This is a genomic window from Synergistales bacterium, from assembly GCA_021736445.1.
Lineage (GTDB): Bacteria > Synergistota > Synergistia > Synergistales > Aminiphilaceae > JAIPGA01.
The window spans coordinates 1-47,809 of record JAIPGA010000010.1; the positions used below are offsets into that span (position 1 = coordinate 1).

General features: G+C 63.1%; 42 protein-coding genes. 31 read left to right on the forward strand and 11 right to left on the reverse strand.

Annotated features, from left to right (window positions below; genetic code table 11):
- The first annotated feature begins 257 nt into the window (after window positions 1–257).
- From K9L28_02980 to icd, 11 genes are all read left to right on the forward strand, one after another.
- Window positions 258–989 (forward strand): GntR family transcriptional regulator, encoded by a 732-nt coding sequence (locus K9L28_02980; GenBank protein MCF7935293.1) that lies wholly within the window; start codon window positions 258–260, stop codon window positions 987–989.
- 99 nt (window positions 990–1,088) lie between these two features.
- Window positions 1,089–2,072, forward strand: coding sequence for a tripartite tricarboxylate transporter substrate binding protein (locus tag K9L28_02985; GenBank protein MCF7935294.1), 984 nt, complete (start codon window positions 1,089–1,091; stop codon window positions 2,070–2,072).
- A gap of 70 nt (window positions 2,073–2,142) precedes the next feature.
- Window positions 2,143–2,616, forward strand: a complete 474-nt coding sequence (locus K9L28_02990) for a tripartite tricarboxylate transporter TctB family protein (protein ID MCF7935295.1) — start codon at window positions 2,143–2,145, stop codon at window positions 2,614–2,616.
- Between the two features lie 62 nt (window positions 2,617–2,678).
- A complete protein-coding gene (locus tag K9L28_02995) occupies window positions 2,679–4,175 on the forward strand; it encodes a tripartite tricarboxylate transporter permease (protein MCF7935296.1) in 1,497 nt (498 codons plus the stop codon).
- A gap of 102 nt (window positions 4,176–4,277) precedes the next feature.
- Complete coding sequence (locus tag K9L28_03000) at window positions 4,278–4,772, forward strand: AbrB family transcriptional regulator (protein MCF7935297.1); 495 nt, start codon at window positions 4,278–4,280, stop codon at window positions 4,770–4,772.
- A gap of 46 nt (window positions 4,773–4,818) precedes the next feature.
- A complete protein-coding gene (locus tag K9L28_03005; GenBank protein ID MCF7935298.1) occupies window positions 4,819–5,679 on the forward strand; it encodes an isocitrate lyase/PEP mutase family protein in 861 nt (286 codons plus the stop codon).
- 218 nt (window positions 5,680–5,897) lie between these two features.
- Window positions 5,898–6,155: a citrate lyase acyl carrier protein gene (citD, locus tag K9L28_03010; GenBank protein MCF7935299.1), complete on the forward strand. Its 258-nt coding sequence runs from the start codon at window positions 5,898–5,900 to the stop codon at window positions 6,153–6,155.
- A gap of 12 nt (window positions 6,156–6,167) precedes the next feature.
- Window positions 6,168–7,058, forward strand: a complete 891-nt coding sequence (locus K9L28_03015; protein MCF7935300.1) for a CoA ester lyase — start codon at window positions 6,168–6,170, stop codon at window positions 7,056–7,058.
- Window positions 7,055–8,623, forward strand: coding sequence for a citrate lyase subunit alpha (citF, locus tag K9L28_03020; GenBank protein MCF7935301.1), 1,569 nt, complete (start codon window positions 7,055–7,057; stop codon window positions 8,621–8,623). The genes K9L28_03015 and citF overlap by 4 nt, the downstream gene beginning before the upstream one ends.
- 396 nt (window positions 8,624–9,019) lie before the next feature.
- Window positions 9,020–10,969, forward strand: coding sequence for an aconitate hydratase (locus K9L28_03025; protein MCF7935302.1), 1,950 nt, complete (start codon window positions 9,020–9,022; stop codon window positions 10,967–10,969).
- A gap of 19 nt (window positions 10,970–10,988) precedes the next feature.
- A complete protein-coding gene (gene icd / locus K9L28_03030; GenBank protein MCF7935303.1) occupies window positions 10,989–12,215 on the forward strand; it encodes an isocitrate dehydrogenase (NADP(+)) in 1,227 nt (408 codons plus the stop codon).
- Between the two features lie 81 nt (window positions 12,216–12,296).
- Here icd and K9L28_03035 read toward each other — a convergent pair whose 3' ends face one another.
- The 5 genes from K9L28_03035 to K9L28_03055 form a co-directional block, all read right to left on the reverse strand.
- Window positions 12,297–14,282 (reverse strand): hypothetical protein, encoded by a 1,986-nt coding sequence (locus K9L28_03035; GenBank protein ID MCF7935304.1) that lies wholly within the window; start codon window positions 14,280–14,282, stop codon window positions 12,297–12,299.
- A complete protein-coding gene (locus K9L28_03040) occupies window positions 14,272–15,399 on the reverse strand; it encodes a hypothetical protein (protein ID MCF7935305.1) in 1,128 nt (375 codons plus the stop codon). Before K9L28_03040 ends, K9L28_03035 begins: the two co-directional genes overlap by 11 nt.
- Window positions 15,400–15,564: 165 nt before the next feature.
- Complete coding sequence (gene dapF / locus K9L28_03045) at window positions 15,565–16,389, reverse strand: diaminopimelate epimerase (protein ID MCF7935306.1); 825 nt, start codon at window positions 16,387–16,389, stop codon at window positions 15,565–15,567.
- An 85-nt stretch (window positions 16,390–16,474) separates the two neighbouring features.
- Window positions 16,475–18,157, reverse strand: a complete 1,683-nt coding sequence (locus K9L28_03050) for a Na+/H+ antiporter NhaC family protein (GenBank protein MCF7935307.1) — start codon at window positions 18,155–18,157, stop codon at window positions 16,475–16,477.
- Between the two features lie 14 nt (window positions 18,158–18,171).
- Window positions 18,172–18,756, reverse strand: coding sequence for a hypothetical protein (locus tag K9L28_03055; protein MCF7935308.1), 585 nt, complete (start codon window positions 18,754–18,756; stop codon window positions 18,172–18,174).
- Here K9L28_03055 and K9L28_03060 point away from each other — a divergent pair.
- The 10 genes from K9L28_03060 to K9L28_03105 all read left to right on the forward strand — a co-directional run bounded on the left by K9L28_03060 (window position 18,746) and on the right by K9L28_03105 (window position 29,928).
- Window positions 18,746–19,780 carry a dipeptidase gene (locus K9L28_03060; protein MCF7935309.1) on the forward strand — a complete coding sequence of 345 codons (1,035 nt, stop codon included), beginning with the start codon at window positions 18,746–18,748 and terminating at the stop codon, window positions 19,778–19,780. The two genes, K9L28_03055 and K9L28_03060, sit on opposite strands and share 11 nt — an antisense overlap.
- A 60-nt stretch (window positions 19,781–19,840) precedes the next feature.
- A complete protein-coding gene (locus K9L28_03065; GenBank protein ID MCF7935310.1) occupies window positions 19,841–21,448 on the forward strand; it encodes a hypothetical protein in 1,608 nt (535 codons plus the stop codon).
- Between the two features lie 80 nt (window positions 21,449–21,528).
- A complete protein-coding gene (locus K9L28_03070; GenBank protein ID MCF7935311.1) occupies window positions 21,529–22,452 on the forward strand; it encodes an ABC transporter permease in 924 nt (307 codons plus the stop codon).
- Between the two features lie 9 nt (window positions 22,453–22,461).
- A complete protein-coding gene (locus tag K9L28_03075; GenBank protein ID MCF7935312.1) occupies window positions 22,462–23,385 on the forward strand; it encodes an ABC transporter permease in 924 nt (307 codons plus the stop codon).
- Between the two features lie 15 nt (window positions 23,386–23,400).
- The gene (locus tag K9L28_03080) at window positions 23,401–24,399 is read left to right on the forward strand and encodes an ABC transporter ATP-binding protein (protein MCF7935313.1); all 999 of its coding nucleotides are present in this window, start codon (window positions 23,401–23,403) and stop codon (window positions 24,397–24,399) included.
- A complete protein-coding gene (locus K9L28_03085) occupies window positions 24,396–25,370 on the forward strand; it encodes an ATP-binding cassette domain-containing protein (GenBank protein MCF7935314.1) in 975 nt (324 codons plus the stop codon). Before K9L28_03080 ends, K9L28_03085 begins: the two co-directional genes overlap by 4 nt.
- Window positions 25,371–25,407: 37 nt before the next feature.
- Window positions 25,408–26,364 carry an LD-carboxypeptidase gene (locus tag K9L28_03090; protein ID MCF7935315.1) on the forward strand — a complete coding sequence of 319 codons (957 nt, stop codon included), beginning with the start codon at window positions 25,408–25,410 and terminating at the stop codon, window positions 26,362–26,364.
- 77 nt (window positions 26,365–26,441) lie between these two features.
- Entirely contained in the window at window positions 26,442–27,347 is a 906-nt protein-coding gene (locus tag K9L28_03095; protein ID MCF7935316.1) for a diaminopimelate dehydrogenase, read from the forward strand.
- A 32-nt stretch (window positions 27,348–27,379) separates the two neighbouring features.
- Entirely contained in the window at window positions 27,380–29,089 is a 1,710-nt protein-coding gene (locus K9L28_03100; GenBank protein MCF7935317.1) for a thiamine pyrophosphate-binding protein, read from the forward strand.
- A gap of 86 nt (window positions 29,090–29,175) precedes the next feature.
- On the forward strand, window positions 29,176–29,928 hold the full coding sequence (locus tag K9L28_03105; GenBank protein ID MCF7935318.1) for an FCD domain-containing protein: 753 nt from the start codon (window positions 29,176–29,178) through the stop codon (window positions 29,926–29,928).
- Window positions 29,929–30,036: 108 nt separating this feature from the next.
- Here K9L28_03105 and K9L28_03110 read toward each other — a convergent pair whose 3' ends face one another.
- Window positions 30,037–30,216, reverse strand: coding sequence for a hypothetical protein (locus K9L28_03110; protein MCF7935319.1), 180 nt, complete (start codon window positions 30,214–30,216; stop codon window positions 30,037–30,039).
- 206 nt (window positions 30,217–30,422) lie between these two features.
- Between K9L28_03110 and K9L28_03115 the strand changes: the two genes are divergently transcribed.
- Window positions 30,423–32,099 (forward strand): hypothetical protein, encoded by a 1,677-nt coding sequence (locus tag K9L28_03115; GenBank protein ID MCF7935320.1) that lies wholly within the window; start codon window positions 30,423–30,425, stop codon window positions 32,097–32,099.
- 25 nt (window positions 32,100–32,124) lie between these two features.
- Entirely contained in the window at window positions 32,125–32,850 is a 726-nt protein-coding gene (locus K9L28_03120) for an NAD-dependent deacylase (GenBank protein ID MCF7935321.1), read from the forward strand.
- Window positions 32,851–32,920: 70 nt separating this feature from the next.
- Here the strand turns inward: K9L28_03120 and K9L28_03125 are convergent, their stop codons facing one another.
- From K9L28_03125 to K9L28_03145, 5 genes are all read right to left on the reverse strand, one after another.
- A complete protein-coding gene (locus K9L28_03125; protein MCF7935322.1) occupies window positions 32,921–33,796 on the reverse strand; it encodes a UbiA prenyltransferase family protein in 876 nt (291 codons plus the stop codon).
- A gap of 92 nt (window positions 33,797–33,888) precedes the next feature.
- Complete coding sequence (locus tag K9L28_03130; GenBank protein ID MCF7935323.1) at window positions 33,889–34,878, reverse strand: glycosyltransferase family 2 protein; 990 nt, start codon at window positions 34,876–34,878, stop codon at window positions 33,889–33,891.
- A gap of 37 nt (window positions 34,879–34,915) precedes the next feature.
- On the reverse strand, window positions 34,916–37,138 hold the full coding sequence (locus tag K9L28_03135) for a DUF2298 domain-containing protein (protein MCF7935324.1): 2,223 nt from the start codon (window positions 37,136–37,138) through the stop codon (window positions 34,916–34,918).
- Window positions 37,138–38,457 (reverse strand): NAD(P)/FAD-dependent oxidoreductase, encoded by a 1,320-nt coding sequence (locus tag K9L28_03140; protein MCF7935325.1) that lies wholly within the window; start codon window positions 38,455–38,457, stop codon window positions 37,138–37,140. The genes K9L28_03135 and K9L28_03140 overlap by 1 nt, the downstream gene beginning before the upstream one ends.
- Window positions 38,448–40,181 (reverse strand): glycosyltransferase family 39 protein, encoded by a 1,734-nt coding sequence (locus tag K9L28_03145; protein ID MCF7935326.1) that lies wholly within the window; start codon window positions 40,179–40,181, stop codon window positions 38,448–38,450. Before K9L28_03145 ends, K9L28_03140 begins: the two co-directional genes overlap by 10 nt.
- A gap of 80 nt (window positions 40,182–40,261) precedes the next feature.
- Between K9L28_03145 and K9L28_03150 the strand changes: the two genes are divergently transcribed.
- The 8 genes from K9L28_03150 to K9L28_03185 form a co-directional block, all read left to right on the forward strand.
- On the forward strand, window positions 40,262–40,633 hold the full coding sequence (locus tag K9L28_03150) for a hypothetical protein (GenBank protein ID MCF7935327.1): 372 nt from the start codon (window positions 40,262–40,264) through the stop codon (window positions 40,631–40,633).
- A gap of 16 nt (window positions 40,634–40,649) precedes the next feature.
- Window positions 40,650–41,387 carry a DUF364 domain-containing protein gene (locus K9L28_03155; GenBank protein MCF7935328.1) on the forward strand — a complete coding sequence of 246 codons (738 nt, stop codon included), beginning with the start codon at window positions 40,650–40,652 and terminating at the stop codon, window positions 41,385–41,387.
- 108 nt (window positions 41,388–41,495) lie between these two features.
- Window positions 41,496–42,632: an ABC transporter substrate-binding protein gene (locus K9L28_03160; GenBank protein ID MCF7935329.1), complete on the forward strand. Its 1,137-nt coding sequence runs from the start codon at window positions 41,496–41,498 to the stop codon at window positions 42,630–42,632.
- Window positions 42,629–44,830 (forward strand): HD-GYP domain-containing protein, encoded by a 2,202-nt coding sequence (locus tag K9L28_03165; protein ID MCF7935330.1) that lies wholly within the window; start codon window positions 42,629–42,631, stop codon window positions 44,828–44,830. The genes K9L28_03160 and K9L28_03165 overlap by 4 nt, the downstream gene beginning before the upstream one ends.
- A 126-nt stretch (window positions 44,831–44,956) precedes the next feature.
- The gene (locus K9L28_03170) at window positions 44,957–45,817 is read left to right on the forward strand and encodes a hypothetical protein (GenBank protein MCF7935331.1); all 861 of its coding nucleotides are present in this window, start codon (window positions 44,957–44,959) and stop codon (window positions 45,815–45,817) included.
- 2 nt (window positions 45,818–45,819) lie between these two features.
- Window positions 45,820–46,989 (forward strand): hypothetical protein, encoded by a 1,170-nt coding sequence (locus tag K9L28_03175; GenBank protein ID MCF7935332.1) that lies wholly within the window; start codon window positions 45,820–45,822, stop codon window positions 46,987–46,989.
- Between the two features lie 24 nt (window positions 46,990–47,013).
- Complete coding sequence (locus tag K9L28_03180) at window positions 47,014–47,460, forward strand: hypothetical protein (protein ID MCF7935333.1); 447 nt, start codon at window positions 47,014–47,016, stop codon at window positions 47,458–47,460.
- 63 nt (window positions 47,461–47,523) lie between these two features.
- The coding region (locus K9L28_03185) for a CsgG/HfaB family protein (GenBank protein ID MCF7935334.1) at window positions 47,524–47,809 on the forward strand (286 nt) is incomplete at its 3' end.

Here is a 47,809-nt window from a genome sequence, read left to right on the forward strand (position 1 = left end):
CCCGCCATTGTAGATAGCATCTACAATGGCGGGGCTTCCTTTGCCGTAGGCTCGCTGGGCTTGACGGATAGAAGTCATCAGTAGAGCACCAACCTTTGCTTGGTTTTACAACGCGATTTCAGATATGAGGCACTATTTCTGAATTGCACTAAATATTGACTCTTTTCAAACGATCTTGCGCGGCTCTCAAGAAGTTGCTATAATATTCGCAATCTTATTCGGGATATTGGATACAGTATCCTAATGGAGGAAAATTAATGCCCCAATCCCTTGAATCGATACGGTCGCGCAGACTTCCCCCGCTTCGCGAGGATGTGTACAAAGCCCTTCTTCAGGCGATTTTCTCCGGTCAGCTCAGTACCGGTCAGCATCTTGTGGAGGGAGAGATCGCCCGACAGCTCGGCGTTAGCCGAACCCCCGTGCGCGAAGCCGTGCGAAGGCTGGAGAGCGAGGGGCTTGTCAATGTCGACCAGGGGAGGGGTCTCAAGGTTATCGATATCAGTGATGACCGGATTCGGGAGATCTTTGCCGTTCGGGAGTCTCTGGAATGTGTTGCCGTGATTTTCACGGTCGAGCGCGTTACGAAGGAGGAAATACGTCGTCTTGAACGTATTGTCGCCGAGGGGCTGGAGTTTGCATACCGGGATGACACAGCGTTCTTCTTGAAGTCGGTTAAACAGTTTAACAAAGAATTTGTAGAAACAAGCAAGGCGCAAAATCTCATTAAAATTATTTATAATTACCATGAGTATGTGCACTGTCTTCGTCTGCGCAGTCTCGCTGGCAGGGAGAGGCGCATAGAGGCGGCTCGGGAACATGCCGCCATGCTGGAGGCAGTAAAGCAGGGCGAGAGCGAATTGGCAAAGGAGATCATCCACCAGCACATCCAAGGGGCACATGAATATTACAAGAGTGCCAGAGGCGTCGCCCGCGACATGGAGGACGCAGAGGCGTCCTTGATGTCGCGGGTGCAGAACCGTACTGAATAACCTGGAGAAGAGAGGGGGTATGGATGCGGGAACCCGAAATGCCGTGAGTGCTCCACAGGGTATCGGATCACTGAACAGAGGCAGAGGAGGAATGTGAAGATGAAAAAGTTTGTAATGCTGCTTGTTGCGGTTTCCATGGCGACCCTTTTGTTTGCAGGCGCGGGCTTTGCGGCGGATTATCCTTCAGAGCCCATCGAAATGATTGCCCCGGCCACTCCTGGTGGAGGCTGGGATACAACGGCAAGGTCCATCCAGCACGTCATCAAGAAAAACGACATGTCTCCCGAGTCGATTATCGTTACCAACAAGCCGGGGGGCGGCGGTGCCGTAGGCTGGACATACCTGAACAGCAAGGCGGGAAGCGGCTACTATCTCGCCGTCAATTCAAGCCTTGTCTTTCTCAATGAACTTCTTGGCAGGAGCGAACTCTCCTATACGGATTTTACCCCCATCGCGATCATGGCCACTGAATGGTGCGCCGTCTTTGTCGGCAAGGATTCCAAGTTTGACAGCGGTATAGAGGTTATGGAGGCCCTGAAAGAGGATCCCACGTCACTTTCCATCGCCGTTGCCCCGAGCCTCGGAAATGACGACCACCTTTCCTTTGTCATGGCGGCAAAAGCCTATGGTGTCGACACCAGCAAGCTTCGTTTTGTCGTGATGGGAAGCGGCGGCGACATCCTTCCCGCACTCCTGGGTGGACACGTCGATGTTGTCACCGGTTCCGTCTCTGAAGGTGCGGAGCACGCCCGTGCCGGTAAGGTAAAAGTTCTGGCTGTTACCTCGGATGAGCGTCTGGGCGGCGAGCTCTCCGATGTTCCCACCTGGAAAGAGCAGGGTATCGACGTGGTTTTCCCTCACTGGCGTGGTGTGATGGGCCCCAAGGATATGCCTCAGGAAGCCATCGACTGGTGGAACAAAACGCTTTCCGCAGTTGTTGAGACCGAGGACTGGGCCAAGATCCTCAAGAATAACAAGTGGGACGACTTCTACAAGAACAGCGAAGAGACCAAGGCCTTCATGGACGAGAACTTCCAGATGTACAAGAACCTCGTTGAAGAGCTTGGCCTGGCCCAGAACTAGGAGTATTTTCTTACCCTAGAATACAGGGGCCCCGGTATATCCGGGGCCCCATTCTTCGGAGGTCTTCGCAATGAATACGAATAGAATATGCGGAACAATCGGGATTGCGCTGGGAGTCCTCTGTTTGATAGGTGCGCTCAACATTCCCGAGCCGGTTATGGGGGACGCACTTGGTCCCAAATTTTTTCCGCTACTGGTGAGTGGCGGTATGATCATTATCGGCATCGTTACCTGGCTGACGGATGTGCGGAATGCCGGAAAGGGACACTACGAACGGACCCAGGTGATCACACCGAAGTGGAAGGAAGTCTACCTAATGATCGGTGTGACCATTGTGATCGGCCTGGTATACTCGATGCTCTTCGTTGATCTTGGATATATCATATCCACCTTTATATTTGTGGGCGCCATACTGAGCCTTGTCAATCCAAGAAGGCATGTCATGAATCTCATTATTGCGCTTGTTTTCAGCGTGGGGGCCTATTATGTCTTTGCAAAACTGCTTGGTTTGAGCCTCCCCCGCGGCGTCCTGGGGTTCTTCTAAACAGCAGGGAGGATTGCGATGCGGAGCTGCCGTTGGCGTCTCTCTAAGGGAGGAATGGAATCATGGAGGAAACACTAGGATATATCATTCAGGGCTTCGGAAACGTACTCTCCGTTTCGAACTTACTCTGGCTTTTTATGGGGGGGCTCTTGGGGACCATCATAGGCATGCTGCCCGGTATCGGGCCGGCTACCGGGGTGGCGGTACTGATCCCCATGACTTTCACCATGGACCCGATGACCGCACTCATGACCATGTGCGCCATCTACTACGGAGCGATGTTCGGCGGGTCGAGGAGTTCAATCCTGATCAATACACCAGGTGATGGGTCGGCTATCGCGGCCACCTTTGATGGATACCCGATGGCCCAAAAAGGAAGGGCGGGCCCCGCGCTGGCTATTTCTGCACTCGCATCATTTATCGGGGGGATCATAGCCGTTTTCCTGATGACACTTCTTGCGGGTCCTATGTCGTCCTTTGCGATCAAGTTCGGGCCTCCGCAGTACTTTTCCCTCTTTGTCTTCGCCCTTTCTGCGACGGTTTCAATTTCCAAAGGTTCCCTGCTCAAGGGTGCTCTTGCAATGTTTATCGGCCTCATGTTGAGTACTGTCGGGATTGACCAGCAGAGCGGTATGGGGCGGTTTACGCTGGGCGTGGCGGAGCTGCAGGACGGCATCGACTTTCTCGTCGCCATCATTGGGATCTACGCCATCGGTGAGGTCTTCCTGAACTACGAAAGCCTGGACACGGCCATTGAAGCGCTGAAGAAGAAGTTCGGCAAGGTCTGGATAACTATGGACGATTGGAAGCGCTGTTTCTGGCCGATTATGCGGAGTACGCCCGTCGGTTTTATTGTAGGCGTACTGCCCGGTTCGGGAGGCTCCATCGCCTCAATGGTTGCCTATACCAATGAGAAACAGCTTTCCAAACATCCAGACGAGTTCGGCAATGGAGCCATCGAAGGGCTGGCCGCGCCGGAAGCTGCAAATAACGCCGCCTCGGTAGGGGCGCTTATCCCCATGCTGACGCTGGGAGTGCCGGGTTCGGGAACGACCGCCGTCATGCTTGGGGCGCTGATGATGATGGGACTTCAGCCGGGACCGCTGCTGTTTACGGAGCACCCGCTGCTGGCCTGGAGTGTTATCGATAGTATGTACCTCGGCAATATACTTCTTGCCATCATCAACATCCCACTGGCCGTGTTGATCGTTAAAGTCCTGTATGTCCCCAAGAGGGTTCTATTGCCCATCATCCTGGTTCTTGCGTTTTTGGGAACCTATACCATGAATTACAGCGTTGTCGACTTTTATATGCTGCTTGTGTTCGGCGTCATGGGCTATGCAATGAAAAAGCTCAAGATACCGGCTGCCCCGATGGTGCTGGCGCTGATTCTGGGTAATATGATGGAACAGGCCTTCCGGCAGTCGCTTACCCTTTCCATGGGCAGCCTGATGATATTTGTGGAGAAACCTATTTCCCTGACATTGCTTATTATGGCTCTTCTGTCTACTTTGTATCCGTTCTTTGCTGAGTGGCGACAGAAGAGAAAACAGCAATAGATCCAGATCAGATGAAATGAATAAAGAGGGGGCGTTGGTAACTGTACTCTGACGCCCCCTTCTTTTTGTAGCGAAAGGGGTGGTCCCCTGGAACGTCTGCTTGTGGCGGGAGCTGTCTTGCTGGGGGGGTACGCCGGATGGAAATCCCCCATTCCCTCGGGTGCCCTGATAGGGGGAGTTGTCCTCGGTTTTGCGGTGAAGGGGTGGCTGGGGCACAGCTCTGTGGATGTGCACACCCTTTCGGTGCTTGCCCAGCTACTTATATCATACGTTATCGTAAGCCGCACTTCTCTGGAAAACCTTGCTCTATTGCGGCGACTTTTCGTTCTGGCCTTCATGTACAACCTGATACTGTACATTGTCAGCTTCGGCGCCTCGTTTCTCCTGGCTTCGTTCACAGGCATGGATGTGATGACGGCACTCTTTGCAACACCACCGGGGGGGTTGTCAAGCCTGGGCATTATCGCCGCAGAGATGGACGTGGAAGTCCCTGTGACGCTTCTCTTCCACGTTATCAGGGTCACGCTTATCGTCTGCCTCGTGCCGATGCTGGCTGTGTGGCTCAAATCGCGCTATTCAATGACTGAAGTGGAGTAGAACGCTGAAATAGTTGGGGAGGGAATCTGCAATGCACACAGGAAAGATGCTGCGGGAACGCCTCGAGAAATCGGAAATAGTAGTTGCTCCCGGAGCTCAGAACGCGCTTTTTGCACGACTCATTGAAGAATTCGGTTTCGAGGCGATCTATGCCACCGGTGCGGGAATCGCCAATTTGCACCTTGGCTGGGCGGACCTCGGCCTGACGACGATGACGGAGGTTGTGGAGACCGTACGCCGGATGACGGATGTGGTTTCAGTTCCGGTAATCGCCGATATCGATACCGGCTTTGGCAACCAACTGAATGTCTGGCGGACCATTCGTGAGTTTGAAAATGCTGGGGTTGCAGCTGTCCAGATCGAGGACCAGGTTTTCCCGAAGCGTTGCGGTCATTTTGCCGGTAAGGATGTTATTCCCCGGGAGGAGATGCTCGACAAGATCTGTGCGGCCAAGGACGCCCGGAAGAGTGACGATTTCCTTATTATCGCCCGCACCGATGCAGGAGCCGTCCACGGTTTTGAGCAGGCAATCGAGCGGGCCAACGCCTACGCTGCAGCTGGTGCCGACCTTCTCTTTGTAGAGGCACCGCCTACGGAGGAAGAGCTCCGCAGGGTTCCCAAAGAGGTGGATGGCAAGGTTGTCGCCAATATGGTGGAGGGCGGGAAAACACCGCTCTTTTCGGCACAGGCGCTTGAAGAAATGGGATATAGCCTTGTTCTCTTTGCCAATGCCACCCAGAAAGCGGCGATCCGCGGACTTGAACGGCTGCTGGGGCACCTCTCGGAAACAGGCGAGACCTGGAGCGAGCCTGATCTGATGATCTCCATGGAACGCCGTAACGAGATAACGGGATTGCATGAATTGCGGCGGAAAATGGAAGGGTACGGTCCTGAAGCCTCGCGGTAGAGTGGCGCCGCACAAAAGCGGCGAGAGCATATATTCATCAATGGTGCCTGCGCCCCACAGGAAAGAACACGCCCATCCCCCGGCATAAAGGCCAGTGGTACCTGCCGTGCTCAGAAAAGGTTTCTGGTACAGGGGGTGTTACTGCGTCATGACAGACATCATGCAGGAAATTGCAGGCTTTTATTTGTGCTGTACAGCACAGGCGAGGTGATACGACGATGATAGAGAAAACGGCCCAGGCCGGCACGCTGGAGTCCTCGGACTGCCTGGTGACGGTGGCCGGAAGCGGGACAGTGGACATAGACTACCGAGGCGCCAACGCCGCCCTCTTCGGGGAGCGGACCCGCGCCATCGTGGAAGAGATAGTGAAGCGGCGCGGTCTGGACGGTGCCAGCATCCAGATACAGGACCAGGGCGCCCTGGAGCCCACGCTCCGGGCCCGTCTTGAGACGGCGCTTGCCCGCGCCGGCGCCTGAGGAGGTGGAACGATGCCCAGAGTCTGCCGCTCCATGCTCTACGTACCGGGGAACAACCCCTCCATGCTCCAGCACTGCCCGGTTTTCGGCGCCGACAGCGTCCTGCTGGACCTGGAGGACGCCGTGGCCATAACGGAAAAGGACGCTGCCCGTCATCTTGTGGCCCACTTTCTGCGGAGCCTTGATTTTGGTGAGATGGTGGTGACGGTGCGCCTGAACGGTGCCGACACGGAGTGCTTCGAGGAAGACATCCGCGCCATCGTCCCCTGCCGCCCCGACGCCGTGCGGCTGCCCAAGTGCCATACCGCCGAGGACGTGCGCCGGCTGGACGGACTGATCGGTGCAGTCGAACGGGAGCAGCGCCTCCCGGAAGGAGGCGTGAAGATCCACGCCATGATCGAGACCGCCCGGGGCGTGGAGCACTCCTACGAGATCGCCTGCGTCTCGCCGCGAGTGGACGCCCTCACGCTGGGCGGGCAGGACCTCACCGCCGACATGGGTGTACGGAAGACCCCCGGCGGGAGCGAGATCTTCTACGCCCGGAGCCGAGTGGTTATGGCGGCCCGTGCCGCAGGGATCGACGTCTTCGACACCGTCTGGGTAGACGTGAACGACAACGAGGGACTGCTGGAAGAGACGAGGATGGTCATCGGCCTTGGGTTCACCGGGAAGGCCGCCATCCATCCCGGACAGATCGAATGGATCCACAGAGCCTTTGTGCCGAAGGCACGGGAAGTGGCCCACAGCCGCCGGGTGGTGGAAGCTGCCGACGAGGCCGAGCGCCGTGGCAAGGGAGCCGTTGCCGTGGACGGGCGGATGATCGACGCGCCGGTGGTCGCCAAGGCCCGGCACATCCTCGAACTGGCCCGTCTCTACGGAATGGAAGGGGGAGAAGAGAAATGACCGAATGGGTACGCAACGCCCTGGGGCGACAGGTCCCCTGCACAACGCCGGGACTCGGCGAGCTGATCCCCTTTTCGGGAGCGATGACGAGAATAATCGGAAATACTGAGGTGCTCCGGAACTGCCCGCCGCTGAAGCCTGAACCGCCCACGCGGAGCAAGGTGACGCAGAGCCTCAGGAAGGCCGTGGAGGCCTCCGGACTTGAAAACGGGATGACCGTCTCCTTCCACCACCACGTGCGCAACGGCGACGCCGTGGTTTCCATGGTATTACAGCTCCTCCACGAGATGGGGTACCGCGACCTCACTCTGGCGCCGAGCTCCCTCACCGGGGTGCACGACTGCGTGGCCGACTACGTCCGCAACGGCACGATCCGGTGCCTCTTCACCTCCGGCCTCCGCGGCGAGGTGGGGCGCATGGTCTCCAGAGGCGAAATGGACGTGCCCGTGGTAGTCCGCAGTCACGGCGGCCGTGCCCGGGCAGTGGAAGAGGGGAGCATCTCCATCGATGTGGCCTTTGTAGCGGCTCCCACCTGTGACCCTCTGGGTAACGCCACCGGCAGCGAAGGCCGCTCCGCCTGCGGCGCCCTGGGCTATCCCATGCTGGACGCACGGTATGCCCGGCACGTCATCGCCATCACCGACAACCTGGTGGACTACCCACTGGCGCCGCGGATCTCCATCCCACAGTACGACGTGAACCAGGTCGTAGAGGTCGACAGTCTCGGTGATCCATCAAAAATCGCCACTGGTGCAACCCGAATCACAAACAATCCGCTGGATCTCCGCATCGCCAAGAGCAGTTTCGACCTGATCCAGGCCTCGGGGATGCTGGCACCGGGTTTTTCGTTCCAGGTAGGAGGCGGTGCGGCAAGCCTTGCCACTGCTTCCTATGTTCGAACCGCCATGCGTGAACAGGGTATCGTGGGGAGCTTTGGGATGGGTGGCATTACCGGCTATATGGCCAGCATGCTCGAGGAGGGGCTTTTTAAGGCCCTTTTTGATATCCAGAGCTTCGATGCCGCAGTGAGTGATTCCATAGCCAACAATCCCAACCACATGGAGATCGATGTCTCCTGGTATGCCAATCCGTTCAACAGGGGATGCATGGTCCATAACCTGGATATCGTGGTGCTTGCGGCGCTCGATATCGACACCTCCTTTAACGTGAATGTCCTCACCGGAAACGATGGTTTCCTCCGGGGCGCCTCGGGCGGGCACTCCGACACCGCTGCCGGCTCGTCGCTCTGTATCGTAGTGGCTCCCTCCTTCCGGGGCGGTGTGCCAACCATCAAGGAGCACATCCCTACGGTGGTAACGCCCGGAGAGACGGTAGACGCCGTGGTAACGGAGCGGGGTATCTGCATCAACCCGCGGCGTGAGGATCTGCTGCAGGAGGCCACAAGAGCGGGCCTTCCCGTTGTGGATATCGAAAAACTCCACCATGATGTGACGCAACTCACCGGAAAACCACGACCCGTGGAGTATGACTACGACAAGGTGGTGGCGCTGGTGGAATACCGGGATGGTACCATAATCGACTGTGCCTATAAGGTGCAGGAATAACCGGGAGACCTCGCTTGTGAGACAACCCTGAACTTGTGCCAGCTCATTGTAGCTTCCGGCGCTGGATAGGAGGCTGCTGCCCTTGGAGGAACCCGCCTTCAAGGATAATTGTAAGAGGGAGTGCTATCCCTCTGCCTGTTTGTTTGGGTGGCAACAGTATGTATCTTCCCTCATTGTGCACCGAGGTTTCGCAACGAAGAGGGAAATGCTTTATTTCGCGAAGGTTCGGAGAACGGGTGTTCTTTGTCAGCTGGCTGGAGTGCTGCAGCGAAAAAATCGATGCAATAATTGCAATTGCACGTTAATTTCCGAAAGCTTTGACCGATTTGCGGTTTTCTGCTAAGATGCCACACCAAATTCCCCCTATTATGGATGAGGGTAAGGGAGGAACGAGCGATGGGACAGACACTCTGCGAAAAGATCATGGGCGGGCACATCGTCGAGGGCGCGTGGGGGCCCGGGAAGCCGCTGGCCATCAGGATCGACCAGACGCTTTCCCAGGACGCCACGGGGACCATGGCGAACCTGGAGTTCGAGGCCATGGGTGTGGACAGGGTGCAGACCGAGCTGTCTGTAAGCTATGTGGACCACAACATGGTCCAGCAGGATTTCAAGAATCCCGACGACCACCGCTTTATGCAGGACATAGCGGCGAAATACGGCATGGTCTACTCCCCGCCGGGGAACGGGATCTGCCACCAGGTGCATCTCGAACGCTTCGCCCGGCCCGGCCGGACGTTGCTGGGCTGTGATTCCCACACCCCCACCGCCGGCGGGGCCGGGATGATCGCCATCGGGTCCGGCGGTCTCGATGTGGCCATGGCCATGGCGGGCGAGCCCTTCTGGGTGACCACCCCCAAGGTGGTGGGCATCAAGCTTTCCGGGAGCCTTCCGCCCTGCGTCTCCGCCAAGGACGTTATCCTGGAGGTGCTCCGCCGGATCGGCGTCAAAGGCGGCGTGGGCAAGGTGCTGGAGTACTTCGGTCCCGGTGTGGAGAGCCTCTCCGTACCCGAGCGGGCTACCATCACCAACATGGGCGCCGAGACAGGGGCCACCACCTCCCTTTTCCCCAGCGACAGCCGCACCAGACAGTGGCTGGCCGTCCAGCAGCGGGAAGAGCAGTGGACCCCCATGCAGGGGGACGGAGAGGAAGACTACGACGAGATCATCGAGATCGATCTCTCCTCGCTGGAGCCGCTGGTGGCCCAGCCCTTCCAGCCCGACAATGTGGTGCCTGTTGCCGAGATCGAGGGGATGGCCGTCGACCAGGTGATGTTCGGTTCCTGCACCAACTCCTCGCTGCGGGATATCATGGCTGTGGCCCATCTGCTGGAGGGCAACCGGGTGAGTCACGCCGTAGACGCCGGGATCTCCCCGGGCAGCCGGCAGGTTCTTAGAGCCGCCGAGGATGCCGGTGCGCTCAAGACCCTGATCGCCTCGGGTGTCCGTCTGCTGGAGGTCAGCTGCGGTGCCTGCATCGGCATGGGTTTCGCTCCGCCCACCGAAGGGGTCTCGCTGCGGACGATCAATCGGAACTTCCTCGGCCGCTGCGGCCACAAGAGCGGCAGGGTCTACCTGGTGAGTCCCGAGGTGGCGGCGGCCTCGGCTGTCAGCGGCACGCTCACCGATCCCCGGCGCTACAGTGAGGAGAACGGTTTCGACCGCTTTGTCTTTGCCCTTCCCGGGCGGCTTCCTGTGGACGACAGCGGCTTTATCTTTCCGCCGGAGGAGGCCCGGGGCGCGGAGGTCGAGGTTCGGCGGGGCCCCAACATCGCCCCGCTCCCCGAGATGAACCCCCTGGAGGAGGAGGTCAACAGCGAGGTGCTGCTGAAACTGGGCGACGACATCACCACCGACCACATCATGCCCGCCGGAACCAGGGTGCTGCCCTTTCGGTCAAACATCCCGGTGATCTCGAAGTTTGTCTTCGAGGTGGTGGACGAAACCTTCCCCGACCGGGCCCTGAAGGCCGGCAACGGCTGCCTTGTCGGCGGCCACAACTACGGCCAGGGATCCAGCCGCGAGCACGCCGCTCTGGCTCCCCGCTACCTGGGTGTCCGCATGGTGATCGCCAAGAGCTTTGCCCGGATCCATCTGGCCAATCTGGTCAATTTCGGCATCCTCCCCCTGGTGTTCGAGGACGAGAGCGACTACGACAGGGTGGACCAGGGGCACGGTCTCTCTATCAGGCGGGAGGAGCTTGTCATATCGGCTCCCCTTACAGTGCGGGACACCACCACGGGGGCGTCCTTCCGCTGCACGATCCCCTTGAGCGAGCGGGATCTGGAGATGATCCGTCTGGGCGGCAAGCTCAACTGGATCAAGGAGAAACACAGCCAGGCATAGCGAGAAAGGAGAGAGCGAGATGGAACAGGGAGAGAAGATCCGCATTGAAAACGGGCAGGTGGTTGTTCCGGATACCCCGGTTATCCCATTCATAGAGGGAGACGGCATCGGTGTGGACATCACACCGGCTGCCATCAAAGTAGTCGATGCCGTTGTCGCCAAGACCTACGGCGGGACGAAACAGATCGTCTGGAAGGAGATCCTGGCCGGCGAGAAGGCCCTGCGGGAGTGCGGCGAGGTGCTGCCCCGGGAGACCCTGGACGCCATCCGGGAGTACCGCGTCGCCATCAAGGGGCCGCTCACCACGCCGGTGGGAGGCGGCTTCCGGAGCCTCAATGTGACCATCCGGCAGACCATGGAGCTCTTCGCCTGCGTCCGTCCCGTCAAGTGGCTCAAGGGGGTTCCCTCGCCGGTCAAACGGCCCGAGGATGTGGACATCGTGATCTTCCGGGAGAACATGGAGGATCTCTACGCCGGGATCGAATGGCCCGCCGACAGCCCCGAGGCGGCCGACCTCCGGAACTTTCTGAAAGAACGGTACGACATCGACATCCCCGAGGATTCCGGGCTGGGGATCAAACCCATCAGCCGCAGGCGGACCCGGGATATCGTGGGGCTGGCCATGGAGTATCTGCTGCAGAACGGCCGCAAACGCCTCACCATCGTCCAGAAGGGCAACGTCATGAAATACACCGAAGGCGCCTTCAAAGCCTGGGCCTACGAGTACCTGCAGGAACAGTACGGTGACCGCATCATCACCGAGGAGGAGCTCTACGACCGGCACGACGGCGAGATTCCCGAGGGGAAGGTCCTGGTCAACGACCGGATCGCCGACAACATGTTCCAGCAGATGCTGCTGCGGAGCAGCGAGTACGATATCGTGGTCACCCCCAACCTCAACGGCGACTACCTCTCCGACATGACCGCCGCGCAGGTGGGCGGACTGGGGATGGCCCCGGGCGCCAATATGGGGCGCACCATGGCCGTCTTCGAGGCCACCCACGGCTCCGCGCCGAAGCACGCCGGCATGAACCGGGCCAACCCCTCGTCGCTGCTCTTCTCGGCCCGGATGATGCTGGATTTCCTCGGCTGGAACGAGGCGGCCGACGCCCTGGAACGCGCCGTGGAGACCACCATCGGCCGGAAGACCGTTACCTACGACCTGGCGCGGCAGCTGGAAGGGGCCACCAGGCTCTCCACCTCGGCGTTTGCCGACGCCATCGTGGCCAATATCGACAATACCTAGCGTATTGGAGAGAGGCAGACAGACCCAACGCCCCGGCCGGGAGGATTCCGGCCGGGGCGTTGCGCATCCGGGGGCGGGATGCTATCTGTCGGCGCCGATCTGGTTGATGGCGGTGAGGGAGTCGATCTCACTGCGGATGATCCCGGCCAGTTCGTCCAGATAGCGGTCCTCCTGCTCCCGCCAGAGATCCAGCACCAGCTCTTCAACGGTTTCCCTGAAACGCCGTTCCCCCTTGTCCAGCACCTGTTCCACCCGCCACTCCGGGAGGATGCCCCGGGTGATCCAGGGGTGGAGGGGGAGCGCGTGGAGATTCCTCCGTCCCAGGGCGTAGACGATGATCCCTCCGATGCCGCCGATCACCAGTCCCACAGGGCCGCTCATGATCAGGGCCATCCCCGATCCACCGCAGATGGAGGCCGTCACGCCGCCCACAAGCAGCGCGCCGATCCCTTCGAAGAGCCCCACCAGTTCGTTGGTGAGGTCCCGCCCCGAGAAGGCAAACCTCCCGCTCTGGACCGGATGTCGGCTTCCTTCGGAGACCGATGTCAGATGCGGCGGCAGGGACCCCACCCCGTTTTCGGCGAACCATCTGGCCGTGGCGCTCCGGATCTCCCCGGAGAGCACCACCGCCAGCTCCTCGGTCCGCTGGGAGAAGGCGGACTCGATCTCCGCAGCGGCCTCCTGCAGCCTCTTTTCCACCCTGGTGCGCAGACCCTGGATGGTTCCACCCTCCTGGCGGAAGGCGCGGACCGCCGGGGCGATGCGACGGCGGTAGATGCTGCCTGTCAGGTCGTCGGCGATCTCCCGGGCCATGTCCCCGGCCCGGACGGCGATGACCTCCTCTTTGAGAGAAGCGAGAAAGCGGGGAAGGCTGTTGTTGAGTCTGGCGCTGACCTGCCTGTGCCGGCGTTTCAGTGCCGGCAGAAGGGAAAGCCCCTCGGCGACCACGGCGTAGGGCTGGTCGCTCCGCAGCAGCTGCGAGGGCGCAAGGTGGAGCGCTTCGCGGATCACCTCGGGCACGAAAGGCCAGAGGCTGCTTCCCCCGGAGAGGAGCACCTTCTCGATATCGGCGCTGCGGATCTGGTGCCGTTCCAGTCCTTCCAGGAGGCAGTCCCTGAACCAGCAGATCAGGTCCACCGGTGTTCCGGGGAGCACCTTCCCGCCGGGGGTGTGGGCAAGGAGCTCCCGCAGTGTGTCCGAGGGCCGGTAGTCCGATGCGGCCTCCAGGAATGCTTCCCAGGAGAGATTCTCCAGCGTGGCGTATCGCCCGGCGCGGCCGCTCCAGGCTTCGGCGCGGTCTCTGCTCATGGAGGAGGAGAAGGCCTCCTTCATCCGGCGGCAGAGATACCACTGGACGAAGCTCGAGGCTCCTTCCCCGGCGAGCCGGGCCTCCAGCCCGGGGTTCCGCCGCAAGAGGAGCTGATAGAAGAGATCGTCGAAGAGCCGTCCGCCCAGCCGGAGATCGCCCCAGGCGTGTCGGATGTCCAGCCGTTGCATATAGGCGAAATCGCAGGTGCCGCCGCCGAAATCCACCACCAGCACGCCCCGCAGGGCTTCGGAGGGAGCGATGTCCCGCCGGGAGAGATGGGAGAGCAGCGCCCCCACGGGCTCCTCCACGGTGCGCACCTCACCGAAGCCTGCCTCCCCGGCGATGGAGGCCAGGGCGGTGCGGAAGGCGGCGTCCGCCTCGCCGGGCACGCCGAAGTAGATCTCCTTGGAGCCCCCATCGAGATCGGCACCTGTCTGGAGTGCTGCGTTGCGGAGCCCTCTGAGGAAGTCCAGCGCCCACTGCGACGCCTCGGCGTCGGCAGTGATCTCCGGTTTGAACAGGATCCGCAGCCTGTAGCCGCGGCGTTCCTCGGCGGAGGCATCGGCCCAGGTCTCCAGCGCCCGGCTCCCCACCAGCGGCGTCTGTCCCTGTCTGTAGAGCAGGGCCGTCTCGGTGCCTACCTGTCCCGGAGCGAAGGAGACAGGCGAGGGGAGCAGTTCATCGGCGGGGCAGCGGCTGATGTAGGTGTTGCTGGTGCCGAAATCCACGGCGATGGTGTGGCGGGGTTCACCGTTCATGGCCGTTCTCCCGTCTGCGCCGCACCAGCCCCCGCTGGAGCAGGACACCGTCCTTCTCAATGGGTTCCTCCTCGATCACGATGGGCTGGCCCTCCTCGACGACACCGAAGGTATCGTACCGTTCCCGGAGGGCCTCGCTCCAGCGCACCGTTGCGCCGGAAGGGGAGTCTTCGCCTACGGAGAAGCCGTGAGCGCCGTCGAGCCCCTGGTAGCCCAGCGCCCGTGCCTCCTCGATCACCTCGTGGGAGGCCGTCTCCAGCTGGTTCCGGTGGGCGTGGTGGAGTCCGTAGACCGCCCGGATCAGCGGTCTTGGGCACTCCTCCACCGTCCGTTGCGGTTCCGCCGCACCTTCCAGGGCGATGACGGCGCATCCCAGCAAACGCAGCCTGTTCAGAAAGTAGCGGTGCAACAGCGAGCCCAGGTCCTTGCGGTTCAGTTGCTGTTCCTCCCGCGAGAGCAGCACGAAGCCGATGGCCAGAAGATAGAGGGCGATGCGCTTCAACCTGCTTCCCGCGGACTCCGGCCTGAGTCCCACCATCCCCCAGAGGGCCCGCAGGAGGCCGCGCCCCGGGAGGGGCAGCATCTGCCAGAGCTCCGCCACCGTGGCTGTGCCGGCGATGGCGCAGAGGGTACGCCGGATGGCCCTGGAGTGGGCGACGACGCCCGAGAGAGCGGCGCCGCAGACGGCGCCTGCGCCGACCGACCAGGGAGAGAGCACGGCTCGTTCCAGACCGGCGAGGCCTGTCAGGGAGGAACCGCCGGCACCCCCGGCCAGAGCGCCGAGACCCGTGGCGGCGGCCAGAGCGGAGATGCGCAGCCGGCTCTGCAGCGGCAGGGCAATCTGTTCCGGCGGGGGAACCAGCACGGAGAGGCTCTGTCTGATCCGGAGGGCCGTTGCTTCGTCGGGATGCAGGATCTCCTGCTCCTGGAGTATTGAGAGCACCCCGTTCCGCAGAACCCGTTCCGCCTCCTGCGTCGCCTGTCGGCGTTCCTCCGCGCTGGGGATACCCCTCTGGGGGATGGAGGCGAGAAAGCGCTCCCGAGCCTCCTCCACCAGGCCGCTCTGTTGGGCAAGGAGGTTCAGTGCGGTTCGGAGCTGTTGTTCCTGTGGTGTCATGGATTTCCTCCTGTCGGCCGGACCTGCGGCTGGAGTGTCGGTGCTATCGCCCGGTACGGCGGTGTGCCCCTCTGGAGCGTCCGGCCAGGTCCGGTGCTGGCTGTCGTGGCGTTGCCCCTATTGTACCGCCTCTGCCGGAGGGAAACACCAGGAACGATGCCCGGATTACAGGGGAGGGTCGCTGGTGACGGCGCACTCCGCTACAAACCGGGCCGGTCCGGTGAGAGAGAGCAGGAGTTCGTCATCTCTGTGCTCGATGGTAACCCTGTTCACCCCTCCAGGGTTCGTCACATCCGTCGGAGAACCGGTCATCCCCTTCAGATAGGCCGCAACAGCCGCCGCCGTCGACCCTGTTCCGCAGGAGCGGGTGAAGTCATTGACGCCCCGTTCGAAGGTGGCCACAGAGAGCCCCGCGTCGGTGACGGCTGCGAAATTCACGTTGGTGCCCTCCGGGAAGTGTTGTTTGTCGTTCTGGATCGCCTGGGCCAGTGCCTCCCTTCCGTTGCCCCCCGGGGGGCCCTCCATTGCCTCGAAAAAGAGCACCGTGTGGGGAACGCCCACCGTGAGGTGGCAGTAGACGATCTCCCTTCCCATAACGGAAAGCGTGCCGTCCAGGACCACCGCATCGGGCCGGAGCCTCCCCATGTCGAGGGTGACCTCCCCGCCGCCCACCCAGGCTCTGACAGGGCCCGCCAGGGTGACGAAGCTCATCGCCGCCGGGGCGATGCCCCGCTCCCAGGCGTACCGGGCGAGGCAGCGGGCGCCGTTGCCGCACATCTCCCCTTCGCTGCCGTCGGCGTTGAACAGGCGCATCCCGAAGTGGCGGCCCTGGGCTTCTTCCAGCACCAGCAATCCGTCCGCGCCGAGGGAGCTCCGGCGACGGCAGAGGGTCGCCGCGATCCCGGAGAGTGCCTCCCTGTCGTATCTCTCCCGACGGTTGTCCAGCACCAGGAAGTCGTTGCCGTTTCCCTCCATTTTTGTCAGTTCCATGGTCTTCCTCCTTCGGCAAAGCAGTGCGGCGTCCGCACATGTGCGGGGGCCGCGTCGGATGGTTCGGTGCCGGCGGGACGCCCCGTCAGGCGGCCTGTTCCGCCGTGGTGGTCCCGTCGTCCACCTTGCTGGAGATGATCCAGAAGATCCCCAGGGCCACCGCGATGCCGATCAGCAGATCCACCAGCACCGGCAGTCCCAGGGCCACACCGGCGTAGCCCGCCAGGGCGCCGGCGGCCGAAACCAGTGCGTAGGGGGCCTGGCTGTTCACGTGGTCCATGTGGTCCGAGCCCGTGAACATGGAGGACATGACCGTGGTGTCCGAGATGGGGCTGCAGTGGTCCCCCCAGACGGCGCCTCCGAAGACCGCTCCGATGGTGGGAATGATGGCCTGCATGGGATCGACCCCGGCGTTCTGGGAGACCGTGTAGGCCAGCGGAACGACAATGGGCATCAGGACGGCCATGGTCCCGTAGGAGGTCCCGGCGGAGAAGGAGATGGCCGCTCCCATGATGAAGGTGATGAAGGGGATCCACATGGGCGCCAGCGTGTCGCCGGCGATCCCCACGATGAACTGCGGCGCCCCCACAGCCTTGATGGACGAGCCGATCCCCCAGGCGAAGATCAGGATCAGCGTTCCGAAGAAGATGGAGCGCATGCCCTCCATGTAGCCGCGGAAGAGGTACTTCCAGGTGGTCACCCCCTGGGCGCGGTAGAAGACCAGCGTGATGAAGACCGACCCGAAGGCACCCCAGACCAGCGCCTTGGAGCTGCTCCCGGCGCCGATGGCCTCGCGGACACCCACGCCCGGCCAGCCGCCGGTGACGATGAGCATGGTGAAGATCAGTCCGATCAGCGAGATGATGGGGATCACGAAGTTGACCAGCCGGCGTGGCGTTTTCTCGGCGGGGATCAGGTCGTCGCTTTCCACGTTGATGAGCGGTTCGGCGTCGTCGCGGATGATCTTGCCGGTCCGTCTCGCCCGGCGCTCCGCCTTAAGCATGGGTCCGAAGTCCCGCAGCGTGAGGATGCAGAAGGTCATCAGAATAAGTGCGAGGATGTTGTAGAAGATATAGGGAATGGAGCTCAGATAGGCCACGTAGGGCGAGCTGTCGATCTCCAGAGCGGAGAACTGGTTGCCGATCTGGCCCACCATGTAGGCGATCCAGGAGGAGATCCCGGCGATGCAGGCGATCGGGGCGGCCGTGGAGTCGACGATGTAGGAGAGCTTCTCCTTGGAGATGTTGTACCTGGCGGTGATGGGGGTCATCGTCGTTCCGACAACCAGCGTGTTCACATAGTCCTCGAAGAAGATGATGAATCCGGCGAGTTCCGTCATCAGCAGCGCGCCCTTGACGCTGTTGATCTTGTTGGTGATCCACTGGACCACGGCGTCGATCCCGCCGCCGACCCGCATGATCCCCACCAGGCCCCCCATGGTCAGACTGGTGAGGACGATCCGGGCCGACCAGGCGCCGCCCAGGTTGTCCCAGAGGGAGGCCACGGCATTGCCGAAGCCGGCGATGGGGTTCCCGCCGGCGATCATCGTGCCGGCCACCCATATGCCCAGGAAGAGCGAGGGGATGACCTCCTTGGAGATGATACAGAGTCCGATGGCGATGATCGGCGGGAGCAGGGAGAGGATACCGAAATTCGATGTCTCGCCGTTGGCGGCGAAGGCGGGAAGAGACAGAAGCAGAAGCGCAGACAGCACGGAACCGAAGAACAGAAGACGGCGGTCCCGTCGTGACGGAGTACTACTGGACATGCATTTCACCTCTTTCACTGAACTCGATCTGTTGCGTCACATCCTTGGTCTCCTTTGGTGCCCAGACCCTTTTCGGGCAGAGCGGGAGTCGGAACCGGGGATCCCGACGGCAGCATCACCGCCCTTTCTGTCGGAACTCGATGCTCATTTCTGATGAGTGGTAGCGTGATGAGTGATTGCGGGTTCAGTATAAGCGAAGATTCTCTCTTGTCAATGTCGACTTTCTGTGCTGGACGAAGCAGCCTGGGCGGATAAATCGGGATGGTTGCGATGCCCCGGCGGGAAGGTATCGCCGGAGGATGGTCTGGGTTGTTCGAAATCGTTGTTGCCATGGAATGCAGACCTGTGCAGAGGTCGATCATTCCGATGCGAAGGGCTGTTTGAGTTACAATGAGAAGCGTTGACAAATTATTGTTTTTTGTGGTAGGCTCAAAATGGCTCATCAAGAGCAAATCATCAGTGATGAGCAAAATGCGCGAGCTATCCGGAGAGGAGGCATGCCGCGGCTGCGCCGACAGGGCATGCCTCCTCTCCGGAGTGACCACCTGCGGTAGGGATACCGCAAGGAACAACAGCATACCAGAGAGGATGTTGCGCATGCCCGGGAATGAAGCGGAAAGGCTGCTGCGTGGGAGTACTGTGGTGGATGCCCATTTCGACCTGGCTATGGATATCCAGGACAAGTGGGACCGGGGCAGACGGAATGTCCTCCGGGAGGAGTACCTCCCCTCCTTCCGGAGGGGAGGGCTTGATCTTGTGGTCTCCTCCATCTTTCTCCACAGCTACTTTCTGCCGGAAATGGCCCTCCGGAAGGCTCTGACCCAGATCGGCATACTCAAAAACGAGCTTGACGGACTGGGGGATCAGGTGCGCCTCGTGACCTCCCCCGAGGATATGGATGCCGTCCGGAAGGAGGGGCTTCTGGGGATCCTGCTCTCCTTTGAAGGTCTGGATCCGATCGGCAACGACCTCGATCTCCTGCGGGTCTTCTACGACCTCGGTGTCCGGGGAGCCGGTCTGGTCTGGAGCCGCAGGAACTACGTCGGCGACGGCTGCTTCCTCTCCCAGCGCCGGGAGGGGCGTAAGGGGGGGCTGACGGATTTCGGTGTTCGGGTGGTGCAGAAGGCGGCGGAGCTCGGGATGTACATCGATGTCAGTCATCTGAATGACGAAGGCTTCTGGGATGTCATGGAACATGCCGAAGGCCCGGTCATCGCCTCGCACTCCAACTGCCGGGCCCTGGTGGATTCCCCCAGGAACCTCACGGACGAACAGATCCAGGCGATTGCCCAGAAGGGCGGTGTGATCGGCATGAATGCCTACGCGGCCTACGTGGCCGGGGATTTCAGGGAGCGCAGGGCGGGTGCCGGGGATCTTGTGGACCATCTGGATCATGTGGTGGGGCTTGTCGGCGTGGAGCATGTGGGGATCGGTTTTGATTTCTGCTCCAATTTCGAGGACTTCATGTCCTTTGATGACGGCGAGCTTGAATACGATCTGTTCGAAGGGCACCAGGAGATGCACCTGTGGGTGCGGGCCCTGCTGGAGAGGGGGTATGGAACGGCGGAGGTGCAGAGGATTCTTGGCGGGAATTTCTGGAATTTCCTGAAACGGTCCCTGTGAGGCTGCAATGGAAGAGTGATTGAACGAATGTCCTGGTACAGAGAAAAGGAGGAGAGAGCATTGAGAAGCTACGTGCACGGTGTTCCGCGTTTCCTGCCGGCAGTTGTGGTGGTGGTGGCCGTACTGATGCTGTCTGCGGGCGCCTTCGCCGCCGAGAAGGTGTTGACCGTCCCCTACCCGGAGGATCCCCAGACGGCGGACTGTCAGAAGACCACAAGCTGCTACACCCTGCCGCTGAACTGTTTCGACCGGCTTCTGGAGTGTGTGACCGTGAAACCCGGCGAGTCCAGGCTTGAGCCGGGGCTGGCGGAGAGCTGGGAGATCTCCGATGACGGGAAGACCTACACCTTCCATCTCCGGGAGGGGGTCTTGTTCCACAACGGAGAAGAGTTGACGGCGGACGATGTGGTCTATACCTTCGACCGCATGCTGAACCCCAGGACAAAAGCCCTGAATACGGGCATCCTCGATTTTGTCGAGGGCGCCAAGGCCCGGCTTGACGGCGAGGCCGAATCCACGAAGGGGTTGAAGGCCCTGGACAGGTACACCGTCCAGATCGAGCTGAGCAAGCCCTACGCGCCCTTCCTCGCCGTGATGGCGAGTCCCCAGTCCAGCATTTTCAACCGCGAATTCACCGAAGCGGCGGGGCAACGGTTCGGGTTGACCCCGGAGACGACCTGCGGCACCGGACCCTTCATTTTGAAGGAGTACGCCCTGAACGACCGCCAGGTCCTGACAGCCAACGAGGAGTACTACAAGGGTCCCCCCGAGATCGACCGCCTGGTGATCAAGGTGGTCAGCGACGCCGAGACCATGCGGATGCTCTTCGAGGCGGGGCAGATCGATGTCTTCGACTGCGACTACGCCATCTCGCAGATCCCCTACTTCACGCAGAGCAAGAAGTGGAAGGACAACATTGTCAGCGGCCCCCGGGTCGGGATCTACTATATCAGTCTGAACCAGCGCAAGAAGCCCTTCGACGATGTGCGCGTCAGAAAGGCCTTCCAGATGGCCATCGACAGGGAGCTCATCCTGGAGAAGATGTTCTACGGCCGCGGTGTGCTGGCCAATGGCGTGATGCCCAGGGGGCTCGTGGGGTACAATCCCGATCTTGCGGCTCTGGAGTACAACCCGGAGAAGGCGAGGACGCTCCTCGCCGAAGCCGGCTACCCCGACGGCGCCGACATGACCATCGTCCAGGTCAGCGGCTGGAGCCAGAAGTGGGTCAAGATCAACGAGATCATCCAGGCCATGGTCAAGGACGCAGGGTTCCGGCTCGATATCAGACAGGTCGATGAGTCGACCTACTACGCCACACGCAAAACAGGCGATGTCGGGCCCTACACACAGGTGTGGTCTGCGGATTTCAACGATCCCGACAACTTCTTCTATACCTTCTTCGGCAGGAGAGGGACGGTGGTCCGTTCCTTCAACAACCACAGCCCCGAGGTGTTCGATGCCATCGACCGGGCGCGGGCCATGACCGACCAGCAGGAGCGCATCGCGCTCTACCGCTCCCTGGAGAAGAAGATCGTCCACGAGCAGGCCGCCTGGGTGCCGCTTTTTACCCTGGATCACGTCTACGTGGTGCGCGACAAGGTGAAACGCTTCGAGGTGCCCTGGAACGGCTGGAGCGACATGTCCTACTACCCCATGGATGTGCAGTAGGCTGCGGTGGAAACCGGTGGAATGCCCCGCGGGGCATTCCACCTCCTGCATGCGCGAGCGGGGGAAGGTGGGGATAAGCAATGTTGCAGTATGCCCTCAAGCGGCTTCTGATAGCCATACCGGTATTGCTGGGCATCACGTTTCTGATATTTTTTCTGCTTAATGTCGTTCCCGGCGATCCTGTGGCTCTGATGATGAAAGAGAAGGCCAGCGCCGAGGTCATCACCCGGGTCAGAGCCCAGATGCATCTGGATGATCCGTGGCCGGTCCGGTACCTCCGATTCCTCTGGGGCGTGCTCCACGGTGATTTCGGCGTTTCCTACAAGCTGCACCGGCCCGTGACGGGGCTGATCATGAATGCCTTCCCAAAGACACTGATTCTGGCTTTTTCCGCGGCGCTCTTTTCGTGGATCATCGGGATCCCGGCGGGTGTGCTCTCTGCGGTGAAACAGTACTCCATTCCGGATTACCTGTTTATGGGATTTTCGTTGACCGGGGTTTCCATGCCCATCTTCTGGTCGGCGCTGCTCTTCCAGTATGTCTTCGCCCTCAAGCTGCAGTGGTTGCCTGTGGCCGGTTTCTACGGCTGGCAGTACGTCATACTGCCGGCCATCATCCTCGGCTGGAGTTCGGCGGGACTGATCGCCAGGCTGACCCGGTCGAGTCTGCTTGACGTCATGGGCAACGACTACATCAGAACGGCCCGTGCCAAGGGGGTCAGGGAGGTGCCTGTGATCGTAGGGCACGCCCTCAAGAATTCCATGCTGCCTGTGGTGACGGTCATGGCCGTGCAGGTCTCGACACTCCTCTCCGGTGCGGTGATCACAGAGAGTGTGTTTGGTATCTCCGGTCTCGGGCGGGTGGCTGTGGACGCGATCAAAAGCCGGGATATGCCCCTGCTGCAGGGGGCTGTGCTCTTTGCGACCCTGCTGGTGATCCTCGGGAACCTGACTGCGGATATCCTCTACTCCTATCTGGATCCCCGCATACGCTACGAAAAGTAGGGTGACGCCATGGAATCGGAAAAGGAACACAGCATGAACACGGAACAGGATGGACGTGAACGGTCCGGCGGCACCCGGGAGGGTGGGGGCAGGGATTCCCTTCTGTGGGATGTGCTCCGTGCGTACCGGAAGAACAGGACAGCGCTGCTGGGTGTGGTGTTCGTCATTGTTCTTGTCGTGCTGGCGGTGTTCGCCCCCTGCCTCTCGCCCGGTGACCCCTACGCGGTGGATCTGAACAGACAGTCGCTGGCCCCTTCATGGCAGCACTGGTTCGGTACCGACAGCCTGGGACGGGATCTGTTGAGCCGGGTGATCTACGGCGCCCGGATCTCCCTGCTTGTCGGCCTGGTTCCCAGCTTTATCGCTATCGCCATCGGCGGCGTCCTCGGCGTGGTCAGCGGGTACATCGGGGGCCGGACCGATTTCTGGCTCATGCGGCTCGCCGATGTGGTGCTTGCCTTTCCTTCGCTGCTGCTTGCCATGGTGGTCATGTACACCCTGGGCGCCTCGCTGTTCAATATCTTTATCGCTCTGAGTCTGGTGGGGTGGGCCGGCGCCGCCCGGGTTGTCCGTTCCCAGGCCCTCTCTCTGCGCGAGAAGGAGTTTATCGAGGCGGCCAGGGCGATCGGTGTGCGTGATGTGGTGATCATCCTGCGGCATATCTTTCCGAACTGCCTGCCGGCGCTGATTGTGCTCTTTACGCTCCGCATCCCCCAGGCCATCATGGCGGAGGCGGGGCTGAGCTTCCTGGGTGTGGGGGCCCAGCCGCCCACACCCAGCTGGGGATTGCTTGTGTCGCGGGGAAAGGAGTTTCTTTTCTCCGCGCCATGGATCGCCATTCTTCCGGGGGTGGCGATATTTCTGACGGTGCTGGCCTTCAACTTCATGGGCGATGGCTTTCGGGACGCCATCGACCCGTACATGGAAGACTGAGCAGGGGACGTGCCGATGACACAGGAGAGCCTACTCACCATCCGGGGTTTGAAAACGCAGTTTTTCACGCGAAAGGGTGTGGTCCCTGCGGTCGACGGGCTGGACCTTGATGTGGAACGGGGGAGGATCACCGGCATTGTCGGCGAATCGGGGTGCGGCAAGAGCGTCACGGCGCTCTCGATCCTCGGCCTCATTCCCGGACCCGCCGGCCGGATTGTGGAGGGGCGGATGCTCTTCGAGGGCGAAGATCTGGTGCGGAAAAGCTATGCTCAGATGTCGGCGATACGGGGCAGGGATATCTCCATGATCTTCCAGGAACCCATGACGGCATTGAACCCTGTCTACCGGGTGGGGCGCCAGGTGGGGGAACCCTTGCGGGTCCACTCGAACCTTTCAGGGGAAGAGATCAGGGAGCGTGTGATCGAGATGCTCGATCTGGTGGGGATCCCCGATCCGGGGTCGCGGTACCATGCCTTTCCGCACCAGCTCTCCGGGGGGTTGCGGCAGCGGGTGATGATCGCCATGGCGTTGATCTGCGACCCCAAACTGCTTATCGCCGACGAGCCCACCACGGCACTGGATGTGACGATACAGGCCCAGATCCTGGAGCTGATGAAACGTCTCATGAGGCGTCTGGATACCTCCATCATCCTGATTACCCATGATCTGGGTGTCGTCGCCGAGGTCTGCGACGAGGTCCATGTGATGTACGCCGGCAAGGTGGTGGAATGCGGGGATGTCTACGATATCTTCGATGCCCCCGCCCATCCCTATACCCGGGGGCTGATCCAGTCCATACCCGGGGTGCGCGAAACCAGGGCGGGAGGCCGTCTCTACAACATCGAGGGAATGGTGCCGCCGCTCCTGAACCTTCCGTCGGGCTGCCGTTTCGCCCCGCGCTGCGACCGGGCCGGGCCGCAGTGCCGTCGGTCGGTGCCGGAGCTCCTTCCGGTGGGGGACGGCCATCTCGTTCGCTGCTGGAAGGCCGGAGAGGGGAGGAGGTGTGCGGGATGAGTCCCGCTCTGCTGGAGACCAGAGGATTGAAGAAGTACTTCCCCCTCTCCTCGGGACTGCTGGGGAAGAAGAAACGTGCGGTCCGTGCGGTGGACGACGTGGACCTCGCCATTATGGAGCGTGAGACCTTTGCCCTGGTCGGCGAGTCGGGATGCGGGAAGACGACCCTGGGCCGGCTCCTCCTCCGGCTGATCGAGCCGACAGAGGGTGAGGTGCGCTTCGGGGGAACCGACATCTTCTCCCTCCCGCCCGGGGAGATGCGGGCTCTGCGGCGGGAGATGCAGATTATCTTCCAGGATCCCTATGCCTCCCTCGATCCCAGGATGCGGGTGCGGGATATCCTTGCGGAACCGCTGCGGACCCACCGGGATGTGGTTCCCTCCGGGAAGCGGGACGCCAGGGTCCGGGAACTCCTCGATGTGGTCGGTCTGCGGGAGGATGCCCTCGCCAAGCATCCCCACCAGTTCAGCGGCGGCCAGCGTCAGCGGATCGGCATCGCCAGGGCATTGATGCTGCAGCCCCGCTTTGTGGTCTGTGACGAGGCGGTGTCGGCGCTGGATGTCTCGATCCAGGCGCAGATCCTCAATCTGTTGCAGGATCTGCAGGAGCGGTTTTCCCTGACGCTGCTCTTTATCACCCACGATCTCAGTGTTGTGCGCTATCTGGCGGACCGTGTGGGCGTAATGTTTTTGGGGCGCTGTGTGGAGATGGGCAGAACCTCGGAGATCTTCGCTTCGCCGCTGCACCCCTACACGCGCTTTCTGCTCTCCGCCGTTCCCCTGCCCGATCCGCACCAGCGGGACCGGGAGAGGATGCTCCTGAAAGGTGATATCCCCAGCCCCATCGATCTCCCCCCGGGCTGCCGTTTCCACACGCGATGTCCCTTTGCGCGGAAGATCTGCAAGGAAGAGGATCCACCGACACAGTGGCGGGAAGGGCGGAGCTACGCCTGCCATTTTCCCCTGCGGTAGCCGGTGGTGCGAATACAAAGAAAGGATGAGGCAAAGCATGCGACGGGTACCTGCTCTGCGCCCGGGCGATACGGTGGGGCTGGTCTCCCCCTCCAGTCCATCCTCCAGACGGTCTGTCGACACGGCTGTGCAGGCGGTGCGGGAGCTGGGGTTTCAGGTCAAGGTGGGACCCAGCTGTTACGCCGCACTGGGGTATATGGCAGGTGAGGATTCCCTCCGGGCCCGGGATGTGAACGAGATGTTCGCCGATCCCGGGGTCCGCGGTATCCTCTGCCTCCGCGGCGGCGACGGGGCGACGCGCCTCCCTCCTCTGATCGATCTCGAGGCGATCGCACGCACCCCCAAGGTGTTTCTCGGGTACAGCGACATCACCATTCTCCACCAGATGTTCAACTGCTACGGCGGGTTCTGCACCTTCCACGGCCCCATGCCTGCCACAGAGTTCTCGAAACCCACCTTCCCCGGCTATGTGCGGGACCATCTTCTGCAGGCGCTCTGCCGGGAGGAACCCCTGGGACGGATCGAACCCTATGAAGGGGCCGCCCCCATGGAGACCCTGGTGCCGGGCGCCGCCGAGGGGGAACTGGTGGGCGGGAACCTGGCTCTGGTCTGTGCACTTCTGGGAACCCCCTGGGAGATCGACACCAGGGGACGTATCCTGGTTCTGGAGGATGTGGACGAACCGCCCTACCGTATCGACCGGATGCTGACGCAGCTGCGTCTTGCCGGGAAACTGCAGGACGCCGCCGGTATCGTGCTGGGACAGTTCAACCATATCAAGCCCAAGAATCCGTCGCGGACCCTGAGCCTTGCCGAGATCTTCGAGGCGGTCGTCGCCCCGGTCGGCACGCCCTGTCTGACCGGCGGCTGTTTCGGCCACGGCGAGAAGAAGGTCACCCTGCCGCTCGGGGCGAGGGCCGCCCTTGATGGTGCCGCGGCGGAGCTGACGCTTCTGGAGTCCGGGGTCCTGGGAGATGTTGATGGCTCTTCTTGACGGAGCGGGGGCAAACCCCTATAGTCTCCTTGCTCATTATTGATGAGTGGTGAGCACGCGAAAAGGAGCTGTCACGATTGGAAACGATTCGGATTGCAGTGGTCGGATACGGCAATGTGGCGAAGGAAGCGGTCAATGCGGTGGAGACGGCTCGGGACATGGAGCTTGCGGGGATTGTGATCCGCAACCCCGATAAGGTGGCCCCGGTTGAGCGCGAAAGCGGCGCGCAGGTGGTGCTCGATGTGTCGGAACTGGGAAGGGTGGATGCGGCGGTGCTGGCCGTGGCGAGCCGGGCCGTTCCCGTCGTGGCGCCGGTCTACCTCGAACAGGGGATCGCCACGGTGGACAGCTACGATATCCACGGAGATCCCATGCTGGAGCTGCGCCGGCAGCTCGGCGCGAGCGCCCGGAACGGGAAGACCGCCGCCGTGATCGGGGCGGGGTGGGATCCCGGGAGCGACTCGCTGGTCCGCGGGCTCTTCGAACTCCTCGCCCCCCGGGGGATCACCTGCACGGATTTCGGACCCGGCGTGAGCATGGGGCATACCGTGGCCGTCAAGCAGATTCCCGGCGTAGCCGATGCCGTTTCGCTGACGTTGCCCGCCGGACAGGGGAGGCACCGCCGGAGGGTCTACGTGGAGGTGGCCGCAGGATACGACATCGAAGGGATCCGGAGCACCATCGGCGAGGATCCCTACTTCTGCGGCGACGACACCTGCGTGGAAGAGGTTGAGGATGTGAACCAGCTCATCGATCTCGGCCACGGTGTCCATATGGAGCGCAAGGGCGTGGCCGGCTGCTCCCACAACCAGCGGATGACGCTGGAGATGACCGTGATGAATCCCGGTGCGACGGCCCAGATGATGGTCTCCGCCGCCCGCGGGGCCGTCCGGCAGAGCCCCGGGGGCTACACGATGCTGGAGATCCCTGTGGCCGATTGTCTCCCCGGTGACAGAGAGGGCACGCTGAAACGGCTCGTCTAACCGGTGGCGCAGGTCAGGAAAGGATGACGTCTATGACTGCAGCACAGGCACTACTGGAGATGCTCCGTGCCTATCATGTCGAGTATGTCTTTGGGCTACCGGGGGAGACGACGCTGGGCCTCTACGATGCCTGGAAGCGCTTTGACGGGATCACCCACGTGATGGCCCGGGACGAACGGAACGCCGTCTTCATGGCCGACGGCTACGCCAGGGTTTCCGGGCGGCCCGGCGTCTGCGAGGGGCCGAGCGTGGGGGCCACCCACATGATCCCGGGGGTGGTGGAGGCGGCGAAATCCTTTATCCCCCTTGTGGTGATGACCTCCGACATCCCCCTGCACATGGAAAAACACAATATGCTCACCGGCTTCGACCAGACCGGCCTCTTTGCCGGGGTGGCCAAGGAGAGCCTCACCGCCACCCGGGGGGAGGAGATCCCCTATCTGGTGCAGCGGGCCTTCCGTGTCGCCACAGGCGGATCGCCGGGACCGGTGCATCTCCGACTGCCCATGGATGTGCTGGCGGAGGAGATCCACCGTCTGCTTCCACCGGCGCAGGAACGATTCGCCTTCTGTCCGGGAACGCGTCCGGTGGCGGACCCCGACTCCGTGCAGCAGGCGGCCCGTGCGCTGGCGGACTGTGACAGCGGGGTCATGGTCTGCGGGCAGGGGGTGCTGACCTCGCGGGCCTGGGAGGAGGTGGCGGAAACCGCCGAGCGCTTTGGCCTGGCTGTGGCGACCACCATCAACGGCAAGGGGAGCATCGCCGAGACCCACCCGCTCTCCGTCGGGGTGATCGGTTCCCGGGGGAGCACGGCCTATTCCAACCGCTTTCTTGAAGAGGCGGATCTCGTGGTCTTTGTGGGCAGCAGCACCGATTCCGTGGGTACCGATGGAGGCAGGCTCCCGCCGGAAGGAGCCGGAACGCGCTTCGTTCATCTCAATCCGGACGAAGGGGAGCTGGGCAACAGCTGTTCCGACGCCCTGCTTCTGCAGGGCGATGCGCAGAGCACCCTGCGGGCACTCCTGGTATCGGCGGAAGACCAGCGACTGACCCCGCGTTGCGATATGCGCTCGGGCGTCGCGCGACGGCCGAGCCCGGAGAGCTGTGCCGGAGCGGAACAGTCGGCCCGGGGATATATGGATCCCCGCCCGGCGGTGGGGCTGCTGACGGAAGCCATGCCGGAGGACGCCGTGATTGTCGCCGATCCCGGGATGAGCGCTGTCTATCCTGCGGCCTTCTACCGGATTCCCCGCCCCGGTCGGTACTTTGTCTGCAACTACGCCATGGGTGCCCTCGGCTATGGTTTCCCCGCGGCACTGGGGGTTTCCTACGCCATTCCGGAGGATCGCATGGTGCTCAACTTCACCGGCGACGGCAGCTTCGGCTTTACCGCCGGAGAGCTCGAGACACTGGCCCGTCTGGGGCGGAACGTCAAGGTAGTGCTGTTCAACAACGAGAGCTACGGCTGGATCCGGGCTACCAACCGCTTCAGCTTCGGGGGACCCCACTTCGCCACCGATTTCCAGGGCGTGGACTATGTGGGGCTGGCCGAGAGCTGCCGGATACCGGCGTTCCGTGCGGCCTCTATCCCGGAGCTGCGGAGGGTGGTCTCCGCCTTCTATGATGTACAGGGTCCCGCTTTGCTCGAGCTGGTGGTTCCGCCGGAGGACCGCTGCGTGCCGCCGGTTCCGGACTGGGCCGCCAAGGCTGCAGAGCTGGGGATGGAGTGTCCCTACTGGTGAAGCGAGTGCCTCCGCAGCAGCCGAAGCCGACGGGATTTCTGGTAGGATATGGAGCGGATCCCGGAGATCATGGAGGCGGCGCAGCTATGAACGAACAGTCTACGCAGAACGAAACCCTCATTCTGGCGCTTCAGGCGCTGGGGCACGCCACCGAGCCCCTCGGTGCCGGTTCGCTGGCCCGTGCGCTGCGGGACATGGGTTCGCCCGTCAGCATGGCCACCGCCGGCCGGATTCTCTGGGAGCTCGACGAGAAGGGATACGTGGAGAAGGTGAGCAACAAGGGGCGTGTGCTTTCCACCGAGGGACAGGCCTACCTTGAGGAGGTAGAGGCCCGGGGGAAGAACAACATGCTGGCCCAGGCGCTTCTCGACGAGCTCCATCTGCGAACGCCCGGGGATCTGCTGGATATCCTTGTCGCCAGAAGGGCCATCGAACGGGAGACCGCCCGCCTTGCGGCCGTCAATGCCTCCGAGGAGGATCTGGCGGAGATCAGGGCCTTCGCCGAGATCCTCGACGGCGGGGAGGAGCAGGGACGCAGTATCTCCGTGATGGACCGCATGTTCCACGAGGCCATCGCCCAGGCGGGGAAGAACAGCGTTCTGATCGCCACGCTCAAGCTCGTGCGGCAGGACGTGCATGTCCAGCATGCCTTCGCCTTTATCCGCCGCCAGGAAGGACGCCATCTCGGCGGCGACCACATGCCTGTCTACGAGGCCGTCGCCGGAAGGGATCCCGATGCGGCCGAACGCGCCATGTTGCGGCATATCGACAATATCGTCCGCGACGTGGAGCACTACTGTCGGGAGGAGGATCTCGCCGGGGATTCTTCTGAGCGGTAGCGCGCCATGAGGCGTTGCGGCATGCCGATGCAGGAAGCCGGGGCCTCGGGCCCCGGCTTCCTCAATTATCGCCACTTCCGCTGTGTTCGACCAGCAGTTTTGCTTCCGTCAGTGTCGTTGGGAGATCATCTGTACGATGAGTGTGTTGGCCCAGGAGAAATCCCCTCTGGAAAGGCTGATGACGATATAGGAAAGCAGGATGGCTCCCGCGCAGACAGCCAGAGCGATCAATGCCTGACGGACCTTCGACGGGTGATGCCAGACATACCGTTTCCCGATCCTTGCCATGTCCCTTCCCCCTTTCCGAACGGCGTTGCGATATCTCACAGCGTTGTCGAGAAAGCGTTCCGCCGTCAAATCAATCATACAGCATACTTGTGCCCGCATCAAAGCTGGGCTACTCTTGTGGGGAAGTCGCGCGTACACCTATCTCGTGCGAGAAAGAGGGGGCTGCCGGTATGAAATGGAAGGCGTTGCGAGACGCTGCATGCGTCATGGCTGTCATCGGAGGGATATTCCTGTGTGGGGGTGCGGCGCCGGCGTCACAGCCGCCCTATCCACTGGAGGTGGAAAGCGACATCTTTGTCGAGAGCACCGCTCTCTCGGGCGGATTCGGTCAGTCCGACAGGCTGGAGATTACCTTTTCGCAGAATGGGGCGACCCTCGCCGTCGGCGGTGTTTCCCTGGATGTCCAGGCTCTGGACCGGCTCCTGCTCAGGACGACGAAGGCCGACGGCTCGCTGACGGCGCACTGCACCAATGCGGAACCGGCCCGCTCCGTCGATGTCTATACCGAAGGCGATGCGCTCGATGCTTCCGAGACGCGCTTTGTCTCCGGTGACCGCACCAGGGAGCTTGCCGTCAGATGGAAGGCCGGCGACAGAGCCCCCGGCCTGGGAAGCGGCCGGATTGTCATCTCCGGCGATCAGGCGGTGACGACGGTGCCCCTGCAGCTGGCCTTTCTGGAGGATCCCGACGTCTTTCAGCTGGAATACGCTTCCGGTACGGTATCGGCCGATCCGCAGGCCTACCGGTCGCTCTTTGTGGATCCCCGGAGCACCACCATTGACCTCAGTGTGATGGCCCGCGCCGACGATGTGCTCTGGTTCCGGCTCTTCAACTGGGGGACCAATGTGGTGGAAGCCGGGGGGAGCGGGCTGACCGACAGTGGCGTGGTGGTCCGGTCCGGCGATACGGCCGCATCGGTGACCTATCCGGCCTACGGACAGCGCTTGCGCACCGGTCCGCTGGGCCTCTCGCCCCGGGTCACCCTGGAGGTGGAGGGGCAGGCCGGATACGATCTGGATGCGGCATACCGATGCTATGTCGATATCCTCTCCTATAGCTCCTTCTCCAGAGACATGGCGATCGCCGGAGCGAGGCTCTCCCCCCTGGAAGACCTGTCCCTGCCCGCCTCCGCGCTGGAGATGACCATCCCCGGCGAACTGGGAACGCTGACCTGCGACGAGGTGCACCCCAAGTATCTGCACGACGTTGACCATCCCTTCCGGGCGCTGGAATTCGGCATCGGGGCCGGGAATGTGGACCCCGACCGTGTTCTGACCCTGCCGGTGCTGGTCTCCTGGACCTTTTCCAGACGTGATGTGCTGGGGGTCTACAGCGACGACGCGGTACCCGCTTTCTTCGAGCAGGTCGCCCAGGCTTCGGATCAGCTGAAGACGCTCTTCGCCCGCGTGCGGCCGGTCAAGCAGCTCAGGATCTCCGGCGCGGCGCATGACCTGGTGGACCTTGCCGGTGATGACTGGCCCTCCTATTTCAGCGGCGCAATGGATCCCGGAAGCGGCGCCTTCACCCTGCATTTCCGTCTCATCGTCGTCGATAGCGACAGCGAATCGGTGGAAACCCTGCTCCACAACGGGATCGGTTTTTTCGTCGTCTACGATGGAGATCGGAACGGCGTCTTCGCCGACCCCTTAGCCCTGGACTTCGCGGCTCGGGAGCAGGACGTGCCGGACCGCCCGCGGCCGACACCCTGTCTTTCCCCCACCGCGACGCCGGGGGCCACGAACACCCCCACACCCACCGGGGGAGGCGGCGATGACGATGATGACGGCAAGGACTTCGGCTGCAGCACAGGGGGAGCACCCTTTGGGGCGTTGCTTCTGCTGCCGGTGCTCGGCGTACTTGCAGCCCTGAGACGGACCAGATAGCGTGGGCGAGAGGAGGGGCACTCCCATGCAGAATCTCCAGATGCTTGCAGAACGGATCAGCGAAGGGAATGTGGTGGTCTTCTCCGGAGCCGGTATGAGCACCGAGTCGGGGCTCCCCGATTTCCGCTCCGGCGACGGGCTGTGGCAGCAGCATGACCCGCGGATGCTGGCGTCCCTGGACGCCATGAACTCGAACCCTCAGGCCTTCAGGGAGTTCTACGGGCAACGGATCCGGGCCCTTGGGGACGTGACGCCCAACAGCGGCCACCGGATCCTGGCCCGCTGGGAGCGGCAGGGGCTCATCCGCGCCGTGATCACGCAGAATGTGGACCGTCTGCATCAGGAGGCCGGTTCCTCCCGGGTGGTGGAGCTCCACGGGACCCTGCGGCAGGTACGCTGTTCCGCCTGTGGGCACAGCTTCGACAGCGCTCTCTTCCTGGAGCGGATGGACTGTCCCGACTGCGGTGCCCCGCTGCGGCCTTCGGTGGTGCTCTTCGGCGAGATGCTGCCCGGCGCTGCTTTGGAGGAGGCCGAGCGGGTGAGCACGGAGGCCACCGTCTTTCTGGTTCTGGGATCGTCACTGACCGTCTCCCCGGCGAACTGGTATCCCCGGATGGCCAAACGGGCCGGAGCCTTCCTGGCCATCATCAACAGGGACGCAACCACCATGGACGGTGTGGCCGATTTCGTGGTCCACGGCGGGATCGGTTCCGTGCTGGAGGAGGTCGATGCACGGCTCGGGGGGGAGTAGACGCTATCAGCCGATTTTGCCGCGATGCTCCCGGGCGCTGCTGTCTGTTTCCATATAGAGGCGCAGGCCTCTACTGGTGGAGGATGACAAAGGTGAGCAGCCAGGCCATCACGGTAATCTGCAAAAAGCGATCCTCCAGAAAGAGATGGGTCGGCGCCCCGCTCAGCTCCCGGACCAGGGTGAGCTGGAGGAAACGGAGGATCCCCATCAGAACAAAGGCCCCGGTGATGTACAGGTGCTCGCTGCCCGCCTTGGCGATCACCTCCGGCGAGAAGCAGTACATCAGGTAGGCCACCAGGGTGACCGCCGCCACAATGGCCATGGAGGTGTCCACAAGGGTGAGATTGTACCCCTGCACGGACTCCCGGACCTCTACGGTGTCTTCCACCAGCAGGATATCGTCCCGCCGCTTCGCCAGGACCAGAAAGAGCGCCAGCAGGAAGGTCATGACGATGATCCAGCGGGAGAGGGGGATGTCCGTGGCGAAGCCGCCCAGGAAGACCCGCATCGGAAACCCTGCGGCCACGATGAAGATGTCGATCAGTGCGAACTCCTTCAGCCCCAGCGAATAGAGGAGATTCAGCACGGCGTACCCCAGGAGCAGAAGCAACGCCTCGGGACCGAGCGGGATGGCGAGCCCGAATCCGGCCAGCGCAGACAGGGCCGCTGCGATCCGTGCCGAGTGTGGCGCGATGCGCCCGGCGGCCAGCGGGCGAAAGCGTTTGGCCGGGTGTCGCCGGTCGATTTCCAGATCTTTGAGATCGTTCACCACATAGATGAAGCTGGCGATGCAGCAGAATGCGGCGAACGCCAGGGCCGAGCGGAAGAACAGATCCAGCTCGGTAAACCGGAAGGCGAAAAAGAGCGGAGCGAAGACAAAGAGATTCTTGACCCACTGGTAGGCTCGGAGCAGCTCCAGATAGGTGCGTAGCGGCACGCCGGTCATGGTTTCATCAATCCTTTCACAAGCGCCGCCGATTGTCGGGGGGATCGGTTCCCAGGCAGGCGGCGTTCCCATGCACTGTCATACGGCTGCGATCATACACCAGAACGCGGCCGGGGTGACGGGTTTTCCTTGGTTCTTTCGGGGATCTCCTCGTCGAATCCCAGATGTTCCGTGATGATATACCGTGGCCGATCCTTGGTCTCCTCGTAGATTCTGCCCACGTACTCCCCCAGGATCCCCAGCATGATGAGGGTGATGCCGTTGAAAAAGAGTGTGATGGCCATCAGCGAGCTCCAGCCTGGAACCGTGAGGTCGGTAAAGAGCTTCTCGATCACCACCACCAGGATGTAGACAAAGCTGACCGCCGAGAGGAGAAAGCCCAGATAGCCGGCCAGCCGCAGCGGCTTGTAGGAGAAGGAGGTGACCGCGTCGAGGGAGAGCCGCAGCATCTTCGCGAAGGGGTACTTGGTCTCCCCCGCGTAGCGCCCCTCCCGGATGAAGGTCACCTCGCCCTGTCTGAAGCCGATCCAGCTGATAAGCCCCCGGAGAAAGAGGCTGTGCTCCCGGAGCCCGCAGAGGACGTCCCGCACCTTGCTGTCCATCAGTCGGAAATCGCCGGTGTCCACGGGGATCGGGAAGTCCACCAGGTGGTTGAGCATCCGGTAGAAGCAGTGGGAGGTCATCTTCTTGAAGAAGCGCTCCTTCTTGCGCTTCAGGCGCCTTCCGTAGACAACCTCGAAGCCCTCCCGCCACTTCTCGATCATCTGAGGGATCACCTCCGGGGGATCCTGCAGATCCGCGTCGATGATGACGATGGCCTCCCCGGAGGCGTACTCCAGGCCCGCCATCACGGCGGATTGCTGCCCGAAGTTCCTCGAAAAGGAGAGAAGCCGGAAACGCCGGTCCCTCTGAGATCTGGCCCGGATGATCGACGCCGAGCTGTCGGTGCTGCCGTCGTCGACAAAGATGATCTCCCAGGGCATGCCGGTGCCCTTCAGCACTGTCTGCAACCGCCTGCAGGTGGTGTCGAGCACATCCTCTTCGTTCAGAAACGGTACAACAACAGAGAGCGTTGGACGCATTGCAGGTTGTCTCCTTTCCGTATTGTGGCTGACGCCGTCACTGGTGCGGGGATCTGTCGGGCCGGCTCCGCAGGGAGATCTCGATCAGCGTTGTGTCCCCCGACTGGAAGGCCACATCGCCCAATGCGTGCAGGGCCTGCTCGTCGAGATCCTCGTAGCGTTCGCGTTCCAGTTCGCCGATGACAATATAGCGGATTCCGTAGTCTTCGAGCACCTGTCGGGCCCTCTCGCCTGAAGGATTGGTGTAGACCGCACGGACCTCCTGCCTCCTCCGGGCCGGCAGGTCGGGGTCGTTGTGCCAGAGCCATTCGTGGGCATACCAGCCCAGTACCGTCGGCAGTCCGGTGGCCATGGAGATCCGGCCGTAGCGGCTGTAGCTGTCTCCCTCGGCCTCCAGGATCACCGGCTGTCCCGGGAGACGGCTGCGGAGCCACTGGACAGCGGCGGCGTCGCCGGGCAGATCCTCATGGAGGAAGGTCAGTCCGTCGAGACTTTTGCTCTCCTTCCGCAGCGGATAGAACCCCGCCATCGCCTGGGGCGTGTAGAGCAGCGGCGCCGTGACGGCGGCGCCCAGAAGCAGTATCAGCAGAGCGGAGAGCGCTCTGCCCCGCACCACCGAGACGATCCGGACGGTGACATATCCGCCGAGCAGTCCCAGCAGGATGAAGGCCTGGTAGACCAGCTTGAACATGGTGTTGCAGCGGTGGAAGTCGTTGCCGTAGATATCTTTGACATAGACGATCTCCGGTGCGGCGATCAGGGCCAGCCCGGAAACGGCCAGCCCCAGAGCGAAGAGATCCGGCCGCTGCAGCCCGCGCCAGAAACGCAGGAAGCGCCCCTCCCCCCCGGCTGTCTTCGTCCAGAGCACAAGCAGCAGGAGAGCGAGCAGGCCGGCGAAGAGGAGCTTGTCCCCCCAGAGCACCAGAAGCTGCCACAGCGGCGTATGGGCGTGGACAAGGCCAACCCCCTCCGAGAAATGCTCGAAATGGAGCAAAAAAGGCGACGACACAGCCATGGCCAGGGCGAAGAGCAGCACGCCCCCCTTCGCCGTGTCAAGCAGGGCCTGCTGGAAGGACTCCCGTTTCAGCCAGGCGAAGGCCAGTGCGCCGAGCCAGATACAGAGGTAGATCGGCAGATCCCAGGCGTTGGTGATGTACATGACCCCCAGCAGCACGCCTCCGACGACCGTTTTGATCCGGGAGGGGCCGTGCTGCACCGTCGCGAGCAGCAGCGCCGCAGTGGTGAGCACCGCCGGGATGTCGGAGACATGGCCGTGCAGGTCGGCCACCACGAAGGAATAGATGGGGAACTCGTGGATCGTCTTGTCGTCGGTCTCCGGGTGGTAGCCGATGTACCGGGTGGCGTCGGGGTACCAGTAGGGCTCCGCCTTCTGTTCGGTGAGCCCCAGATCATGCGCCGCAGGCAGCACATAGCCGTGGACCAGGGCGTGGAGGTTCCCCCCGCCGGCCACCAGAGCGGCGGCGATGAGCCCCCCCAGCACCGCCCGGTATCCCCTGATCCGCCGCAATCGTTGCAGAGAAGGTGCTCTGTGGGGCTCCCTGTGGTGCAGAAATCCGATCGCCGCGGCCACTACGGAGAAACTCCCCACCACGGTGAAGGCGAAGAGCGAGGCGATCATCAGGTTGTAGGCCACCTCCGTGGGGATCCCTGTCACGATCGCCAGGGTGGCGCAGACCACATGGCCGAAGTAGTAGTAGTTCACCGGCGAGCCGGCGAGCCACATATCCTCCGGCGGCATCGAGGTGGCCTGTACGGCGGTGTTCACGAAGCCGAAATCCATGAATTTCTCCAGCCCCTCCACGGAGGGATGGAAACTCCGGATGAAGGCCCAGCCCAGAAGGCAGCACAGAAAGAGCGCCTCTTCCAGGGCGATGACCTTGAGAGGGAAGTGCGGCGGTACAGGCGGAAGGGCGGTGCGGGGTTCCCCGCCGTCCATCCGCCACCCTGCGAAGGAGACGGCCAGCATGGCGCCCACGGCGACAAAGCGACCCCCGCCGGCGAGGGAGGAGAGATGGAGCGATCCCGCCAGCCAGGCCGCATAGACCGGCAGCAGGATCCCCAGGATCTTGGCGAAGGGGTAGGCGGCGTCCAGGGGAAAGCGGAAGAGCCGTCTGGCAAGCGGCAGCATCACAATCCCCGCCGCAAGGAGCCAGGCCCACCACCAGAGCAGGGTGGGCAGCGCCGGCGAGAGAAGGAAGCGCAGGAATTGGTCCGGAAGATTGGTGAGGATCGACAGCATTACAGGGTTTCCCCCTCATCCAGACCCATGAAGGACGGCGCCCGGCGGCCCATGGCGATGGCGTAGTTCTGTCCCCGGTCCTGCGGATAGATCTGGGCCATGGACGCCAGGAAGAGCCCGGGCAGCGGCGTCTCGTGGGGGAGCAGCGAAGCGCCGTAGCCCCGGTCCACCACAGGCTGCGCGTAGCGCGCCCGGAAGAGATGGGTCCCGGTGATCGACATCAGCGTCTCCCCGGAGGTGATGCGGCCCAGTCCGTCGAGGAAGGCGTCCCGCACCGCCTCGTCGTCGGCGTCCCAGAGGGGGTTGCCCTCGTCGAGATAGCGCGAGAGATAGGTGATGTGCCGGCCGTAGCGTTCCGCCGGCAGCGCGGCGGTATGGCCGATGATCGCCACGAAGGGGAGGCCGTTGTCGGCGATGGAGGTCCAGTACCAGGGAACCAGGGGCTCTCTGCTCTCCAGGGTGAGGCAGAGATTGGCCATGTAGCGCACCTCCCGCAGACGGCTCCGGTAGGCCTCCGGTGCCTCGGGGAGCAGTCCCGCGGCCAGAGGCGGGGCGACGGTGAGCAGCGCCCGGTCGACAGATGTCGATCCCTCGTCGGTGGTGATGGTGAGCCCCTTCGGTTCCCTGGAGAGCGAACGCACGGGACGACCGCAGCGCACCGTTCCGCCGCGGGACTCGATGCAGCGGACCAGCTCGCGGTAGAGCACGCCGAAGCCGCCGCGCAGATAGCCCAGGCGTTCGCTCCTGCCTCCCTCTCCCCGGGAGGAGCTTCTGAGGCGGATCTTGTTCCAGAGCCAGGTGGCGCCGATCTCGTCGGCATGCTCGCCGAACTTGGAACGCAGCAGCGGTTTCCAGATTGTCTCGTAGATCTCGTCGCCCGCCTGTGCCCGCGCCCATTCGGCGGCGGTCACCTCCTCCAGATTGCGCCACTCCCTGCGATGCTGGGTGCGCAGCACGAAGAGCCCCAGCCGGATGCGCTGGAGCAGAGGCAGCACCGGCAGGCGGAGCAGGTCCAGGGGTGTGGTGAAGGGATGCATCCCCCCTGCGGCGTAGAGGGCGTTGGAGGGGGCGAACCATTCCAGCCTCCCTCCCAGGCCGAGCTCCTCGATGAGCTCCGTCACGGCACTGTCGCTGGTGAAGATGTGATGGTAGAACATGTCCAGCGGGTCGTGCCGGCTGTCTTCGTCCAGGACGATGTCCCGTGCGAGGCCACCCGCCTCCGGTGCCGCCTCGAAGACGGTGACCCCATGTCCCCTGCGTGCCAGTTCGTACGCTGCCGTCAGCCCCGTTGCCCCGGCTCCTACAATGCCTATCTCCACCCGGAAAGCACCTCCTCGATGGCTTCTCGGTCCAGCTCGCCGGTGTTCTCAAAGAGGATCACCGTGGGGTGATCGAAGACCCGGAAGGTCTCTTCGGCGCCGCTGTCGTTGATGGACAGTCCAAAGAGCTGGGGATAGGAGGCGAATCGTTTGGTCTCTGTGTACCCCAGCCGACCGCCGAACAGGGTAGCATAGAAACGGTCCATCAAGGGGTACCGATCGGGAAGAGCCGGCAGATTTCCATAGTTCCGCCGGCTGGCCAGGATCAGGTAGTCGCCCCAGCGGAGCGTGTCCACCAGCTTGCGGAACTTCTTTTCCCTGTCGGCCGCAGGCGCGTCGATCATCTTGAAACGGTAGCTCCGGTGCGCCACCCCCTCCACGGGGCCCGGGAGCGCATAGTCCCAGGACTCGCGGATGATATGGGCGCCTGCCGGGATGTTCCGGTAGATCCACGCCGAAGCGGCCGTTCTGGTGCTCTCCCTGCCGTAGATGGAGCAGAAGGCCAGACACCAGAGGAGCGAACAGAGCAGAACCGCTCCCGTGGCGCCCACAGCCAGAGCCCGGGGCTTGCCACGCAGCGTTCGGATCATGGCCGACAGCGCCAGACCCGACCCGAGAAGCAGCGCCGGGTAGATGGGCACGAGGTTCCGGACGAACTTGGCGTGCCAGGCACCCACATAGCTGATAAAAACCAGTGTGAACAGCAGCAGGGGGATCCCTGCGGGGGAGCGCTTCCGCCCCAGAATCTCGAGCGTCCACCAGGTACAGCCGGAGAGACCCAGAAAGGGCACCACCGGCCCGAGATGCCAGAGGAGGTTCTGCAGATGGAACCAGTAGGGCTGGGTTCGGGCGAACTGGAGCGTGTAGGGGACATCCACCGTCCCCTTGGCGATGCCCGATTCGTAGGCCATGACCTGGAGGAAGCCGTCGAAATCGATCAGTGTGTAGGGGGAGACCGCCGCGGCGACCAGCGCCCAGACCGCGCAGCAGAGGAGGAAATGGAGCAGCGGCCCTCTGCTGCGTTCCGCCGGCCCCGCGGTCGGTTCCTCCCGCCCCAGGCCGGCGGCGGATACCAGCAGCACCCCCACCGGAACGAGGCCGAAGCTGAGCGCCGTGGTCTTGGTGCCCAGGGCCAGCCCTCCGGCAACCCCCATCAGCAGCCAGTGTCTCCGTTGCTCCGGGGCCTCCACGGCCTGGGCGGCCCGGAGGGTGAGCAGCAGCAGAAAGAAGACCAGCATCGTCTCGGTGACGGCGTAGTGGGCCGTCTGGACCAGTCCTGTGGAGAAGGCGGCCAGAAAGGCGGTCAGCAGTCCGGCGCCGGGTCCGGCGAAGCGCCTCCCCGCCTTGTAGAGAAGAGCGATGGAGACCGTCGCCAGGGTGGCCGAGACATACCGTCCGAGCAGGACAATGTGGCCCAGGTCCCGGGACCACGCCGGGTTCCCCGTGGCGGCCGCCACGGCCTCGCCCAAAAGTTTGTACAGATAGACCGCCAGGCCGTTGTAGGCGTGGAACTGGGGGTCCATGTTCCCGAAGAACTCGATGCGGGCCACCGCCATGGCGATGTTCATGGAGTCGGGATGGTAGAGATGGCCTCCGTCCCAGTTGAGATTCCAGAAGCGGAGCAGCCCTCCCCCGGCCATCACGAGGAGAAGAACGAAGAGGATCAAAGGTCTGGCTTCCCCTGTCTGTCCCCGGTGCTCCGGGGCGGTGCGTTTTGGGTTCATGGTCATCTCCCCCTTACGCTGTGCTATTCTATATGATCGGAAGCCGTCGTTGGGACGATCCTTCCGGAAAGGAGGTAGCGATGCAACGTATCGGGTTGATTCTACTGCTGACCGCCATCACCTGTAACGCCGGGGCCAACTTCTGTATCAAAGGCGGCATGGGCGACAAGGCCGCCCTGGTGGACGAGGGGCTTCTCTCCACCTTTCTGACTGTCTTCGGCGATCCCGTGGTGCTGGTGGGATTCCTCTTCTTTGGGGGGGCCTTTGTCGTCTACAGCGCCGTGCTCTCCACGGTGGACCTCTCGCTGGCCTACCCGATCATGACCGGTGGGACCTTCCTGCTGGTGCTGCTGGGGTCCATGCTGCTCTTCGACGAGGCGGTGACGCTGACGCGGGCGGCGGGTATGCTTTCCATCGCGACAGGGATCTCCGTGGCGACGGCGAAGGGCTGAAAGGAGAGGTGAAGAAATGGGAATCCTCGAAGAACGCCTGTGGTCCGCGGCCGGCAAGAGAGCGCCGGGACGGCAGATCAAGCATGTCGTGCGGGGCCTCCGCTACACGGCGGTGGTACTGGAAAACGGCGATGCCGGGCTGGCCTTCTCCTTCGCCAGGAGGATCGCCCCGGGGGAGCGGGCCGTGCCCCTCCTCGACCCCCTCCCCTGTCCGGCGGAGTATCTCCTTGAGCTGGCCGACTCCCGCCACCCCTCCGAACGGGCGCTGGCTGTGGCGACGGCCAACGCCCTCCTCGGCGTGGAGGGCGAAATGGTGGCCGATACGCCGGAGGTCCGCACCGGCGAAACGCTGCTGATGGTGGGCAACATCGCTCCCCTGGCCCGGTATCTCCGCCGCTGCGGCGCCGAGCTCAAGATCGTCGACGACGCCGAAGCCGATGCCCTGCCTCCCGAGGATGCGGAACCCCTGGCCGCCGAGGTGGACCGATTGATCCTCTCGGCCAGCGCCGTGGTGAACGGCACCTGGGAACCCCTGATCGACGCGGCCAGGGAGAGCTGGGTGGTCGGCCCCTCTGCCCCCATGAACGCCGCCCTCTACGGCGGTACCTCTGTGCGCTGGGTGCTGGGACGGGTCGTGACCTCCCCCCACCGGCTGCTCCATCTGGTGGCCGCCGGCGGGGGCACCAGGGATCTCTCCTCCTGTGCGGAGAAGTGTCTGCTCTCCGTTGGCGGGACGGTCGACACCGTCCCGTAGCCGACTGTCTGTCACCAGGGTGGTGTGCGGACCCGCATTCGGTGCGTTCTGAGTACGGGGTTGCCGTTTATGTTATATTCATTACAGAACAGAGAGCCAGGTGGGGGAGTGGTCGATATCCTGGGATGGTGTAGACGCTGGACCGAAGCGGCGTGGAGGAAGCGACGGGGGCGGATGTGGCTCTGTATCGGCGGGATCGCGGTGCTCTTCGCCGGGATGATGCTGTGGGCCGCGGTGGCCTCCCGGAGTGTCAAGGTAGGGGTGGCCTACAGTGTCTTCAACAACCGCGTCACCGCGGAGACGGAGATGCTCACCGCGGTGCGGGCCTATGTGCGCCGGCACAACAGCCGTGGCGCGCGGCCGATGCTCCGGATGGTGCCGGCCTTCTATCGCAGAACACCAAGGGAGGCCATCCATCGGCTCGCCGAAGAAGGGGTCGCGGCGGTCATCGCCGGCACTACCTCCCATGCGGCGGAGGATCTCGCCAGGCTGGCCGCACGGGAACGGATCCCCCTGATCGCCGTCTCCGCCACCACCGCCGGTCTCACCGGACGGGACGACTGGGTCTTCCGCGTCCGCAACGACCTGGCCCAGGACGCCGTGCTCTACAGAAGGCTCTGTGCGCTCAAAGGGATCGATCGTTTCCTCGCTGTGATGCCGGCCACGAATATCGTCTACTCCGCCCAGCTGGCCCGGGAGATTGCTGACGGCGGGCCGGAGCTCTCCGGTCTGGTGGTGGCCCAGGACGGCCGGCTGGAATCCCACACCGACCGCTATGATCCGGAAGCCGTCCTGGTCACCGGCCCCGCCTCCTTTTCCGGCATGATGCTCCAGCGGGTCCGCCGGCGCTGGCCGGAGAGCCTGCTGCTCTGCGCCCCCTGGGGGATGTTTGGGCTGCCGGGCACCCACACCCCGCTTTTCTGCGGTTCCTACTACTACGTCGAACAGTTCTCCCCCTTCCACCTGGACGAGGCGCACCCCTTCCTGCAGTACTGGAACCGCCACTATGCCCTCTCCTACGACGGGACGGTGCACTACACCTTCCTGGCCATGGAGCTGCTCGTGAAGGCGCTGCGGAACAACCCTGCGGCCAGGGGGGAGGAGCTGCGGTCGCTCCTCGCGAAGGTGAGGAGCGTCGACGGGCCCGCCGGCCGCGTCTCCATCGACCGTTTCGGCGACGCCCGCGGCAGGGGCGCCGTCTTCTTCCGCGGTCCCCATGGATGGAATGAGGTGTTCCTTCAGTGACCGACACGATCACCACCTTCCGGAAACGTGTCCTCCTCTTCTCCCTTGCCCTGGCCCTTCTCTGTGGTGTGGCCGCCGCGGTGGCCGCCTTCTACTGGAACGAACACACCCATTTCCGCCGCATGGAATCGGAGATTCAGGGCATCGCCGGCGACAGCTCGCTCCTTCTGGAAGAGCGGGCCTCCCTGGTAGACCGGATCGCCCGGTATCAGGAGGGGGTGCAGGATGCCTTTGCCGGACATCTGGTGCCCCCGGATCTGCTCTATCTCGTCCTCTGCGACAACGACGGCAGGGTGCGGCGCACACTCTTCGGCGGCTCCATGGAGGGCTTGCGGTTCCCCAGCCGCTCTCTGCGCCGGCAATGGATGATGAATATCCATTTCACCGGCAGCGAGCGACTCTGCCTGAGCTATGCGGCGCCCTCCCAGGGGGGATGGCTGGTCGCCGGGTTCGAACCCTCCTTTCTCTTTTCCCGCATCCAGTCGGAGCTTCCGGGGAGCATGTGGGCCCTGATCACCGAATCCCGCGGGCAGGTGCTGGCCTCCTGGAACGACCGCGAACGCTACCCCCCGGGGAGCTACGTGGCCCAGCACATGACCGTCTCGGAATCGGAGAGCGCAATGCCTTTGCGGGGGGAGATGGCCTGGGGGGCCTGGGACAGATGGCAGGCCATCCCTATGGCCCAAGGGCTGCAGATCACCGGCGGCGTCTGGCTGGACCGCATGGTCCCTGTCGCCGTGAAGGGCGGCATCGTCGCTGCTCTGGCGGTGCTGCTCCTCGGGGCGCTTCTGCTCGCCCCGCTGGACAGGGGGTTCGCCCGTGTTACCAGGAGTTTCCGGCATCTCACCTCGCTCATCGGCGAGCTGGACGGGCGGCTCCAGCAGTCGGAGGATCCCTTCGCCGCCCTGCTGCACGCCCGGGAGAAGTGGCGGCTTCCGCTCGAGATGGGAAAGAGGGATTTCCGGGAGGCCAGACAGGTGGAAGAGGCCCTGAACAACCTGCTCAACAGTATGGGAGCCCAGGGGCAGGAGCTGGCAGCCCTCTACGAGGAAACCCGGGCCATCGAGGAGGAGCTGCAGCAGAGCAACTGGAGCCTCCGCAAGGCCTTCGGGCGTCTGGAGGAGCTGGCGACCTTCTCGCAGACCGCCATGGAAGCCCGCTCCGTCCAGGACGCCTGCACGCGGAGCATCGGCTCGCTCATTGACTTCAGCGGCGCCCGGGCCGGAACGGTGGTGGCCTTCACCAGGGAACACCAGGAGGTCGTCGCCTTCCAGGGATCGGAGGAGGCGCGCAAGGTACTGGACCAGTCGCTCCGGGGGGAGCTCTTCCGGATCTTCGGTTCCAGCGGAAAGCGTGAAAGAGAGCTCGAACGCGGGGGATTCCGGTGGTATCTCTTCCCTGTCTACTACCTCGGCGAGGCCGAGGGGGCCATTCTCCTCGCCCTGCCGCAGGGGGAACGGATGAGCAGGGAGTCCGCCGAAGCGCTCCACCTCTTTGTCCCCCACCTCGGGGGCATGCTCCACGCCCAGATACTCATGGACGAGATCCGCCACTCCTACCACTATCTCGCCGTGCGGCTCCAGCATGTATCGGCCACCTACCACGACGAGACCGGCGAGCACCTCCGCCGTATCCGGGCCTTCTCGGTCTTTCTGGCCGAGCAGTACGGACTGAACCGGCAGAACGTGGAGGATATCGGTCTGTACAGCATGCTGCACGACATCGGCAAGCTCCGGGTGCCCAGAGAGATCCTGCTCAAGCCCGGCCCGGTGACCGAAGAGGAGTTCGGCGAGATCAAACGCCACGTCCACTACGGCGTGGAGGCACTGGGCAACGCTACCTGGCTGAGCATGGCCCGGGAGATCTGCCTCTACCACCACGAACGCTGGGACGGCAGCGGCTACCCCGAAGGCCTGAGCGGCAGGCGGATCCCGCTCTCCGCGCGGATCGTGGGCCTGGCCGACGTCTACGACGCCCTGCGGACGTCGCGGGTCTACAAGCCCGCCTTCTCCCACCAGAAGACGACCCGCATCATTCTGGAAGGAGACGGCAGGGTGCAGCCCGACCACTTCGATCCCGATCTCCTGGAGATCTTTCGGGCGAACCACCATATCTTCGAGCGCATCTACCGCGAGGTCTCCCGGGGCGGCGAGCTCTTTGCCATCGCCGGGGAGGACTCCGGGAACGACGGGGCCTAGCCGGTTGTTCCTTCCGTAGAGAAATCCGATACAAAGGTGAAGGAGACTGTTCCCTCTACGCTGGTGGAATGCTATAATTCCCCTGTGTAAGCTGTTATATTGGCAAATGGGAAGGGGCGTGGAGTTATGAGGAAGATTGCCATTGCTGTCATGGTTGCCATGGTTTCACTGCTGCTGGTTGCGGTTGCGTGCCAGGGACAGAGCGGGTCCGACGAGACGATCGCCGCACCCGACGTCAGCGAGGGTGCGGTGGTCGAGGAGAGCGAGAACGCGAAGATCAACTGGACGGACCAGTACATCGAGGCCCGTGGTCAGGCCGTGCCCCCCACGGGGAAGGAAGGCACGGCGCAGGGCAAGCTGCTCGCCCGGCGCGGGGCCTTTGTGGACCTCCAGCGGAACCTGCTTGAGTTCATCAAGGGGGTCCGGGTGGATGCGGAGACCACCATGGAGAACTTCATGGTCGACGACTATGTCAAGACCGAGGTCAGCGGCACCATCAAGAATGTCCAGGTGGTGGAGGCCGACTGGGACGGCGAGATCTACACCGTGGTGGGACGCGTCCGGCTGGAGAAGATCCGTACCGCCGTGGTCTCGGCGTTGCCCGAGCAGCCCGAGCCCAAGGATGTGCCGCCCAAACCGGAACCCAGGGGCACCAAGCTCACCGGCATGGTGCTGGATGCCCGCCATCTGCCGCTGATTCCGGCAATGACCTTCAAGGTCTTCGACGAGAACGGCAAGCCCGTCTACGGACTTGATTTCGTCGACCGCGAGCGATTCCTCGCCTCCGGCCTCTGCGACTACCAGTCCAACATCAGCTACGCCAAGGGCGCGCCGAGGGTGACCGACAATCCCGTCACCGTGAAGGCCGTCCGGACCAAGTCGCCGCAGAATGTGGATATCGTGATCCCCAACAGCGCCGCCGCCAAGATCCGCCGGAGCACCTACGACTTCCGGGTGCCCTGCCGGGTGACGGTGGTGAAGCGGTGAGCATGATGAGTCTTCGCAAGACGGCGGTCCCGGTGCTCGTCGCCGGCATCGCCGCCCTGCTCCTGGTCTTCGGTTCGGCGGGGACGGCCCCGGCGGCGGAGGAGCCCATCGTCGTGGAGGCCGAAGGCTATGCGCCGGTGCTGAACGGCGACACCACCAGGGCGCGGGACGAAGCCAAACGGCAGGCCTACCGGGACGCCCTGGAAAAGGGCGTCGGGGCCTATGTCGAGGGCATCACGGAGATGAAGGACTTTCAGGTGGTCAAAGACAAGGTCTTCTCCCAGGCCCAGGGACTGGTGACGGGCTTCGAGGTTCTCGAGGAGGGCGAACGCGACGACGGTGTCTACTATATCAAGGGACGCTGCACCGTCTCGGTCCGCAAGCTCGACGGCGTACTGGGGCCGGTGGTCATCGACGCCCTGGGCAATCCCCGGGTGATGGTGATCGTCAAGGAGAGCATCGACGGCGAGGAGCCCTTTCTCTCCACCGCCGAGGGGGAGGTGCAGCGGATCTTCCAGAAGGCGGGCTACCTGATGGTGGACCCCAGGCAGGCCAGGGCCCTGGACAAACGGGCCTACGACACGGCCAAGGAGACCGGCGACGTAGCCAGACTGCAGGAGCTGGCCGAGAGTTTCCGGGCCGATGTCATCATCTACGGCAAGGCCATGAGCTCCGTCTACGCCAACCAGAGCATCTCCGGCGTGCGGATCTACGGGGTGCAGAGCCAGTTCCAGCTCAAGGCGGTGATCACCCAGACCGCCTACGTACTGGCCACGGAGACCCCCGCGGTGCGCACCAAGGGCACCTCGCCCGGTGACGCCGCCGCCAAGGGACTCAAGCAGGTGGGCGGCGAAGCGGCGGAGAACCTGGTCCACAAGGTGGCCTACGCCCTGGTCAGCGGCAGCGCCGGCGGCGTTCCGGGACGGACGGTGAAGGTCGTGGTGGAGGAGATCGGTTTCTCCCAGGCCATGAAGCTCAAGAGCGCCCTGGAGGAGACCCGCGGGGTCACCGCCGTCTATCAGCGCGCCTTCCGGGAGGGCAAGCTGGAGCTTGACGTCAACACCGAGGGCAACGCCGAGGATCTGGCCATCCGTCTCGACGGCATGGGCCTGGAGATCACCGGCCTCACCGCGGGCACCATCGAGGCCCGGTGGCGCGGGGGATCGGAGTAGACTATGTCTCTGTGTGGGCGGCGATTGGGTGTTTTCCTTGCGGCGGTGCTGTGTGTGGCCTTTCTCGCAACCGCTGCCGGTGCGCTGGAGGATGTGGATCTCCAGCGGATCTGGAAGGCCAATGGTGCGGTGGAGGGCCTCCAGGAGTTCCGCTTCGGCGTGGTGGACTGGACGGAGCAGACAGCCGTCGTGCAGGGTGAAGCGGAACTCCCGCCCGACCCCACCCCGCAGCAGAGGCTCCTGGCCGGGCGGAAGGCGCTGGTGGACGCCCGGCGCAAGCTGCTCTACCTGCTCTACGAGATGAAATTCGGCCTGCCCAAGAAGCTGACCTCCATCGAGGTGAAGGGGCACATTGTGGCGCCCCATGTCACCAGGGAGACCGTTTCCGGCGGCCGGGCGACGGCACAGGTGGTGATCCCTCTCAGACGGCTCTTTGAGACCTGTGTCATCTGGGAGGGCGAGGCGAAGTAGCCCGTACACCAACGCGGTACGGGGAGATCCGAGGGGTAGGTTCATACAGGAGGGAGCAGACCTATGGATAGAGGCAGACAGATTCGCGGCATCGTTTCTCTTCTCTTTCTTTTCTCTTTGGTAGTAGCGGCAGCACTGCCTGCCGGGGCGGCGACACGGATCGCCGTGGCGGATTTCGACAACAACGCCGGCGAGGGGTCCGTGCAGGTGACCGACTCCGTCCGACGGGCCATCACGGATATGCTCATCACGGAGCTGGCCAAGACACCGGGGCTCCAGGTGATCGAACGGTCGCGCCTGGAGGCCATCGCCAAGGAGCAACAGCTCGCGGCCTCCGGCATGGTCGACC

What these genes read in the sequence shown, in the direction of transcription:
- K9L28_02980 (MCF7935293.1), top strand. Translation starts at nt 258, where the DNA reads ATGCCCCAATCCCTTGAATCGATACGGTCGCGCAGACTTCCCCCGCTT.
- K9L28_02985 (MCF7935294.1), top strand. Translation starts at nt 1,089, where the DNA reads ATGAAAAAGTTTGTAATGCTGCTTGTTGCGGTTTCCATGGCGACCCTT.
- K9L28_02990 (MCF7935295.1), top strand. Translation starts at nt 2,143, where the DNA reads ATGAATACGAATAGAATATGCGGAACAATCGGGATTGCGCTGGGAGTC.
- K9L28_02995 (MCF7935296.1), top strand. Translation starts at nt 2,679, where the DNA reads ATGGAGGAAACACTAGGATATATCATTCAGGGCTTCGGAAACGTACTC.
- K9L28_03005 (MCF7935298.1), top strand. Translation starts at nt 4,819, where the DNA reads ATGCTGCGGGAACGCCTCGAGAAATCGGAAATAGTAGTTGCTCCCGGA.
- citD (MCF7935299.1), top strand. Translation starts at nt 5,898, where the DNA reads ATGATAGAGAAAACGGCCCAGGCCGGCACGCTGGAGTCCTCGGACTGC.
- K9L28_03015 (MCF7935300.1), top strand. Translation starts at nt 6,168, where the DNA reads ATGCCCAGAGTCTGCCGCTCCATGCTCTACGTACCGGGGAACAACCCC.
- citF (MCF7935301.1), top strand. Translation starts at nt 7,055, where the DNA reads ATGACCGAATGGGTACGCAACGCCCTGGGGCGACAGGTCCCCTGCACA.
- K9L28_03025 (MCF7935302.1), top strand. Translation starts at nt 9,020, where the DNA reads ATGGGACAGACACTCTGCGAAAAGATCATGGGCGGGCACATCGTCGAG.
- icd (MCF7935303.1), top strand. Translation starts at nt 10,989, where the DNA reads ATGGAACAGGGAGAGAAGATCCGCATTGAAAACGGGCAGGTGGTTGTT.
- K9L28_03035 (MCF7935304.1), bottom strand. Translation starts at nt 14,282, where the DNA reads ATGAACGGTGAACCCCGCCACACCATCGCCGTGGATTTCGGCACCAGC.
- K9L28_03040 (MCF7935305.1), bottom strand. Translation starts at nt 15,399, where the DNA reads ATGACACCACAGGAACAACAGCTCCGAACCGCACTGAACCTCCTTGCC.
- dapF (MCF7935306.1), bottom strand. Translation starts at nt 16,389, where the DNA reads ATGGAACTGACAAAAATGGAGGGAAACGGCAACGACTTCCTGGTGCTG.
- K9L28_03050 (MCF7935307.1), bottom strand. Translation starts at nt 18,157, where the DNA reads ATGTCCAGTAGTACTCCGTCACGACGGGACCGCCGTCTTCTGTTCTTC.
- K9L28_03060 (MCF7935309.1), top strand. Translation starts at nt 18,746, where the DNA reads ATGTTGCGCATGCCCGGGAATGAAGCGGAAAGGCTGCTGCGTGGGAGT.
- K9L28_03055 (MCF7935308.1), bottom strand. Translation starts at nt 18,756, where the DNA reads ATGCGCAACATCCTCTCTGGTATGCTGTTGTTCCTTGCGGTATCCCTA.
- K9L28_03070 (MCF7935311.1), top strand. Translation starts at nt 21,529, where the DNA reads ATGTTGCAGTATGCCCTCAAGCGGCTTCTGATAGCCATACCGGTATTG.
- K9L28_03075 (MCF7935312.1), top strand. Translation starts at nt 22,462, where the DNA reads ATGGAATCGGAAAAGGAACACAGCATGAACACGGAACAGGATGGACGT.
- K9L28_03080 (MCF7935313.1), top strand. Translation starts at nt 23,401, where the DNA reads ATGACACAGGAGAGCCTACTCACCATCCGGGGTTTGAAAACGCAGTTT.
- K9L28_03085 (MCF7935314.1), top strand. Translation starts at nt 24,396, where the DNA reads ATGAGTCCCGCTCTGCTGGAGACCAGAGGATTGAAGAAGTACTTCCCC.
- K9L28_03090 (MCF7935315.1), top strand. Translation starts at nt 25,408, where the DNA reads ATGCGACGGGTACCTGCTCTGCGCCCGGGCGATACGGTGGGGCTGGTC.
- K9L28_03100 (MCF7935317.1), top strand. Translation starts at nt 27,380, where the DNA reads ATGACTGCAGCACAGGCACTACTGGAGATGCTCCGTGCCTATCATGTC.
- K9L28_03105 (MCF7935318.1), top strand. Translation starts at nt 29,176, where the DNA reads ATGAACGAACAGTCTACGCAGAACGAAACCCTCATTCTGGCGCTTCAG.
- K9L28_03110 (MCF7935319.1), bottom strand. Translation starts at nt 30,216, where the DNA reads ATGGCAAGGATCGGGAAACGGTATGTCTGGCATCACCCGTCGAAGGTC.
- K9L28_03115 (MCF7935320.1), top strand. Translation starts at nt 30,423, where the DNA reads ATGGCTGTCATCGGAGGGATATTCCTGTGTGGGGGTGCGGCGCCGGCG.
- K9L28_03120 (MCF7935321.1), top strand. Translation starts at nt 32,125, where the DNA reads ATGCAGAATCTCCAGATGCTTGCAGAACGGATCAGCGAAGGGAATGTG.
- K9L28_03125 (MCF7935322.1), bottom strand. Translation starts at nt 33,796, where the DNA reads ATGACCGGCGTGCCGCTACGCACCTATCTGGAGCTGCTCCGAGCCTAC.
- K9L28_03130 (MCF7935323.1), bottom strand. Translation starts at nt 34,878, where the DNA reads ATGCGTCCAACGCTCTCTGTTGTTGTACCGTTTCTGAACGAAGAGGAT.
- K9L28_03135 (MCF7935324.1), bottom strand. Translation starts at nt 37,138, where the DNA reads ATGCTGTCGATCCTCACCAATCTTCCGGACCAATTCCTGCGCTTCCTT.
- K9L28_03145 (MCF7935326.1), bottom strand. Translation starts at nt 40,181, where the DNA reads ATGAACCCAAAACGCACCGCCCCGGAGCACCGGGGACAGACAGGGGAA.
- K9L28_03150 (MCF7935327.1), top strand. Translation starts at nt 40,262, where the DNA reads ATGCAACGTATCGGGTTGATTCTACTGCTGACCGCCATCACCTGTAAC.
- K9L28_03155 (MCF7935328.1), top strand. Translation starts at nt 40,650, where the DNA reads ATGGGAATCCTCGAAGAACGCCTGTGGTCCGCGGCCGGCAAGAGAGCG.
- K9L28_03170 (MCF7935331.1), top strand. Translation starts at nt 44,957, where the DNA reads ATGAGGAAGATTGCCATTGCTGTCATGGTTGCCATGGTTTCACTGCTG.
- K9L28_03175 (MCF7935332.1), top strand. Translation starts at nt 45,820, where the DNA reads ATGATGAGTCTTCGCAAGACGGCGGTCCCGGTGCTCGTCGCCGGCATC.